Annotated in this window: 54 protein-coding genes (2 of these 54 only partly in view); 27 read left to right on the top strand and 27 right to left on the bottom strand. The window is 70.2% G+C overall.

Features of this window, described 5'->3' with window-relative positions; genetic code table 11:
• The 4 genes from LH62_RS23620 to LH62_RS29555 all read right to left on the bottom strand — a co-directional run.
• Window positions 1-575, bottom strand: the 5' portion of a protein-coding gene (locus LH62_RS23620; protein WP_043364576.1) for a carbon-nitrogen hydrolase family protein. It extends 301 nt beyond the left edge of the window; only the first 575 of its 876 coding nucleotides appear in the window; it begins with the start codon at window positions 573-575; its stop codon lies beyond the left edge, outside the window.
• A 61-nt stretch (window positions 576-636) separates the two neighbouring features.
• Window positions 637-978 carry a hypothetical protein gene (locus tag LH62_RS23615; protein WP_052214859.1) on the bottom strand — a complete coding sequence of 114 codons (342 nt, stop codon included), beginning with the start codon at window positions 976-978 and terminating at the stop codon, window positions 637-639.
• 6 nt (window positions 979-984) lie between these two features.
• Window positions 985-1,977, bottom strand: a complete 993-nt coding sequence (gene moaA, locus LH62_RS23610) for a GTP 3',8-cyclase MoaA (RefSeq protein ID WP_043364575.1) — start codon at window positions 1,975-1,977, stop codon at window positions 985-987.
• 97 nt (window positions 1,978-2,074) lie between these two features.
• Window positions 2,075-2,230 (bottom strand): DUF3553 domain-containing protein, encoded by a 156-nt coding sequence (locus LH62_RS29555; protein ID WP_201445645.1) that lies wholly within the window; start codon window positions 2,228-2,230, stop codon window positions 2,075-2,077.
• Window positions 2,231-2,338: 108 nt separating this feature from the next.
• Between LH62_RS29555 and LH62_RS23605 the strand changes: the two genes are divergently transcribed.
• From LH62_RS23605 to LH62_RS23580, 6 genes are all read left to right on the top strand, one after another.
• A complete protein-coding gene (locus tag LH62_RS23605) occupies window positions 2,339-2,962 on the top strand; it encodes a histidine phosphotransferase family protein (RefSeq protein ID WP_043364574.1) in 624 nt (207 codons plus the stop codon).
• A 67-nt stretch (window positions 2,963-3,029) separates the two neighbouring features.
• Window positions 3,030-5,612 carry a chemotaxis protein CheW gene (locus LH62_RS23600; RefSeq protein WP_043364573.1) on the top strand — a complete coding sequence of 861 codons (2,583 nt, stop codon included), beginning with the start codon at window positions 3,030-3,032 and terminating at the stop codon, window positions 5,610-5,612.
• Window positions 5,613-5,623: 11 nt separating this feature from the next.
• Window positions 5,624-6,118 carry a chemotaxis protein CheW gene (locus LH62_RS23595; RefSeq protein ID WP_043364572.1) on the top strand — a complete coding sequence of 165 codons (495 nt, stop codon included), beginning with the start codon at window positions 5,624-5,626 and terminating at the stop codon, window positions 6,116-6,118.
• Between the two features lie 27 nt (window positions 6,119-6,145).
• Window positions 6,146-6,544 carry a response regulator gene (locus LH62_RS23590; RefSeq protein ID WP_082012748.1) on the top strand — a complete coding sequence of 133 codons (399 nt, stop codon included), beginning with the start codon at window positions 6,146-6,148 and terminating at the stop codon, window positions 6,542-6,544.
• Window positions 6,545-6,564: 20 nt separating this feature from the next.
• On the top strand, window positions 6,565-7,638 hold the full coding sequence (cheB, locus tag LH62_RS23585) for a chemotaxis-specific protein-glutamate methyltransferase CheB (RefSeq protein ID WP_052215048.1): 1,074 nt from the start codon (window positions 6,565-6,567) through the stop codon (window positions 7,636-7,638).
• Window positions 7,635-8,456, top strand: coding sequence for a protein-glutamate O-methyltransferase CheR (locus tag LH62_RS23580; protein ID WP_043364571.1), 822 nt, complete (start codon window positions 7,635-7,637; stop codon window positions 8,454-8,456). The genes cheB and LH62_RS23580 overlap by 4 nt, the downstream gene beginning before the upstream one ends.
• A 64-nt stretch (window positions 8,457-8,520) precedes the next feature.
• Here LH62_RS23580 and ctrA read toward each other — a convergent pair whose 3' ends face one another.
• A complete protein-coding gene (gene ctrA / locus LH62_RS23575) occupies window positions 8,521-9,261 on the bottom strand; it encodes a response regulator transcription factor CtrA (protein ID WP_043366486.1) in 741 nt (246 codons plus the stop codon).
• Window positions 9,262-9,393: 132 nt separating this feature from the next.
• Here ctrA and LH62_RS23570 point away from each other — a divergent pair, with 132 nt between their 5' ends.
• The gene (locus tag LH62_RS23570; protein ID WP_369796808.1) at window positions 9,394-10,743 is read left to right on the top strand and encodes a FliI/YscN family ATPase; all 1,350 of its coding nucleotides are present in this window, start codon (window positions 9,394-9,396) and stop codon (window positions 10,741-10,743) included.
• Window positions 10,733-11,134: a hypothetical protein gene (locus LH62_RS23565; RefSeq protein WP_043364570.1), complete on the top strand. Its 402-nt coding sequence runs from the start codon at window positions 10,733-10,735 to the stop codon at window positions 11,132-11,134. Before LH62_RS23570 ends, LH62_RS23565 begins: the two co-directional genes overlap by 11 nt.
• A 290-nt stretch (window positions 11,135-11,424) precedes the next feature.
• On the opposite strand, the gene hppD is transcribed toward LH62_RS23565, so the two are convergent.
• Both hppD and phhA read right to left on the bottom strand, forming a co-directional pair.
• Window positions 11,425-12,528, bottom strand: a complete 1,104-nt coding sequence (gene hppD, locus LH62_RS23560) for a 4-hydroxyphenylpyruvate dioxygenase (RefSeq protein ID WP_052214858.1) — start codon at window positions 12,526-12,528, stop codon at window positions 11,425-11,427.
• A gap of 11 nt (window positions 12,529-12,539) precedes the next feature.
• Entirely contained in the window at window positions 12,540-13,373 is an 834-nt protein-coding gene (gene phhA / locus LH62_RS23555) for a phenylalanine 4-monooxygenase (protein WP_043364569.1), read from the bottom strand.
• A 113-nt stretch (window positions 13,374-13,486) separates the two neighbouring features.
• On the opposite strand from phhA, the gene LH62_RS23550 reads away from it, so the two are divergent.
• Window positions 13,487-13,960 (top strand): Lrp/AsnC family transcriptional regulator, encoded by a 474-nt coding sequence (locus LH62_RS23550; RefSeq protein WP_043364568.1) that lies wholly within the window; start codon window positions 13,487-13,489, stop codon window positions 13,958-13,960.
• Here LH62_RS23550 and LH62_RS23545 read toward each other — a convergent pair.
• Window positions 13,932-15,188, bottom strand: a complete 1,257-nt coding sequence (locus tag LH62_RS23545; protein WP_043364567.1) for a flavin-dependent oxidoreductase — start codon at window positions 15,186-15,188, stop codon at window positions 13,932-13,934. The genes LH62_RS23550 and LH62_RS23545 overlap by 29 nt on opposite strands.
• Window positions 15,189-15,268: 80 nt before the next feature.
• Complete coding sequence (locus LH62_RS23540; RefSeq protein WP_052214857.1) at window positions 15,269-16,009, bottom strand: class I SAM-dependent methyltransferase; 741 nt, start codon at window positions 16,007-16,009, stop codon at window positions 15,269-15,271.
• A 110-nt stretch (window positions 16,010-16,119) separates the two neighbouring features.
• On the opposite strand from LH62_RS23540, the gene LH62_RS23535 reads away from it, so the two are divergent.
• The 5 genes from LH62_RS23535 to LH62_RS23515 all read left to right on the top strand — a co-directional run bounded on the left by LH62_RS23535 (window position 16,120) and on the right by LH62_RS23515 (window position 20,800).
• Window positions 16,120-16,512, top strand: a complete 393-nt coding sequence (locus LH62_RS23535) for a hypothetical protein (protein ID WP_043364566.1) — start codon at window positions 16,120-16,122, stop codon at window positions 16,510-16,512.
• Window positions 16,509-16,820, top strand: coding sequence for a hypothetical protein (locus LH62_RS23530; protein ID WP_043364564.1), 312 nt, complete (start codon window positions 16,509-16,511; stop codon window positions 16,818-16,820). Before LH62_RS23535 ends, LH62_RS23530 begins: the two co-directional genes overlap by 4 nt.
• On the top strand, window positions 16,817-18,151 hold the full coding sequence (gltX, locus tag LH62_RS23525; RefSeq protein WP_043364563.1) for a glutamate--tRNA ligase: 1,335 nt from the start codon (window positions 16,817-16,819) through the stop codon (window positions 18,149-18,151). Before LH62_RS23530 ends, gltX begins: the two co-directional genes overlap by 4 nt.
• A 124-nt stretch (window positions 18,152-18,275) precedes the next feature.
• Window positions 18,276-19,703, top strand: a complete 1,428-nt coding sequence (gene cysS / locus LH62_RS23520; protein WP_043364562.1) for a cysteine--tRNA ligase — start codon at window positions 18,276-18,278, stop codon at window positions 19,701-19,703.
• A 332-nt stretch (window positions 19,704-20,035) separates the two neighbouring features.
• Window positions 20,036-20,800: an RNA methyltransferase gene (locus LH62_RS23515; protein ID WP_043366482.1), complete on the top strand. Its 765-nt coding sequence runs from the start codon at window positions 20,036-20,038 to the stop codon at window positions 20,798-20,800.
• On the opposite strand, the gene LH62_RS23510 is transcribed toward LH62_RS23515, so the two are convergent.
• Window positions 20,797-21,345: an ester cyclase gene (locus LH62_RS23510; RefSeq protein ID WP_082012746.1), complete on the bottom strand. Its 549-nt coding sequence runs from the start codon at window positions 21,343-21,345 to the stop codon at window positions 20,797-20,799. The two genes, LH62_RS23515 and LH62_RS23510, sit on opposite strands and share 4 nt — an antisense overlap.
• 21 nt (window positions 21,346-21,366) lie before the next feature.
• On the bottom strand, window positions 21,367-21,579 hold the full coding sequence (locus LH62_RS23505) for a hypothetical protein (protein ID WP_043364560.1): 213 nt from the start codon (window positions 21,577-21,579) through the stop codon (window positions 21,367-21,369).
• Window positions 21,580-21,785: 206 nt separating this feature from the next.
• Between LH62_RS23505 and rpsD the strand changes: the two genes are divergently transcribed.
• Complete coding sequence (gene rpsD / locus LH62_RS23500; protein WP_043364559.1) at window positions 21,786-22,403, top strand: 30S ribosomal protein S4; 618 nt, start codon at window positions 21,786-21,788, stop codon at window positions 22,401-22,403.
• A gap of 180 nt (window positions 22,404-22,583) precedes the next feature.
• Here the strand turns inward: rpsD and LH62_RS23495 are convergent, their stop codons facing one another.
• Genes LH62_RS23495 through LH62_RS23485 form a run of 3 tightly spaced genes read right to left on the bottom strand, consistent with a single transcriptional unit; the run spans window position 22,584 to window position 24,528 of the window.
• Window positions 22,584-23,474 (bottom strand): LysR family transcriptional regulator, encoded by an 891-nt coding sequence (locus LH62_RS23495; RefSeq protein WP_043364558.1) that lies wholly within the window; start codon window positions 23,472-23,474, stop codon window positions 22,584-22,586.
• A gap of 54 nt (window positions 23,475-23,528) precedes the next feature.
• Window positions 23,529-23,855, bottom strand: coding sequence for a hypothetical protein (locus LH62_RS23490; RefSeq protein ID WP_043364556.1), 327 nt, complete (start codon window positions 23,853-23,855; stop codon window positions 23,529-23,531).
• Between the two features lie 55 nt (window positions 23,856-23,910).
• Window positions 23,911-24,528, bottom strand: a complete 618-nt coding sequence (locus LH62_RS23485; RefSeq protein ID WP_043364555.1) for a glutathione S-transferase family protein — start codon at window positions 24,526-24,528, stop codon at window positions 23,911-23,913.
• Window positions 24,529-24,936: 408 nt separating this feature from the next.
• On the opposite strand from LH62_RS23485, the gene LH62_RS23480 reads away from it, so the two are divergent.
• Window positions 24,937-25,737, top strand: coding sequence for an enoyl-CoA hydratase-related protein (locus LH62_RS23480; protein ID WP_052214856.1), 801 nt, complete (start codon window positions 24,937-24,939; stop codon window positions 25,735-25,737).
• Window positions 25,738-25,751: 14 nt separating this feature from the next.
• Window positions 25,752-26,762 (top strand): nitronate monooxygenase family protein, encoded by a 1,011-nt coding sequence (locus tag LH62_RS23475; RefSeq protein WP_052214855.1) that lies wholly within the window; start codon window positions 25,752-25,754, stop codon window positions 26,760-26,762.
• Between the two features lie 19 nt (window positions 26,763-26,781).
• Here the strand turns inward: LH62_RS23475 and LH62_RS23470 are convergent, their stop codons facing one another.
• From LH62_RS23470 to LH62_RS23450, 5 genes are all read right to left on the bottom strand, one after another.
• Window positions 26,782-28,311 (bottom strand): DHA2 family efflux MFS transporter permease subunit, encoded by a 1,530-nt coding sequence (locus LH62_RS23470; RefSeq protein ID WP_043364554.1) that lies wholly within the window; start codon window positions 28,309-28,311, stop codon window positions 26,782-26,784.
• Window positions 28,312-28,435: 124 nt separating this feature from the next.
• Window positions 28,436-29,524, bottom strand: a complete 1,089-nt coding sequence (locus LH62_RS23465) for an HlyD family secretion protein (protein WP_052214854.1) — start codon at window positions 29,522-29,524, stop codon at window positions 28,436-28,438.
• A 10-nt stretch (window positions 29,525-29,534) separates the two neighbouring features.
• On the bottom strand, window positions 29,535-30,026 hold the full coding sequence (locus LH62_RS23460; RefSeq protein ID WP_052214853.1) for a MarR family winged helix-turn-helix transcriptional regulator: 492 nt from the start codon (window positions 30,024-30,026) through the stop codon (window positions 29,535-29,537).
• A gap of 35 nt (window positions 30,027-30,061) precedes the next feature.
• Entirely contained in the window at window positions 30,062-33,853 is a 3,792-nt protein-coding gene (locus LH62_RS32545; protein WP_043364552.1) for a translocation/assembly module TamB domain-containing protein, read from the bottom strand.
• 2 nt (window positions 33,854-33,855) lie between these two features.
• The gene (locus tag LH62_RS23450) at window positions 33,856-35,712 is read right to left on the bottom strand and encodes an autotransporter assembly complex family protein (RefSeq protein WP_144404614.1); all 1,857 of its coding nucleotides are present in this window, start codon (window positions 35,710-35,712) and stop codon (window positions 33,856-33,858) included.
• 64 nt (window positions 35,713-35,776) lie between these two features.
• Here LH62_RS23450 and LH62_RS23445 point away from each other — a divergent pair, with 64 nt between their 5' ends.
• Together LH62_RS23445 and LH62_RS23440 are read left to right on the top strand one after the other, a co-directional pair.
• Window positions 35,777-36,931, top strand: coding sequence for an amidohydrolase (locus LH62_RS23445; protein WP_043364550.1), 1,155 nt, complete (start codon window positions 35,777-35,779; stop codon window positions 36,929-36,931).
• 381 nt (window positions 36,932-37,312) lie between these two features.
• Window positions 37,313-37,849, top strand: a complete 537-nt coding sequence (locus LH62_RS23440) for a hypothetical protein (RefSeq protein WP_144404613.1) — start codon at window positions 37,313-37,315, stop codon at window positions 37,847-37,849.
• On the opposite strand, the gene LH62_RS23435 is transcribed toward LH62_RS23440, so the two are convergent.
• Window positions 37,824-38,840, bottom strand: coding sequence for a P1 family peptidase (locus LH62_RS23435; protein ID WP_043364548.1), 1,017 nt, complete (start codon window positions 38,838-38,840; stop codon window positions 37,824-37,826). The genes LH62_RS23440 and LH62_RS23435 overlap by 26 nt on opposite strands.
• A 60-nt stretch (window positions 38,841-38,900) precedes the next feature.
• Here LH62_RS23435 and LH62_RS31275 point away from each other — a divergent pair, with 60 nt between their 5' ends.
• Window positions 38,901-39,347, top strand: a complete 447-nt coding sequence (locus LH62_RS31275; RefSeq protein WP_052214852.1) for a GNAT family N-acetyltransferase — start codon at window positions 38,901-38,903, stop codon at window positions 39,345-39,347.
• Here the strand turns inward: LH62_RS31275 and LH62_RS23425 are convergent.
• The gene (locus tag LH62_RS23425) at window positions 39,325-40,647 is read right to left on the bottom strand and encodes a radical SAM protein (protein ID WP_043364547.1); all 1,323 of its coding nucleotides are present in this window, start codon (window positions 40,645-40,647) and stop codon (window positions 39,325-39,327) included. The two genes, LH62_RS31275 and LH62_RS23425, sit on opposite strands and share 23 nt — an antisense overlap.
• A 71-nt stretch (window positions 40,648-40,718) precedes the next feature.
• The gene (locus LH62_RS23420; protein ID WP_082012744.1) at window positions 40,719-41,672 is read right to left on the bottom strand and encodes an alpha/beta hydrolase; all 954 of its coding nucleotides are present in this window, start codon (window positions 41,670-41,672) and stop codon (window positions 40,719-40,721) included.
• A 74-nt stretch (window positions 41,673-41,746) separates the two neighbouring features.
• Between LH62_RS23420 and LH62_RS23415 the strand changes: the two genes are divergently transcribed.
• Window positions 41,747-44,368: a GNAT family N-acetyltransferase gene (locus LH62_RS23415; protein WP_082012896.1), complete on the top strand. Its 2,622-nt coding sequence runs from the start codon at window positions 41,747-41,749 to the stop codon at window positions 44,366-44,368.
• Here LH62_RS23415 and LH62_RS23410 read toward each other — a convergent pair whose 3' ends face one another.
• From LH62_RS23410 to otnI, 3 genes are all read right to left on the bottom strand, one after another.
• On the bottom strand, window positions 44,369-45,247 hold the full coding sequence (locus tag LH62_RS23410; RefSeq protein ID WP_043364545.1) for a helix-turn-helix domain-containing protein: 879 nt from the start codon (window positions 45,245-45,247) through the stop codon (window positions 44,369-44,371).
• A gap of 234 nt (window positions 45,248-45,481) precedes the next feature.
• Window positions 45,482-46,369, bottom strand: a complete 888-nt coding sequence (locus LH62_RS23405) for a 2-hydroxy-3-oxopropionate reductase (protein ID WP_043364544.1) — start codon at window positions 46,367-46,369, stop codon at window positions 45,482-45,484.
• A 23-nt stretch (window positions 46,370-46,392) separates the two neighbouring features.
• Complete coding sequence (otnI, locus tag LH62_RS23400; RefSeq protein ID WP_043364543.1) at window positions 46,393-47,175, bottom strand: 2-oxo-tetronate isomerase; 783 nt, start codon at window positions 47,173-47,175, stop codon at window positions 46,393-46,395.
• 210 nt (window positions 47,176-47,385) lie between these two features.
• Here otnI and LH62_RS23395 point away from each other — a divergent pair, with 210 nt between their 5' ends.
• From LH62_RS23395 to LH62_RS23375, 5 genes are all read left to right on the top strand, one after another.
• Window positions 47,386-48,468 (top strand): AI-2E family transporter, encoded by a 1,083-nt coding sequence (locus tag LH62_RS23395; protein WP_043364542.1) that lies wholly within the window; start codon window positions 47,386-47,388, stop codon window positions 48,466-48,468.
• Between the two features lie 64 nt (window positions 48,469-48,532).
• Window positions 48,533-49,516, top strand: a complete 984-nt coding sequence (locus tag LH62_RS23390; RefSeq protein WP_043364541.1) for an ABC transporter permease — start codon at window positions 48,533-48,535, stop codon at window positions 49,514-49,516.
• A 3-nt stretch (window positions 49,517-49,519) separates the two neighbouring features.
• A complete protein-coding gene (locus LH62_RS23385; protein WP_043364539.1) occupies window positions 49,520-50,431 on the top strand; it encodes an ABC transporter permease in 912 nt (303 codons plus the stop codon).
• A complete protein-coding gene (locus tag LH62_RS23380) occupies window positions 50,431-51,432 on the top strand; it encodes an ABC transporter ATP-binding protein (RefSeq protein WP_043364538.1) in 1,002 nt (333 codons plus the stop codon). The genes LH62_RS23385 and LH62_RS23380 overlap by 1 nt, the downstream gene beginning before the upstream one ends.
• On the top strand, window positions 51,425-52,471 hold the full coding sequence (locus tag LH62_RS23375; RefSeq protein ID WP_043364537.1) for an ABC transporter ATP-binding protein: 1,047 nt from the start codon (window positions 51,425-51,427) through the stop codon (window positions 52,469-52,471). The genes LH62_RS23380 and LH62_RS23375 overlap by 8 nt, the downstream gene beginning before the upstream one ends.
• Here the strand turns inward: LH62_RS23375 and LH62_RS23370 are convergent.
• The gene (locus LH62_RS23370) at window positions 52,438-52,905 is read right to left on the bottom strand and encodes a CreA family protein (RefSeq protein ID WP_043364535.1); all 468 of its coding nucleotides are present in this window, start codon (window positions 52,903-52,905) and stop codon (window positions 52,438-52,440) included. The genes LH62_RS23375 and LH62_RS23370 overlap by 34 nt on opposite strands.
• A gap of 185 nt (window positions 52,906-53,090) precedes the next feature.
• Between LH62_RS23370 and LH62_RS23365 the strand changes: the two genes are divergently transcribed.
• Entirely contained in the window at window positions 53,091-54,221 is a 1,131-nt protein-coding gene (locus LH62_RS23365) for a UDP-galactopyranose mutase (protein WP_043364534.1), read from the top strand.
• Here the strand turns inward: LH62_RS23365 and ggt are convergent, their stop codons facing one another.
• Window positions 54,222-54,417, bottom strand: the 3' end of a protein-coding gene (gene ggt, locus LH62_RS23360; RefSeq protein ID WP_043364533.1) for a gamma-glutamyltransferase. The gene runs 1,475 nt beyond the window's last position; only the last 196 of its 1,671 coding nucleotides appear in the window; the start codon falls outside the window, past its right edge — the gene reads right to left on this strand; its stop codon occupies window positions 54,222-54,224.

Here is a 54,417-nt window from a genome sequence, read left to right as displayed (position 1 = left end):
TGGAGGGTGAAATTGGAAGGCACCAGGATCGCCTCCGCCCCCATCCGTCGCAGCGCGACGTAATGCTCGGCGAAGCGCATGTCGTAGCAGATCGTGCAGCCGAAGGTGATGCCGCCGGCCTCGAAGGTCACCAGCCGGTCGCCGGCACCGTAGAGCGCGCTCTCGCGGTAGCCGGTGCCGTCGGGGGCCACGATGTCGAACATGTGGATCTTGCGGTAGCGAGCGATCTCGCGCCCCTCCGGATCGAAGACGACGGTGGTGTTGTAGAGCCGCTCTGGGTCGTCCCCCGGCCCCGGCGCCTCGATCATCGAGCCGCCATGGAGGTGGATGCCGTGGCCCCGGGCGAGGCCGCGCATCAGCTCATAGGCCGGGCCACCGGAGTCGCCGGGGGCCGGTAGAACCTCGGCCGCCGCCTGCCGGCTCTCCCGGCCGCCGCCGAGGTTGGTCCAGGTTTCGGGCAGGGAGACGAGGCCCGGCCGATCCGCCGCCATTGCGGCGTCGACCAGCCGCCGGGCCTGGTCAAGATTGGCCTGCTTCTCGCTGCCCTGGTTCATCTGGATGACGCTGACGCGCATCGCCCCACTCCGCCGGATCGGCGCATCAAGCCCCGGCAGGGGGCGGAGGGCAAGCCTCGGGTCAGTCGATGCGTGGCTCCGCCCGGCCGCGGCGCGAGGCTTCGGGCCAGGACGGCTGGCGTCTCGGCTCCGGCTGGGCCGGCGGCAGGTCCATCCAATCCTCGGAGACGGTGCTGCGGCGCGGCGCGTCGGCCAAGCGCATGGTGATCAGCCGCAGCTCGCCCTGGATCTCATCGAGCTGCGCCTCGACCGTGTCGAGCCGCCCTTTCAGCCCGAAGACGCTGAACGGCATCAGCAGGTAGGCGAGGCCGACCAGCAGCAGGATCAGCAGCGCGAGCAGCCCGGTCCAGTCCGGCAGGCCGGGGATGGCGAGGCGGGATGCCAGATCCTGCAGCAGGGCCATGGGGGTTCAGCCTCCGGTCACGCTCATATGCCGGGCGACGGCCGGCCTGGCCTCGCGCCGCTCAATGACGAAGTCATGACCCTTCGGCTTACGCAGCATCGCCGCCTCGATCGCCGCGCGGAGGCCTTCGTCGCCGGCCCCCGGGTCTCGCAGCACCTGGCGCAGATCGGCCGCATCCTCCTGCCCGAGGCACATGTACAGGGTGCCCGTGCAGGTCAGGCGGACGCGATTGCAGCTTTCGCAGAAATTATGCGTCATCGGGGTTATGAAGCCGATCCGCCTTCCGGTTTCCTTAACCGTGAAGTAGCGGGCCGGGCCGCCTGTACGATAATCGGTCGGCTCCAGCGTCCAGTGCTCGCGCAGCCGGTCCCGCACCATGGAAAGGGGCAGGTACTGGTCCATGCGGTCGCCGGTGATCTCGCCAAGCGGCATGGTCTCGATCAGGGTGAGGTCGAAGCCGTGCTCGCCGCACCAGGCGAGCATGCGGTCGTACTCGCCTTCATTCACGCCTTTCAGCGCGACGGCATTGATCTTGACCGCGAGCCCAGCTGCCTTGGCAGCGAAGATGCCATCCAGTGTTTGGCCGATCTCGCCCCAGCGCGTCACCGCCTTGAACATGGCCGGGTCGAGCGTGTCGAGCGACACGTTGATGCGGCGGACGCCGGCTGCGTAGAGATCATCCGCCATCTTCGGCAACTGGGTGCCGTTGGTGGTGATGGTGAGTTCCTTCAGCCCGCCGGCGCCGATCCTCTGGCCCAGGTTGCGGATCAGGCCGATCACCCCGCGCCGCACCAGCGGCTCGCCGCCGGTCAGGCGGATCTTCTCGACGCCGAGGCCGATGAAGGCGCCGCAAAGCCGGTCCAGCTCTTCGAGCGTCAGCACCTCCCGCTTCGGCAGGAAGGTCATGTCCTCCGCCATGCAGTAGACGCAGCGGAGATCGCAACGGTCCGTGACGGAAACGCGGAGGTAGGAGATCCGCCGGCCAAACGGATCGATCATGGACAGGCTTCCCTCAGGGCGGATGGACAACGGGAATCCATTTGGGCCGCGACCCCCGTTGCCCGCAACCCCCTGGCCCCTGCGGCGCAGCCCCGCGTCAGGGCCATGGCTCGGCGACAGGCTCCAGCATCACCACGGCGGCATTGATCAGGACTTTGCCAGCATGCTCGAAATTGACCGTCACCCGGTCGCCGATGACCGACTGGATCTGGCCGATCCCCCAATCGGGCTGGCCGGGATGGCGCACCCGCATGCCTGGTTCGAGTAGGCTCGGCACCTCGCTCCCCTTGCAGGACAAGCCGTGCAACGCTTCGCTAACGCCGACAGGGTAGCCCACGGGGCGGCCTATAGGAAACCGCCCATGACCTTTCCCCCTGATACCAGCCTCGCGCGGACGCTTTGTGCCCGGCTCTGCCACGACCTGGGCGGCGCCATCGGCAGCCTCGCCGGGGCGCTCGACCTGCTTCCCAAGGCAGGGGACGAGTTGCTGGAGGTTGCGCAGGAGAGCGCGAGCGCGCTTCGCCAGCGCCTTCGCCTCTATGGCGCCGCCTGGGGCGGGCCGACGGAGGCGATGGAGCCGGCGGCGATGGAGGTGCTGCTGAGCGGCGCGCCGGCCGCGCCGCGGGTGCGGTTCGACCTGTCAAACATGGAGCAGGCGGTGGCGCTGCCGGCGCCGCTCGTCTCCATCGCGCTCAATGCCGCGCTACTGGCGGCCGAGGCGCTGCCGCGCGGCGGCACGGTGCGGCTCTCCGGTTCCGTGCTGGACGGGCTGATGGTGCTGCCGGCCGCCGACCTCGGCGCCCCGCCGGCGGCCTGGCCGGCCGGTTTTCTCGCGTTGATGGCCGGTCAGGCGCAGCCGGTGCCAGGGCCGCGGGAGGTGCTCGGGCCGCTGCTCTACGCCCTTGTGGCGGAGGCCGGCTGGAGCGCGAGCCTCGCCCTGAGCGGCAATCAGGCGGCGGCGCCCCTCCTGCTGACGCCGCGGTGAACGCCTTTACCGAATCTTCGCCCATCGAGGCGCAGTCTGCCCTTCGCAGACCGCCTCGAGGATCGCCATGGATGACCTGCTCGCCGATTTCTTGACCGAAACGAACGAAGGCCTCGGGGCGCTCGATGCCGCCCTGGTGCGGCTCGAACGGGCGCCCGAGGACATGGCGACCCTCTCCGAAGTCTTCCGCATCGTCCACACCATCAAGGGTACCTGCGGCTTCCTCGGCCTCACCCGCATGGAAGGCGTGGCGCATGCCGCGGAGAACGTGCTCGGCCGCTACCGGGACGGGGCGCTGCGCGTCACCCAATCCGGCATCTCAGCCATCCTGGGCGCGATCGACTGCATCCGCGGGATCGTGGCGGCATTGGAAGGCACGGGAGCGGAGCCTGCCGGCGACGATTCCGCCCTGATCGCCTCCCTTGACGCCATTGCCTCCGGCGAGGCCGCACCGGCACCGGCCGCGCCCATCGCCGTCGCGCCAGCCCCCGTGGCATCGCCGCCCGCGCCCACGGTGCCCCCGGTGACTGTCGCTCCTCCGCCTGCCGCCCTTCCTCCTGCCGCGCCGCCGGCCTCGGCCGAGCCCGAGCCCGGCGGCGTCAATGCCCCGCCGCAGACCATCCGCGTCACCGTCGAGGTGCTGGAAGGGCTGATGATGCTCGTCTCCGAGCTCGTCCTGACCCGCAACCAGCTCCTGCAACTCTCCCGCAACGGCGCCGACAGCGCCTTCGCCGTGCCGCTGCAGCGTCTTTCCCACATCACCTCCGACCTGCAGGAAGGGGTGATGAAGACGCGCATGCAGCCGATCGGCAATGCCTGGGCCAAGCTGCCGCGGCTGGTGCGCGACCTTGGCGTCGAACTGGGCAAGAAGATCGAGCTCGAGATGCGCGGCGCCGAGACCGAGCTCGACCGGCAGGTGCTGGAGCTGATCAAGGATCCGCTGACCCATATGGTCCGCAACTCGGCCGATCATGGCCTCGAGACACCGGAGCAACGCATTGCCGCCGGCAAACCCGAGGCCGGGCGGATCATGCTCAACGCCTCGCATGAGGGCGGCCACATCATCATCGAGATCGCCGATGACGGGCGCGGCCTCAACGCGGAGCGCATCCGGCAAAAGGTGCTGGCCCAGGGCCTCGCCACCGAAGCGGAGCTGGCAACGATGCCGGAGCGCGAGATCCAGCGCTTCATCTTCCGCGCCGGATTCTCCACCGCGGCCGCGGTCACTGCCGTCTCCGGCCGCGGTGTCGGCATGGATGTCGTCAAGACCAACATGGAGCGGATCGGCGGCACGATCGAGGTCCGCTCGAAGGAGGGTCGTGGCACCGCATTCATCGTGAAGATCCCGCTGACGCTCGCCATCGTCTCCACCTTGATCGTTGAAGCGGGTGGTGAGCGCTTTGCCATCCCGCAGATCGGCGTGGTGGAGCTGGTCCGCGTCGGGGGCGAGGGCGCGCCGCAGCTGGAGCGCATCAAGGACAGCGCCGTGTTGCGCCTGCGCGATCGGCTGCTGCCGCTCGTCAACCTGTCCGGCCTGCTGCACCTGGACAGCCCTGCCAAGGAGGAGAGCGCCTTCGTCGTCGTCACCCAGGTCGGTCCGCATGTCTTTGGCATCATCGTGGACCGCGTCTTCGACACGGAGGAAATCGTGGTGAAGCCGGTGGCTCCCATCCTGCGCCATGTGACGATGTTCTCCGGCAACACGATCCTCGGCGACGGCAGCGTCATCATGATCCTCGATCCTAACGGCATCGCCCGTGCCACGGGCGTCGGCGCCGAGAGCGGGGACGGGGAGGCGGAGCGGGACGGCAAGCGCCAGGCAGTCGCCCATCGCTCCGACCAGCGCACCGCGCTGCTGCTCTTCCGCGCCGGCGACGCGACGCCGAAGGCGGTGCCCCTCGGCCTCATCGCCCGGCTTGAGGATGTGGAGCGCGAGCGCATCGAGAATGCCGGAGGCAGGCCACTCGTCCAGTACCGTGGCAAGCTCATGCCGCTGGTGCCGCTCAGCGGCCATTGGGAGCAGCCGTTGGCGCCGGAACGCCAGCCGGTTCTCGTCTTCTCTGACGGCGAGCGCACCATGGGGCTGATGGTCGACGAGATCCTCGATGTGGTCGAGGAGCGCCTGGTGATCGACGGTGCGGGCGAGCGCCCTGGCTTCCTCGGCACCACCGTGATCGGTGGCAAGGTGACGGAGATGCTGGATACTGCCTGGTGGCTGCGGCAAGCGGGCGAGGATTGGTTCGGCCACAGTGCCGAGCATGAGGCAGGCGGCGGGCGGCGCATCCTGCTGGTCGAAGACAGTGCCTTTTTCCGCAACCTCGTCATCCCGGCCATCGGTGCCGCGGGCTATGACGTGACGGCCGTCGCCGATGCCGAGGAGGCGCTCCGGCTCCGCGAGGCGGGCCTGAGCTTCGATGCGATCATCTCCGACATCGCCATGCCGGGCATGGACGGCATCGCCCTCGCCCGGGCGTTGCGTGAGGCTGGTGCCTGGCGAGACCTGCCGCTGATCGCGCTGACCGGCCGCTCCGATCCGGCCGATATCGAGCGCGGCCGCGCCGCCGGCTTCACCGATTATGTGGCCAAATTCGACCGTGCTGCCCTGTTGGAGAGCCTCCGGCAGTGCCTTAGCGCGCCGGTCGTCGCCTGAGGAGGACCCCGATGCAAACCCAGACCACCACGGGCCCGGCGCCCGGCTTGCCGGCGCGCGGCGGCGTGCATGCCGACGCTGCGGAGGATATCTACCTGACGCTGACCGTCGCCGACCAGCTCTGCGGCGTCCCCGTCCTCGCCATCCGCGACGTGCTCGGCGTACAGGCCATCACCCGCATCCCGTTGGCGCCGGCCGAGGTGGCCGGCAGCCTCAACCTGCGCGGCCGCATCGTCACGGCGATCGACCTGCGCTGCCGGCTCGGCCTGCCGCCGAGGGTGGAGGGACATCGCGGCGCGATGAGCGTTGTCGTCGAGCGTGACGGAGAGCTCTACAGCCTGCTGGCCGACCAAGTGGGAGAAGTGCTGCCTCTGCCGCGCGGCGAGCGTGCCGCCAACCCGGTCACGCTCGACGCCGTCTGGCGCGACGTCTCGAACGGCGTCCATCGCATCGGCGAGCGGCTGCTGATCGTCATAGATGTCGAGCGCATCCTGGCGATCGGCTGAGCTTCGGCTCCAAACAAGGAGAACCACATGATGACCGGCGCAAGCCCGGCTACCTGCCTGGTGGTGGATGACAGCCGCACCGTCCGCAAGGCCGCCCGGCGCATCCTGGAGAAACTGGGCTTCACCATTGCCGAAGCGGGTGACGGGGTGGAGGCGCTGGCCGCCTGCCGTGCCGCCATGCCACAGGTGATCCTCCTCGACTGGAACATGCCGGTAATGGACGGGATCACCTTCCTTCGTCATGCCCGCGCCGAATTCGGGCCGGACCGGCCGACGATCGTGCTCTGCACCACCGAGGCTGCGATGGACCGGATTGTGGAGGCACTCGGCGCCGGCGCGCAGGAATACATCATGAAGCCCTTCGATGAGGAATTGCTGCGGGACAAGTTTCAGCAGGCCGGGTTGCTGCAGGATCAGGCGGCGTGACCACCGCTCCCGTCCGGGTCATGCTCTGCGACGACAGCGCAACCGTGCGCGCCGCCCTGGCGCGGGTTCTGGAGGCCGATGTCGGCATCAAGGTCGTCTCCCGCGTGGGCGATGGGAAGCAGGCCGTCGAGGCCTTCGCCGCCCTGCCGCCGGCTGGCCGGCCGCAGGTGGTGCTGCTCGATCTGGAAATGCCGGTGATGGATGGGATGACCGCCTTGCCGCTTCTGCTCCGGCAGGAGCCAAGGCCGGCGGTCATCGTCGCCAGTGCGCTGACCCAGAAGGGCGCGACCGCCACCATGGCCGCCCTGCGCGCCGGAGCCGCGGATTACATCCCGAAGCCCGGCGCCGCCGGCGGCGGGCTTGCCGATCCCGGCTTCCGTGCGGAACTGCTCGCCAAGGTAAAGGGCTGGGCACGGGTCGGACCGTCGCGGCCGGCGGCCAAGACCGTGGCTCCCGTGCGGGCTCCCGCGCTTGCCATGGGGCGTGCCTTGCGGGCGGTCGGCATCGGCTGCTCCACCGGAGGGCCGCAGGCACTGACTGTCCTGCTGCGCGGCCTCAGCCGGCCTCTACCCGTCCCCATCGTCGCCGTGCAGCATATGCCGGCCGGCTTCACCGCGATGCTGGCAGACCATTTGGACAGGCTCGGTGGCCCGGGCTGCGCCGAAGCGCGCGACGGCGAGGTGTTGCAGGCCGGGCGCTTCTACCTCGCTCCAGGCGACCGGCATTTGCTGGTGGAGGGCAGGGCGGATGGCGGTCTCGTCGCCCGGCTGTCCGATGCGCCGCCCGAGAATTTCTGTCGCCCTGCCGTCGATCCGATGTTGCGCAGCCTCGGCGCAGCCTGTGGCGGCGCGGTGCTGGCCGTGATCCTCACCGGAATGGGGCAGGATGGGCTGCTCGGCTGCCGCGCCGTCGCCGCCGCGGGCGGCACGGTGCTGGCACAGGATGAGGCAAGTTCGGTGGTTTGGGGCATGCCGGGCGCCGTGGCACGGGCCGGCTTGGCCCAGGCCCTTTTGCCGCCCGAAGGGTTGGCGGATCAAATAGCGGCGGCGGCCGAAGCCCGGTCCCGGTCCGTCCGGCAAGGAGTAGTGGCATGAGTCCCGACAGCTTCGCCTTCATCGCCGGGCTGGTGAAATCCCGCTCCGGCCTCGTGCTGACTGCGGACAAAGGCTATATGCTGGAAACCCGGCTCGGCCCGCTGCTGAAGCGCGACGGCCTGGCCGGTCTGGATGCCCTGGCCCTCAAGCTGCGCGATCCGCGGGCCGGGGCACTGGCCGAGGCAGTGACGGAGGCGCTCACCACCAACGAGAGCAGCTTCTTCCGTGACGGCAAGCCTTTCGACCATCTGCGGAAGGTCCTGCCGGCGCTGGTCCGCGCGCGGCCAGCGGGTGCGACGCTTCGCATCTGGTCGGCGGCCTGCTCGACTGGGCAGGAAGCCTATTCGATCGCCATGCTTCTCGGAGAGGTTCCGCTGGAAGGCCGGCGGGTGGAGATCTTCGGTACGGATATCGCCGATGGGGTCGTTGCCCGGGCGCGGGAGGGATACTTCACCCAATTCGAGGTGCAGCGCGGCTTGCCGGCCCGGCTGCTGGTGAAGCATTTCCGGCAGGAGGATGGGCGTTGGCGGGTCTCGCCGGAGCTGCGCAGCATGGTGCGGTTTGAGCGAGGCAACCTCCTTGGTGAGTTGCGCGGCTTCGGGCGGTTCGACGTGATTTTCTGCCGCAACGTGTTGATCTATTTCGACGCTCCGACCAAAGCGCGGGTGCTGAACGCACTTGCGGCGCAGCTGCAGCCGGATGGCGTGCTGTATTTGGGTGGGGCGGAGACGGTGCTCGGGCTGACGGATCGATTGGTGCCGGTGCCCGGCGAGCGCGGCGCCTATGAACGGCCGAAGGAAGCGGCCTTGGCAGGCTGATCGCTACAATACTGCTTGGGGTTCGAAGGGCCCGGTGAATCGACGTCACCGGGCCTTTTGCAGGTCAGGCGACCTGACGGTCGGCGGGGATGGCGGCCGGGCGGGACGGTGCGAAGCCGGCGGCGAGGCGAGTGTCCGGGTCGCGCAGGACATAGCCGCGGCCCCAGACGGTGCCGATCAGGTTGTCGGCCCCGGCCTGTGCCAGCTTCTTGCGCAGCTTGCAGATGAAAACGTCGATGATCTTCACCTCGGGCTCGTCCATGCCGCCGTACAGGTGGTTGAGGAAAGCTTCCTTGGTGAGGACCATGCCCTTGCGCAGCGTCAGCAACTCGAGGATTGCATACTCCTTGCCGGTGAGGTGGACCTGCTGGCCTTCCACTGTCACCTCGCGGGAGCCGAGGTTGAGGGTCAGGCCGCCGACCGAGAGGCTCGGCTGTGCGAAGCCCTTCGCCCGGCGGACCACGGCCTGGATGCGTGCCAGCAGCTCCTGCCCGTCGAAGGGCTTGGTGATGAAGTCGTCGGCGCCGACGCCGAAGCCCTTCACCTTGGCCTGAGGCCGGGCAAGGCCGGAAAGGATCAGCACCGGCGTTTCGACACGGCTGGCGCGCAACCGGCGGACGACCTCATAGCCCTCCATGTCGGGCAGGACGAGGTCCAAAATAACGATATCGTAATCATAAAGGCGCACCAGCTCCAGTGCTTCCTCGCCGCTGTCCACCGCGTCCACCACCATGGCGGAAGCCTTCAGCATGGCCGTGATGCCACGGGCTGCCGTCAGATCGTCCTCAACCAGAAGCACACGCATGCTGCGGTTCTCCACACGTTTTACGTGTGTAGAGATATCACTTTCACGCGCATTTGGAAGAACTTATTCATCTTTGAGACGCATAAAGATCGGAGACGATGTCTCAAAACTCTCAAAATGAGATCCGTTCCCATGAGGATGCACTCGAATTCGCCCTTAAAAGGCCTGCAATCCACCCTGCAGCGCACCGAACGGCTTCGCCTGCACGGCACGGTTGTAGGGGCGGGGGGGCTCCAGCTTAGTGTTGAGGGACTCGCCTCTTGGTTGCAGGTCGGCGCCCGGCTTCATCTACAATCAGCTAATCAGCCGCCGATCCCGGCCGAGGTCGTTGGGTTTCAGGCCGGGCATGCCCGTGCTCTCGCCTTCGCACCGCTGGAGGGCATCGCTCCCGGTACACCGGCCGTGCTGGCGCCGCCGGCCTGCCTGTTCGTCGATGACAGCTGGCTCGGGCGGGTGATCGATCCGCTCGGGCGGCCGATCGATGGCAAGGGGCCGCTTCGCCCTGGGCCGTTGCCGCTACCGGTCCGCGCCGCACCGCCGGAGGCGGGGACGCGGGCGCGGCTGGGACCACGGCTCGATCTTGGCGTAAGGGCGCTCGATGCCTTCGCCACCTGCCGGCGCGGCCAGCGGCTCGGCCTTTTCGCGGCCTCGGGCGTGGGCAAGTCCACCCTGCTCTCCATGCTGGCGGCGGGGGCGGATTGCGATGTCGCCGTGTTGGCCCTGGTCGGGGAGCGGGGAAGGGAATTGCGGGAGTTTCTGGAGGACGACCTCGGCCAGGCCGGCCTCGCCCGCAGCATCGTCGTCTGCGCCACGTCGGACAGCCCGCCGCTGATGCGCCGCGAGGCCGCGCTCGCCGCCATGGCCATCGCCGAGCATTTCGCCGATGCCGGCCGGCAGGTGCTGCTGATGATGGACAGCGTCACCCGCTTCGCCCTCGCCCTGCGGGAGATCGGCCTCGCGGCGGGCGAGCCACCAACGACGCGCGGCTACACGCCGGGTGTCTTCGCCGAGTTGCCGCGGCTGCTGGAGCGCGCCGGCCCGCGGGCGGAGGGATGCGCCGGCGCCATCACCGGCCTCTTCACCGTGCTGGTCGAAGGCGATGACCATGACGAGCCGGTGGCCGATGCGGTGCGCGGCATCCTCGACGGACATGTGGTGCTCGACCGCGCCATCGGCGAGCGTGGGCGTTATCCGGCGATCGACATCCTGCGCAGCCTCTCGCGCACCGTGCCCGGCTGCCTGCGGCCCGAGGAGGCGGCGCTGATGCGGCGTGCGCGCGCCATCCTCGCCCTGCACGGGGAGATGGCGGATCTGGTCCGACTCGGCGCCTATCGTGCCGGGGCCGACCCGGCGGTGGATGAGGCGGTTCGTCTTGCGCCGCGGATCGAAGCCATGCTCGCCCAGGGCAAGGGCGAGCGGGACACCGTTGCGGGGGCCTTCGCTGCGCTGGCCGAGGCGCTGGGCGGTACCGATGCGGCGTGACCCGCTTGCCGCCTTGGCCCGGCTGCGGCGGCTGGAGAGCGACGAGGCGCGGCGCGTGCTCGGCGAGGCCAATAGCCGGTTGATGGCGGCCGAGCTTCGCGCGGCGGCGGCCGTTGCGGCGCTCCGCCTGGAGAGGCAACCGGGCGGGGAGGCGGATTACGGCCAATGGCTCGCCCGCGGCGTGGCCGAGCGGGATCGCGCCATCCGCGCCGCCGGATTCGCCGACGAAAGCGCCACCATCGCCCGGCAAGGCCTGGCTGAGTGCCGTGCCGCGGAGCGGGCGTTGGAGCATTTGCGCGAGGCCCGGGCAGAGGCAGCACGGCGTCAGGCCGCGCGCCGCTCACAATCGGTGCTCGACGAGGCCGCGGCGCGCCTTGCCCTGCGCGAATAACAGGCGACGGCCACGACCGGGAGACGCTGAGCGGTGCAGGGTGCGTAGCCGGAAGGAAAGGGGTCGGTGCGATGCCCGACCTTCGGCAATGGCGGCCTCTGCTGGCCGTGGCATGTCGGTTCCTGACGGCGGGTCATGCCTTGGCCCAATCCGCCAGGACGCTGCAGCGCATCGGCCCGGACTGGGGCTGGCAGAGCGCCAGCCCAACCCGGCGGAGATCGAGGCCCGTGCCAGGGCACGCGGCCGGGGGCACAGGCCGCGCAGGCCCCGTTGCGGCCTGCCGCTGAGACCTACTCCGCCGCCAGTACTCCGCGGCGAATCTGGTCCAGCTCGATGCTTTCGAATAGGGCGCGGAAATTGCCCTCGCCGAAGCCCTGGTCGCCCTTGCGCTGGATCAGCTCGAAAAAGATCGGGCCGATGACGGTGCCGGTGAAGATCTGCAGCAGCCGCCCGCCTTCCGGCGTTGGCGCGCCGTCGGTGAGGATGCGGTTGCGCGCCAGCCGCTCGATCTCCTCGGCCGTCAGGTCGGGCATGCGCTTCGGCAGCAGCTCGTAATAGGTGTCCGGGCTGTCCATGAACTCGATCCCGCCCGTTCGCATGCCCTCGACGCTGGCGAAGATGTCGTTGGTGCCGAGGGCGATGTGCTGGATGCCCTCGCCGTTGTAGGCGCGGAGATATTCCTCGATCTGCGACTTGTCGTCGCTGCTCTCGTTGATCGGGATGCGGATCTGGCCGCAAGGCGAGGTTAGTGCGCGGGACCTCAGCCCGGTCAGCTTGCCCTCGATGTCGAAGTAGCGGATCTCGCGGAAATTGAAGAGTTTCTCGTAGAAGCTCCACCACACATCCATGCGCCCGCGATGCACGTTGTGCGTCAGGTGGTCGATCACGGTGAGGCCCTGGCCCGCCGGTCGTGGATTGGCACCCTCGATCCAGCGGAAATCGACATCGTAGATGCTGCCCTTCGCGCCATAGCGGTCGACGAAATAGAGCAGGCTCCCGCCGATGCCCTCGATGGCCGGGATGTTCAGCTCCATCGGCCCGACCTTGCCGGTGACGGGCTTGGCGCCGAGGGCGATCGCCCTCTCATACGCTTTCGCCGCATCGGCGACACGGAAAGCCATGGCGCAGGCGGAAGGCCCGTGCACCTTCTGGAAGGCCTGGGCGAAGCTCTCCGGCTCCGCGTTCAGGATGAAGTTGATATCGCCCTGCCGCCAAAGCGAGACCTGCTTGCTGCGATGGACGGCGACGCGGATGAAGCCGAGCCGGCCGAACAGGGCCTCCAGCCCCGGCATGTCGGGGCCGGTGAACTCGACGAATTCGAATCCGTCCGTGCCCATCGGGTTCTGGTCGGAGATGGTGCCGGCAAAGCCAGTGCGATCGGGAGGGATGTCCATGCTCGGTCTCCTCAGACGGGTTGGTCGCCGGGGGCCGCGGCGCCGGGCGCGATCGGCTCCGCATCGCGGGCCTCGGCCAGCAAACGCGGCAGGTCCTGCATCGCCGCGAAGAGCTCGGCATAGCTCTCGATGACGAAATAGGTCGGCTGCAGGTCGTCGATGAAATACTCGCTGCGCAGCACGCGGCGCGGGTCGAAGCGGAGGCGCCGCGGCCTGTCGCTCCCGGTCGCATGCACCGTCTCGGCGGAGGAGGAGAGGATGCCGGCGCCATAGGCGCGCAGCCCGCCATCCTCCCGGATCAGGCCGAATTCGACCATGTGCCAGTAGAGCCGGGCCAGCGGCTTCAGCGCGCCCATCCGTGCCGCCTGCTCGCCGAGGCGGCCATAGGCGGCGAGGAACTCAGCGAAGTCCGGCTGGGTCAGCAGCGGCACATGGCCGAAGGCGTCGTGGAAGATGTCCGGCTCGACGATGTAGTCCAGCTCCTCCGGCTGGCGGATCCAGCAGGTGATGGGGAAGCGCCGTGCGGCAAGATGGCCGAAGAAGGCGCCGTCCGGGATCAGCCCCGGCACCGCAACCAGGCTCCAGCCGGTGGCCGCGCGCAGCCGCGCGGAGCAGGCAGCGAAGTCCGGCACCCCCTCGGCGAAGGGGAGGGCGGCGAGGCCGGTGCGGAAGGCGGCCGCCGCATGGAGCGGCAGCAGCGCTGCCTGGCGCCGGTAGAGCGTCCGCCATGTGGCGTGATCGGCTGGCGCATAGCGCGCCATGTTCTGCATCAGGGTGAAATCAGCCGCGGCGGCCGCGTAATCGCCCCGCAGCCCGGCCGGCAGTCCTTCGATCAGCCCATCCATGACGGACCTCCCATGCTTGCCGGTAGGTTAACCGGAGGCACGGAGGGATTTTCGGCAAACTTCACGCCAGCGCCGGCTAGATTGAGCGAAACCCGCTATCGGAAGGCCTTGCCATGGCGAAAGCCACTACCGACCTCGATGCGCTCGACCGCCGCATCCTGCGTGCCCTGCAACGCGACGGCCGGTTGCCGGTGGTGGCGCTGGCCGAGCAGGTCGGCCTGTCGCCGACGCCTTGCCAGCGCCGCGTCCGGCGGCTGGAAGAGGCGGGCATCATCGCCCGCTACGGCGCGGTGCTCGACCCGGCGCGGCTCGGGCTGCCGCTTCAGGCTTTCGTCATGGTCGCGCTGGAGAGCCATGCGGAGGAGGTGGTGGACCGCTTCCACAAGGCCCTGGCCGAGCGGCCGGAAGTGCTCGCCGCCTATGCGATGAGCGGCGAGATGGACTACCTGCTCCACGTCCTCGCCGCGGATTTCGAGGCCTATGCCGAATTCGCGCTGAAGGCCCTGCTGCGCATGCCGGGGGTGAAGGAGACGCGCAGCAGCTTCGTCCTCACCGCCCTCAAGCCGCCGGGCGAGGTCCCGGTGTGACGCTCCAGCTCTCGCGGGTGTTCAGCGTCGCCGGATCGAAACCTGCGATGCGCTTGTAGCCGTTGATCGTCGCCTCCAGCTCGGCACAGGGGACGACATCCTCCAGCCGATCGAATCCATCCGGCGCGCGGGCATGGACCAGGTCCAACACCCGGTCCGGCCCGTCGCCGCGATTGGCCTCGACGACCGCAGCCGTCGCCGGCCGGCGCACCGCCTCATAGGCCTCGAGCCCGGCCTCCACAGCGCCGTGCCGCGCCAGTTGCAAGGCGAGGAAGCGGGCATCCAGCACGGCCTGGGAGGCACCGTTGGAGCCGATCGGGTACATGGGATGGGCCGCATCGCCGAGCAGCGTCACCCGGCCCTGGCGCCAGCGCGGCAGCGGGTCGCGGTCCACCATGGGGAATTCATAGACTGCTTCGGCCGCGCGGATCAGCCCGGGCACGTCGAGCCAGGCGAAGCGCCAGTCGGCGAAGATCGGCAGGAAGTCCTCGATGCGCGCCGGGCGGTTCCAGTCCTCCCGCGCCCAGGGCGTCGTGGCCGGGAAGCGCTGCTCGGCGATCCAGTTGACCAGCATCCGCCCGCCGGGGGCCTCGCCGATCGGGTAGCAGACGAATTTCGTGTCCCGATGGCCTGCCTGCACCATGGTGGCGCCGCTGAGGAAGGGCCGCGCCGGGCTCACCGCCCGCCAAAGGATGGCGCCGTTCCAGCGCGGCGCGCCCTCGCCGGGGACGAGGCAGGCGCGGACCGCGGAATGGATGCCGTCGGCGCCGATCAGCGCATCGCCGCGGGCCGTGCTGCCATCCCCGAAATGCGCGGTGACGCCCGCCTCGTCCTGGCTGAAACCCGCGAGCCGGCGCCCGCTATGGAGCCGCTCCGTCCCGAGCCGGGCCAGTGCCGCATCCCAGAGGAGCATCTGCAACCGGCCGCGGTGAATGGAGTATTGCGGCCAGCGATAGCCAGCGGCGAGGCCGCGCGGTTCGGCCCAGATGGTCTGGCCGAAGCGGTTGGCGTAGCGGAATTCCTGAGTCGCAACACCATTCGCCGCCAATGCCTCCCCGAGACCGAGCTCTGTGAGCTCGCGCACCGCATGCGGCTGGAGGTTGATGCCGACGCCGAGCGGGCGGACTTCCGCCGCCGCTTCGAAGACCTCAACCTCGATCCCGGCCGCATGCACCGCCAGCGCCGTCGCCAGCCCACCGATGCCGCCGCCGATGACCAGGACGCGCATGCTCGTCTTCCCTGTTGTTTTCGCTTCCGTATCGCGCGGCGGCAGGCCGGTCCATCCCCGTAACCAATTGGTGAGGAGTGTTACGCCTTCAGCTTCTCCAGCACGCAATAGGACTGGCCAAGGGCCCGCGGCCCGGCCGGCACCGCCTCGGTCGCAGTCTCTGGGGTGATGGCGATGCTCGGCTTGTCGCCCCGCTCCATGGCAATGACGGTGAAGCCGAGCCGCTTGGCCCAGAGCCGCAGGTCATCGGCATGCATGAAGACGTTGATGTGGCCGAGATAGGAGCGCTTGCGCACCCAGTCGACATTGCCCTCGAAGACGCTCCACTGGGCTTCGACGGCGAATTCGAAGAAGGAGAAGATCACCCGCCCGCCCGGCGCCAGCACCCGGGCGCATTCCTGCAGGTAGACGTAGGATTCCTCGTGCAGGAGATGAGTGAAGACCGAGAAGAAGGTGACGAGATCCGCCTCGCCATCGGCCAGCGGAATGCGGTTGCCCTGGCTCAGCTCCAGCCGGAAGTCGGGCCGGGCCATCTTCCGTCGGCAATAGTCCAGCAGCTCCGGCACCACGTCGAGGCCGAGATAGCGCAGCGCCGGATAGCGCCGGAGCTGCGCCGCCAGCCGCCCGGCGCCGCAGCCGACATCGACGACGCGGCTGTCATCCCGCAGCCCGTATTGCCGCAGCAGGCTGTGCTCCAGCACGCCGAACAGCTCGAGATTGCCGCCGACCGAGCGGGCGACCGCCTCATCCTCCGGGAAGGCCGCGAGGTAGGCACGGACCATGGCGGCATAACTCTGGACATAGTTCAATTGGAGGCTCATGCGTGCTCCGCCCGGCGTGATCGGCCCCGGCGAGCTATCATGCGGCACGGCGGCCGGTCCAGCATGGCGGCCGCGTTGACCCTGGCCGGGCCCGTCCCTAGCTTCCGGCCATGAGCGACGACCCCATCTTCCGCCCCAATCCCTTTCTCCAGACCGGGCTTTCGGTGCGGATCATGGACCTTTCGGGCGCCAACGGCTCCGAACCGGTCGAGACCGTCACCGGCTTCCGCACCCTGGAGCATGCCAACGCCTTCGCCCGCCGCTATGTGCGGGACAGCCTGGAGCGCTCCCGCACCGCCGGGATGACGCCGGACGAGGTGATCGCCAGCTGGTTCGCCTTCGGCGAGGATGCCGAGGTGCAGGGTGCCGGCGAGCAGGCCTGGGCCAGCGCCACGGAACTCGCCGACTTCGCCGCCCAGCCGGTACGCGATGCCGAGGACAGGAATTGGCGCGCCCTCGACCCCCGCCGCGACGAGGAGGATGGCGAAGAGGAGGAAGCGTGAGCCTTCACGCCGTCCGCTGCCGGGATTATGGCGATCCGGGCGAGGAACGACCAAATGGCGAATGGACGGCGAAAGGCTTCGCCGGGGCGGAACAGGCCCGCCGCTCCATTTGCGCCCAGATCGAGGATTTGCGGGCCGGGACCGGATCCGCCGAGGAATTGAGAGAAATGTATCGTAGCTTCGGCGGATATGCCCGCACCCCCGCCTTCGGCCATGAGGCCTCGGCAGCGCATGGCTTTGCCACCCCTGCCGGCCGCAGGGCGGAGACCGACTGCCTGACGCTCGAGCCGCGGGGCCGCCGGGCATGAAGCTCCGCTTCGCCCCCTCGCCGACCGGGCTGCTGCACGTCGGCAACGCCCGCGCCGCGCTGGTGAACTGGCTCTTCGCCCGGCAGCGCGGCGGCACGGTGCTGCTGCGGCTCGACGATACGGATCTGGAGCGCTCCAAGGCGGAATATGCCGAGGCCTTGCAGGAGGACCTCCGCTGGCTCGGCCTCGACTGGGACGAGAGCTTCCGCCAGTCCGACCGCCTGCCGCTCTATGCCGCGGCGGCCGAGCGGCTGAAGGCATCCGGCCACCTCTACCCCTGCTTCGAGAGCGAGGAGGAGTTGCGCTACAAGCGGGAGCTCCGCCTCAAGCAGGGCCGGCCGCCGCTCTATGACCGCGGCGCCCTCAAGATGACGCAGGAGCAGTATGAGCGGGCGCTGGCCAATGGCAAGCGGCCCTATTGGCGCTTCAAGCTGGGCGGCCTCCAGCGCGAGTGGGAGGATGGCGTGCTCGGGCGGCGCGCGGTGAAGCTCTCCAGCCTCTCCGACCCCGTGCTGGTCCGCGCCGATGGCTCGCCGCTCTATACCTTCACCTCAGTGGTGGACGACCTCGACAGTCGGGTGACGCATATCGTCCGCGGCGAGGACCATGTGACCAATACGGGCGTGCAGCTTGATATCTGGGAGGCACTCGGCGGCCGGCCGCAGGCGCTTTCCTTCGCCCATCTGCCGCTGCTGACCGATGCGGATGGCGGGCCGCTCTCCAAGCGCCTCGGCAGCCTGTCCCTCCGCCAGCTCCGCCGCGACGGGGTGGAGCCTGCGGCGCTGGCAGGCTACCTCGCCGCCCTCGGCACCTCGACCGACCCGGCGCCCGGGATGCCGGCGGAGCTGGTGCCGGGCTTCGCGCTGACCGCCATCTCCCGCTCCGCCGCGCGGTTCGACGTGCAGCAGCTGCTCGCCCTGAACCGGAAGCACCTGCATGAGCTGCCCTTCGAGGCGGTGAGGGCGCAGCTTCCCGCGGGCGCCGACGAGGAATTCTGGCTTGCGGTGCGCGGCAACCTCGACCTGCTCGGCGAGGCGAAGCCCTGGTTCGAGGTGGTGCGCGGCAGCATCGTCCCGCCGGTCCAGCCGGGGGAGGGGGAGTTCCTCCGAGCCGCCCTCGCTGCCCTGCAGCCGGAGCCCTGGGACGCCGCGACCTGGGGTGCCTGGACCGAGGCGCTGAAGCAGACCACCGGCCGCAAGGGCAAGGCGCTGTTCCTGCCGCTCCGCCTGGCGCTGACCGGCGAGGATCATGGGCCCGACCTCAAGGTCCTGCTGCCGCTGATCGGGCGGGAGCGGGCGGCGTTGCGGTTGAAGCTCGGCGCCGAGGGTTGAGCTTCTGGCTGCGGCCGGCCTAGAATGTCAGCGATGTCCAAGGCCTGTCGCTGCTGAACCTCCCCGCCCGCGGGCCCGGCCCGCGGCCTCGGCTGCGTGCCCCCTTGCGACGACGGACCCCTCGATGACCCAGCTCCATTTGCACAACAGCCTGACGCGCACGAAAGAGGAATTCGTGCCGATCGATCCCGGCCATGTGCGGCTCTATGTCTGCGGCCCAACCGTCTACGACCTGGCGCATCTCGGGAATGCGCGGCCGGTGGTGGTCTTCGACACGCTCGCCCGGCTGCTGCGGCGGCTCTATCCGCGCCTCACCTATGTCCGCAACGTCACCGACGTGGACGACAAGATCAACGCGCGCGCGGCCGAGAGCGGCGAGCCGATCGGCGCCATCACCGCCCGCACCACGGCCGACTTCCACACCGACATGGCGGCGCTCGGCGCCCTGCCGCCGGATGAGGAGCCGCGCGCGACGCAGTCCATCGCGCCGATGATCGCGCTGATCGAGCGGCTGATCGCCCGTGGCCATGCCTATGCCGCCGAGGGCCATGTGCTGTTCAGCGTGCCCTCCTTCCCGGAATACGGCACGCTCTCCGGCCGCAGCCCGGATGAGCTGGTTGCGGGCGCACGGGTCGATGTCGCGCCCTACAAGCGGGACCCGGGCGACTTCGTGCTGTGGAAACCCTCGGACGAGGCGACGCCCGGATGGGACAGCCCCTGGGGCCGCGGCCGGCCCGGCTGGCATATCGAGTGCTCGGCCATGTCCTGGCAGGCGCTGGGTGAGGTCTTCGACATTCATGGCGGCGGCCATGACCTGATCTTCCCGCACCATGAGAACGAGCTGGCGCAGAGCCGCTGCGCCTTCGGCACGCCGCGCATGGCGAATGTCTGGCTGCACAACGGCATGTTGCGCGTCAATGGCGAGAAAATGTCGAAGTCGCTCGGCAACTTCCTCACCGTACGCGACATCCTGGCCCGCGGCGCCTGGGCTGGAGAGGCTTTCCGTCTGCTGCTACTGCGCACCCATTACCGCGCCGACCTCGACTTCACCTTCGCCGGGCTGGATGAGGCGAAGGCGGAGCTGGACGACGGCTATGCCATGCTCGCCCGCGCCGTGGCGCCTGCCGATGGGCACGAGATGACGCGCAATGCCATGGTGGACTGGGCGTTGGAGCCGCTGCTCGATGACCTCAACACGCCGCTGGCACTCACCCGGTTGCGCGACCTGCGTACCCTGGAAAACGTCGCCAGCGTCGGCGGGAGCGCGACTTCGGTGCTGCACCGCATCGGCAAGCCCTGGCCTGTCGTCGCCGGCCTTGCCGCGGAGGCCTTCCGCGAGGCCGCCGCGCTGATCGGCCTGCACCCCTCCGAACCCGAGGCCTGGCTGCGCGGCGGCGAGGATACGGGGTGGGTGGAGCAGGCCATCGCCGACCGCCTCGCCGCCCGCAAGGCGCGGGACTTCGCCGAGGCGGACCGCATCCGCGACGCGCTGAAGGCCAAGGGAGTCCTGCTCGAGGATGGCCCGCAGGGCACCACCTGGCGGCGGGCGTGAGCCACTCCGCCGAGGACTGGATGGATGCGCTGAAGCGCATCGCCCTGACCGACCCGAAGCGCGCCTGGTTCCGCGCCCATCTCGACGCGCCGGGCTGCACCGCGACCGAGGCGGCCCTCGCGGCGGCGGCGGGGCAGCCCATCGCCGAGTACCGGGCGCTCGCCGCCGAACTGGCCGCGGCGCTCGAGGCCGACATGCCGGAGGAGCCGCTCGCCCTGGTCGCCGAGCGGGCAGGGGAGGGGTGGCGGCTGCATGCGCCGCTCGCCTTCGCCCTCGGCATCCACCGCGTGGTGCCCGATGCCTGGACCCGCGGCGGCAAGCCGGCGGCGAAGCTGCAGCCGGCGCCGGGCGAGAGCCCCGTCGTCGTCCTCGTCCGCCCGCAGCTCGCCGAGAACATTGGCACCACCGCCCGTGCCATGGCGAATGGCGGGCTCTTCCACCTCCGCCTGGTCGCGCCGCGCGATGGCTGGCCGCAGGACCGCGCCTGGCGCACCGCTTCCGGCGCCGATGCCATCCTCGATGCCGTGCAGGTCTTCCCGGACGTGCCGAGCGCCATCGCCGATTGCCACCGCGTCTTCGCCACCTGCCCGCGGCCGCGCCACATGATCAAGCCGCTGCGCACCGCCCGCGCCGCGGCCGAGGATGTGCGGGAGGTCAACGAGCGCGGCCTGCGCTGCGCCGTGCTTTTCGGCCCGGAGCGCGCCGGCCTCGAGGCCGACGACATGGCCCATGCCGACACGCTGGTCCGCTACCCGCTGAACCCGGCGCATATGTCGCTGAACCTCGCCCAGGCGGTCATGATTTTCGCCTATGAGTGGTGGACGGCCCGCGAGACGACGCCCTCCCGCCGTCTTGTCACCAACGGCACGGCGGTCGCCAGCAAGGGACTGCTCGAGGCCTTCCTCGACCGGCTGATCGGCGAGCTGGACGCCTCGGGCTTCCTCGAGCCGGAGAAGAAACGGGCGAACATGGTCCGCAACCTCCGCCACTGGTTCGAGCGCGGCGAGGTGACGGAGCAGGAACTCCGCACCCTTCATGGCGTGGTGACGGAGCTTTCCCAAGGGCGAATGCGGCGGGGGCGGCCGGACCTGGACTAGATCGGCCTGGTCTCGCTCCGTGCCCAGTCCTCGCCCATCAGCGCATTGCTCGGCTGGGTCTTGTCGACGACCTTGCGCGCGGCCTCGGCGCCGGCGACCGGCAGGCCCTTCGGGTCGAGCAGCCCGACCTGCACCAGCACCGAAGCCTGGTCCCAGTAGATGTGCTCGTGCACCAGCTTGTCGCCCGCGAACTGCACGATGGCGACGAGGGCCACCTCCACCCGCCGCCCCGTCGGCGGCACGCCCGGCAGCATCCAGTCGACGCCGGAGGTATGGGTGAAGCGGAAGATCATCTCGTCGACGATGCTGCTCTCGCCGACGGTGCGGCTGATCGGCACCAGCTCGGTATCCGGCGGGTTGGCGCCGATGAAATGATATTTATAGAAGCGCTTGAGCTGGTCGTGCCCGACGCCCCCGGTCATGGTCGGGACGTGGTTCACGTAGGGCTCGGGCACCATGGAGGCCATGGTTGCCTCCACGTCGCGGGTTTCGAACTCGTAGCGGCAATGCGCTTCCCAGAGCGCGACAAGGTCATGGCCGGGCATCGTCTGGCCTCCCGGTTGCGGTCACTGCGGCTTTGGCAGCCGGTTCGCCAGCTTCCGGGCCAGGGCGTAGCCGAGGAGCCCTGCCACCGGCGCCGCGGGCAGCACCAACAGCCAGCCCATATGCACGTTCTGCACAACAAGGCCGAGGCCGATGCCGAGCATAAGCCCGCCGACGAGGCTGCCGACCACGCCGGCGGTCAGGCCGAGGATGAGGACTTCCGCACGTGTCACCATGGGATGGGCATTAGGCCCCGAAGCGAGGGTTTGACAAGCCGCCCCCTCCGCTTCTATAGGCCCGCTTCTTCCTGGGAACGTGGACGCAGCCCAAGGGAACTTGGACCGCTGCGCGCCCGCTTTTGCCCGTACCGGGCCTGGGCCTACCGGGACAACATCGCTAGCGGAAGGCCGCATCCGGAAACCGGGGCGGAACGCATGAGCCTATGACCAAGCGCCTTGAATCCAAGTACAAGATCAACCGCCGCCTCGGGGTCAATCTCTGGGGCCGGGCCAAGAGCCCGATTAACAAGCGCGAGACCATCCCCGGCCAGCATGGCGCCCGCCGCAAGCAGAAGCCGACCGACTTCGGCGTCCAGCTCATGGCGAAGCAGAAGCTGAAGGGCTATTACGGCAACATCGGCGAGAAGCAGTTCCGCAAGTATTACGAAGAGGCCGTGCGCCGCAAGGGCGACACCTCCGAGAACCTCATCGCCCTGCTCGAGCGCCGGCTCGACTGCGTGGTCTACCGCATGAAGCTGGCCGTCACGCCCTTCGCCGCGCGGCAGTTCGTGAACCATGGCCATGTGCTGGTGAACGGCAAGCGCCTCAACATCTCCTCCTACCAAGTCAAGGACAACGACCTGATCGAGGTGAAGGAGAAGTCGAAGCAGATGACCGTCGTGCTCGACGCCGTGCAGAACGGCGAGCGTGACGTGCCGGAGTATATCGAGATCGACCACCGCGCCATGCGTGGCCGCTTCGTCCGGGCGCCGAAGCTTTCCGACGTGCCCTATCCGGTGCAGATGGAGCCGAACCTGGTCGTCGAGTTCTACTCGCGGTAAGGTTGCGCTGGGCTCAGCGGAAGCTCCCATGTTGGGAAGGTGTTGCAAGGGGGGAGGGCACAGCCTTCCCCTCTTATTTTTTATGCCCGCCCATATTGCCTGCCATCGCGCTGCCTGCTGAGCGAAGTCCGCCGGCACGTTGCGCGGCACCAAGGTGGCCAGGATTTCGGTCAGCAATCTTCAGTTGAGCAGCCTGTTCGCGCGCAGACGCGTCACCGCCAGGTCGACAAACGTCCTCACCTTCGCCGGCGCCTGGCGTCCCTGGGCGTACAGCAGATGGATGGGTAGCGGCGGCTCCTCGTAGTCGGCGAGCACGACCCGCAAGCGGCCTTCGAGCAGGGCTGGGCCGATCTGGTAATGCAGGACCCGCGTCAGCCCCCAGCCCGCCAGGGCAGCGGCGATGCCAGCCTCGTTCGTATTGCTCTGCAGGACGGGATGGACCCTCACGCGCTGATCCTGCGCGAACCGCCACTCCGGCGATGCCCATGCACCCGTGGACATGGCGATGCGGTGGTCCTTCAGGTCCTGCGGAGTCGCCGGGATTCCATGCTTCTCGAAATAGGCGGGCGAGCCGCAGATGACGCGGCGCACCGTGCCCACCTTGGCGGCCGTGAAGCCGGAATCCGAGAGATGGCCGATGCGGACCGCGACATCGATGCCTTCCTCGACGATGCTGACGGGACGGTCGACGAAAAGCGTCCGCGCCGACATGGTCGGGTAGGTGTCGAGGTAGTCGGTCACGATGGGCAGCACGTGCATGTGGCCGAAGAGGACGGATGCCGTCACGGCGAGGGTGCCTGACGGTGTCGCATAGGAGCCGGCAGCCGCGGCCTCCGCCTCGACGATGTCGGCGAGGATGCGGCGGCAATCTTCATGGTAGCGGCTGCCCGCCTCCGTGAGCTTCACGGACCGCGTGGTGCGAACCAGCAGCCGGGCACCGATGGCTCCCTCGAGGGCAGCCACTGCACGGGTGACTGCCGGAGCGCTCATGTGCAACAGACGGGCGGTCTCCGCGAAGCTTGCCGTTTCGGCAACCTTCGCAAAGATGCGCATGGCCTGCCAGCGGTCCATGATCCATTCCCCGTCTCAGGCTGTTCAACCTTCAAGAGTAACGACTGCAACTGCTCATGGGAACGCGCCGCTGGACTGTGGCGGCATGGTGAACGGCGCCTGGGAAGCCGTGCCGCGATTTGAGCGGTGTCGGGGTGGGCGGGTCGATGAAGCCGGCCTCTCGGCAATCAAGATGGCCCAGGCGTCCCCTCGCCGGTCGACGCTGCCGGCAACGATGAAGGGCGGATGGGCCTGGGACGCGCGATGCTGGTCGGGCATGTAGTCCCGCACCACACGCCGGCCCACCTCCTCCATGCGGTCGGCGACGCCGGCCTGTTGCTGAATGGCCTTCTCGCCTTGATACCAGGTCGAGAGCTTCGACATCGTCAGACCACCGTTCATGGACGCTCTCCCCTTCGGGTCGGGCGCGGCGAATGGCGCGTCCGGGCACGCGCCGTCACGCGGCGGCCGTGAGACCGGCCGGCGTCACGGCGAAGGGGAGGAAGCCCGGCAGAGCCTCGATCCGGCGAAGGAAGGCGTTGACCCGGTGGTAGCCCGACAGGTCGACATTGCCTTCGGGCGCACGCGCGACGTAGCTGTAGAGCGCGACATCGGCGATGGTGGGGTGCTCGCCGACCAGCCAGTCGCGGCCGGCCAGGTGAGCCTCCAGGCGGCGCAGCATCGTGTGCGCCCGGCCGATCACCTCCTCGGACCGGAAACTGGCACCGAACACGGTGACGAGGCGCGCGGCGGCCGGACCGTAGGCGAGTTCGCCGGCCGCCACCGACAGCCAGCGCTGCACGGCGGCCGCGCCCTTGGGATCCTCGGGCAGCCAGTCGGTCCGCTCGAACTTGCGGGCAATGTAGACGAGGATCGCGTTCGAGTCCGGGACGACTGTGCCGTCGTCGTCGAGCACAGGCACCTGCCCGAACGGGTTGAGGGCAAGGAACTCCGGCGTTTTGTGCGCGCCCGCCTTCAGGTCGACCTCGATTGCCTCGTGCGGGACGCCGAGCAGCGAGAGGAACAGCCGCGCCCGGTGCGCATGCCCGGAGAGGGGGTGATGATAGAGCTTCATGGTCGCCTTCCTGGCACCCTGGCCGGGACCGGTCCCGAGCCGCATGGGAAAGGTGGTGCCAAGGAGCAGTGAGGAGAATCTCCGCTGCGGACAGTTCATTGTTGTCCAGATTGGAATAATCAACTGCTGAGGGCGCCGGTCCTCACTTGGTGGACGAGTGCTGCGTCCTCCGCGAACCTGCTCCAGCCCCGCAGGCGTCGAACATGGCATGGCCATCCCAGGCAGTCCGGCGAGCCGCGAGCGCGGCGAAGGCCATGCCTCGGCATGGGCGCTCTGCCGCAGCGCTCAGCAGGACCCCGATGCCATCTTGAAGACAAGCGTTCGAGCGCCCCCACGAGGTCCGTATGGTTGGGACCTTTTGTGAAACGAGGAGGGATGTGCTTGGGTACGGATGGGAGGTACGAAACCATGCCGGATGCCGACGCCAAGAATTTGAAAACGCAGCATTCAGGTGCCGCAGTTGAGAACATCGAGGTCTCGGTCGCCGACGGGGTCTGTACCGTGGTGATCGCGCGGCCGGAAAAGAAGAATTCGCTTACGCGGACCATGTATGCCGGCCTTGCCTCGGCGATCGAGGAGAGTGCCGCCAACCCCGACGTACGTTGCCTCCTGCTGACCGGCGCGGGCGAGGTGTTCTGCGCCGGGAACGACATCGGCGAGTTCCAGAATCGCGCGCCGGAGGACCCGAATGCCCCGCCGCCAAGCAAGCGCTTCTATTATGGGCTGGCGAATTACGAGAAGCCGATCGTCGCCGCGGTGCCGGGCCTCGCCATCGGCATCGGCTGCACCATGCTGATGCATTGCGACATCGTCTATGCGGCGCCCGAGGCGCGCTTCCGCATGCCCTTCGTCGATCTCGGCCTGGTGCCGGAGCTCGGCTCCTCGATGATCGTGCCCTGGATGGTGGGGCGGCAGAAGGCGGCGGAGCTGATGCTGCTCGGCGAGTTCTTCGGCGCCGAGGCGGCGAAGGAGATGGGCTTCGTCAACCGCATCATGGAGCGCGCCGAGTTGCTGCCGAATGCGCGGGCGACGGCGGCGGTGCTGGCGGCGAAGCCGCCGGAGGCGATGCGGCTGACGCGGCGGCTGCTGCGGCAGCACCATGCCATCCTGCTCGAGCGGATGGAGGAGGAGAGGAATATCCTCGCCGCGCAGCTCAGGACCGCCGAAACCCAGGCGATCATGGCCAATGTGCTGAAGCCGAAGCGCTGAAGGAGGAGCCGCGCATGTCCCTCGTCGAATCCCTCAAGGGCCGGCTCTCGCTGCCGCTCATCGGCTCGCCGCTCTTCATCATCTCGGTGCCCGACCTCGTCGTCGCGCAATGCACGGCGGGGATCATCGGCGCGATGCCCTCGCTCAATGCGCGGCCGGCGGAGCAGTTCGAGGAATGGGTGATCGAGATCAAGGAGCGGCTCGCGGCGCATGACGCGCGGCACCCGGACCGGCCGGCGGCGCCCTTCGCCATCAACCTCATCGTGCACAAGTCGAACGACCGGCTGGAGCATGACCTCGCCATCTGCGTGAAGCACAAGGTGCCGTTGATCATCACCTCGCTCGGCGCGCGGCCGGAGGTGAACCAGGCGGTGCATTCCTATGGCGGCCATGTGCTGCACGATGTAATCAACCAGCGCTTCGCCCATAGCGCGGTCGACAAGGGGGCGGACGGGCTGGTGCTGGTCTGCGCCGGGGCGGGCGGGCATGCGGGGGCGCTCTCGCCCTTCGGCTTCGTGCAGGAAACGCGGGCTTGGTTCGACGGGCCGATCGCGCTCTCGGGCGCCATCGCCAATGGGCGGAGCGTGCTGGCCGCCGAGGCGCTGGGCGCCGACTTCGCCTATGCGGGCAGCGCCTTCATCGCGACAAAGGAGGCGCGGGCGCAGCCGGAGCAGCAGCAGATGATGCTGGAGTGCGGGGCGGAGGACATCGTCTACACCAACCTCATCACCGGCGTGCACGGCAACTACATGAAGCCGAGCCTGCTGCGCGCGGGGCTCGACCCGGACAACCTGCCGGAGAGCGACCCGAGCAAGATGGATTTCAGCTCCGACCGCAAGAAGCGCTGGAAGGACATCTGGGGTGCCGGGCAGGGGATCGGCGCGGTGAAGGCGGTGGAGCCGGCGGGCGATGTGGTGGCGCGCTGGCGGCGGGAGTACCACGCGGCGCGGGCAAGGCTCGGGGCCGGGTGCCCGTTGATCAATCCCGCCTGGGAGGCCGTGATGGAGGCGGCGGCGGCCGAGTAGGGCCGCCGCCCGCCGCGCCTCAGTCCATCGCCGCATGCGCCGGGTCGGGCGCTGCGGCCTTGGGCGGGCGCTTCATCAGCGGCAGCAGGAGGAGCATTGCCAACGCCAGGATCATCAGCAGCCAGTAGTCGTCGGCATAGGCGATGATGCTGGCCTGGCGCGTGATCTCCTGGTTCAGCAGCGCGGCGCCAGGGATGGTGGATGGGTCCCACCAGCGATGCACCGCGGGCATGTCGAAGACCCGGTTCAGAGGCGAGACGTGCATCGCCAGGTCCGCATGCACGATCTGGGTGTTGCGCGTCAGCATCGCCGCCATCGCCGAGATGCCGATGGCGCTGCCGAGGTTTCGCAGCAGGCTGATGAGCGAGGTGCCGTCGGTACGCATCGCCGGGTCGAGGGTTGCGAAGGCGACGAGGTTCAGCGGGATGAAGACGAAGCCTAAACCCACGCCCTGCAGGATCGTCGCCGTCACCAGCGTCCACATCGAGACGTCGGGCGTCCAGCCGGTCATCTCCCAAAGCGTCCAGGCAAGGATCAGCACGCCCATGGCCATCACCTTGCGCGGGTCGAAGCGGCTGGCGAGCCGCCCGGCGATGAACATCGCGGCCATGGTGCCGAGGCCGCGAGGGGCCATCGCCAGGCCGGCTGTGAAGACGGGGTAGTTGCCGAGCGTCTGGAGATAGGGTGCGAGAAGCGCCGAGGTGGCGAAGAGGATGACGCCGACCGCGAACATGATGCCGAGCCCAGCGGCGAAGTTGCGGTCGCGGAAGATGCGCGGCGGAATGAAGGGCCGCTCGGCTGTCGCCATGTGGACGAGGAAGAGGTAGAGGCCGAGCCCGGCGAGCACCGCTTCCACGATGATCTCGGTGGAGCCGAACCAGTTCAGCAGCTCGCCGCGGTCGAGCATGATCTGCAGCGCGCCGACGCCGAGCGCGAGCACGCCGAAGCCGAACCAGTCGAAGCGGCGGCCGGATTGCGTCTCTCCTTTCGGCAGGAAGAACAGCAGGCCGAGCAGGGCGAGGATGCCGAAGGGCAAGTTGACGTAGAAGACCCAGCGCCAGTTGAGGTTCTCGGTCAGGTAGCCGCCGAGGGTGGGGCCGAGGATCGGGCCGACCATCACGCCCATACCCCAGATCGCCATGGCGGAGCCGCGCTGCTCGGGCGGGTAGATGTCGAGCATGGTGGACTGGCTGAGCGGCACCAGCGCCGCGCCGAAGGCGCCTTGCAGCAGGCGGAAGATCACCATCTGGTCGAGCGACTGCGCCGCGCCGCAGGCCACGGAGGCGAGGGTGAAGCCGCCAACCGAGGCGAGGAAGACCGCGCGCCGGCCGAAGCGGGTGACGAGGAAGCCGACCGGCGCGGTCAGGATGGCGGCCGCGGTGATGTAGCTGGTCAGCACCCAGGTGATCTGGTCGGAGGTCGCGGCCAGCCCGCCCTGCATGTAGGGCAGGGCGACATTGGCGATGGTGCCGTCCAGCGCCTGCATCAGCGTCGCCACCATGGCGCAGACGGTGATGATGCCGCGATGCGGCACCGTTTGCTCGCTCATTGTCTGTTCCTGCCCTTGCCGGTGCCGTTCCGCGGCTCAGCCGCGGAAGGCGGGACCGAAGCATCGGGCGTGAGGGAAGATCCGAGGCCCCCGCGGCACCGCGCAAGCGGCGTCGTGGGGAAAACTAGAAGATGTCCGAGAGGTGCCGCTCGTGGCCGGTGTCGATCGAGACGATGGCGCTCATCCCCGAGCGCAGCGGCGGCGCATCGGCCGGCTGCTCGACGCGGATGCGCACCGGGATGCGCTGCACCACCTTTACCCAGTTGCCGGAGGCGTTCTGCGCCGGCAGCACGCTGAAGGTGGAGCCCGAGGCGGGGCTGATGCTCTCGACCACCGCCTTCCAGGTGATGCCGGGATAGGTGTCGATGGTGACGGTCGCCGCATCGCCCGGCTTCACATGGGTGAGGTCGGTCTCCTTCGGCAGCGCGTCCACCCAGACATGGTCGGAGGAGACGAGGGCGAAGGCGGGCGATGCGGCGGCGAGGTACTGGCCGGGCTGCAAGGTCGAGACTTGCGTCACGACGCCCGCATAGGGCGCGCGAAAGGTGGTGTGGTCGAGTTGGCGTTGCGCCTCGGCGAGGCGGGCAGCGGCTTCGAGGTAGTCGGGGTGCTGCTCGGCCGGCTGGTCAGGCCTGCCGCCGAGCCTGGCCAGCTGGACCCGGGCCTGGGCGCGGAGCGATTCGAGCTGCTGCTGCGCTTGCAGCAACCCGTAGCGCGCTTGGTCATAGGCGGAGCGGGTGACGGCGCCGCTGTTCACGATCTGCGCGGCGCGGTCGAAGGTGGCCTGGGCGAGGGCGACGGCGGCCTCCTGCGCCGCGGCATCGCGCAGCAGTCGTTGATAATCGGCCTGCATCGCCTCGAGGCTCAGCGCGGTCTGCTGGAGCTGGGCGCGCGCCTGGTCGAGGGCGTGGCGGAAGGGCGAGGCGTCGAGCTGGACCAGGACTTGGCCCTGCGTCACCCGGTCGCCCTCATGCACGTCGATGCGCTGGACGATGCCGGAGACGTCGGTGGCCAGCATCAGCCGGTCGGCCTGGACATAGGCGTCGTCGGTGCCGGCATAGCGGCCTCCGTTCAGCCAGAACAGCCCGGAACCGGCGACGACTGCAAGGACGCCGCCGAGCATCAGCGCCGGGCGCAGCCAGCGGCGACGCTTCGGCGGGGCGGGTGCGACCCCGGTCTCGGGCTTTTCGACGCGGATCGAACCTTCGGGCATGGGACCACTCTCAGGCAGCGAAGTCGGCGTCTGTCTCGCCGGCCAGCAGGTTGGATTTCATCAGCAGCAGGGCGTCGCGCACCGCGGCGCGCTGGGCCTCGGGCATGTTACGGGTGGTGGTCGCGTCGAAGGCGGCCTTGGCCTCGTCGATCTCGGCCAGCACCGGCGCCGCCTCGGGCCGCAGGTGCAGGCGCCACACGCGGCGGTCGCTCGGGTCGGCGCGGCGCTCGATCAGGTGGCGGGCGGCAAGGCGATCGACCAGACGGCCGACGGTGATCGGCTCGACCTCCAGCAGCTCGGCCAGTTCGCGCTGGGTCAGGCCGTCATGCCGGCGGAGGCGGACCAGGATCACCCATTGCGCTCGGGTCATGCCATGCGCGCGGGCGACGCGGTCCGCCATGGTGCGGATCAGCCGCGCCACGTCGGTCAGCAGGAGAAGCAGGTCGTCGTTCGGCAGGGTCGTCACGCCGATGAATATAAGCAGCGTTATTATCAGCTGCATCAGGATCAGCGGTCACGTCGCCGTGCCTCAGGGCATCAATATTCCAGCTCGTAGGAGAGGCCGATGCGGTCGCCGGCGGGGCCGGTGGCGGTCTGGCCCTCGACTTTGATGCGCGGGGTGATCTCCACCTGCACGCCGACGCCGGTCTGGCCCCCGCTGGTCCCCTGGCGGACGCCGAGGAAGACGCCGGGTGCGACGTAGCGCCCGGCCTCCACAGTCGCGCCGGTGGCATTGCCCTGGGCGCCGCTGACGCCGAGGCGGTCGAGGCCCAGCGCGCTGCGGACGCGGTCCAGCGGCCCGCCGCCAGAGCCGCCGATCCCGGTGAGCTGGGCAACGGCGGCGGCGATCTGGGCGATCTCGAAGGGCGACAGGTTGCTGGTTGATCGGCCGAACAGCAGGCGGGCCAGCACCTCGTCCTGCGGCAGCTCCGGCGTGGAGGTGAAGCCGATCTTCGGCGCGTTGGCCGGGCCGGTGACGGTCACGGTGATGGTCGTGGTGCTGGCGGTCGCCTCCGCCGCCATGTCGAGCTGCGGGACGAAGGTACCGGCGTTGAAGCCGATCGTGCCGCGCTTGAAGGTCAGCGTGCGGGTCAGGATGTTGAGCGTGCCCCGCACCAGGTTGAGGCTGCCGGAGGGGACCGGGGCGGCGACGGTGCCGCCGACATCGATGGCGCCGCCCATCTCCACCTCGAGGCCGCGCCCACGGATGAAGACGCGACGCGCCGTCACCTTCACCGCGAGGTTCAGCGGCGGGGCGGCCGAGGTGGCCGGGCCGGCCTTCGCCGGCGGCTCGGGCGGGATGACGCCCGGCGGCAGGCGGCCGCGCTGGCGGACATTGGTGAGGGTCGGGACGCTGGCGGGCAGCTTCTCCGGCACGCGCAGCTCCGCCTGCTCGATCCGCACCTCGCCGGCAACGGTGCCGCCGCCGGTAATCGGGCCCCGCACCGTGATGTCGGCGCCGATGGTCGCCGTGCCGAGGTCGGAGGCGACGGGGCGGGCGTTGCGGGCGGTGATGACGAGGTCGGCGGGCAGGCCTGCGGCGCCGGCATCGATGCTGCCGCGGATGCCGATGGTGCCGTTGCCGAGGGTCTTGCCCTCGAGCCGCTCGATCACGAGGCGGGTACCCTCGCCGGTGATGATGCCGCCTATGTCCGAGAGGCGGACGCCGGTGGTCGCGTTGCGGTAGTCGCCGCCGCTGAGGGTCGCACGGCCGCCGAGGCGGGGAGTGCCGATACTGCCTTCGGCCCGGAGCGCCAGGGCCAGGCGGCCGGCGACGCGGTCGGCGCCGGCGGCGAGGAAGGGGCCGGCGAGGGGGGCGAGGTTCAGCGATCCGTCGAGGCTGGCGGCCAGCGGGGAGTCGGGGTCGAAGCCGCGCGGCAGGCGGGCGGTGGCGGTGACGGTGCCGGCGGGGCCGGCGGCGATCTCGGCGCGGGCCTCGGTGACGGTGCCGATCATGCTGCCTTCGGCGCGGAGGGTGACGGGCGGCAGGCCGCGGGCCCAATCGGCCCCGGCGCCGAGGCCGGTGCCACTGAGGCGGGCGCGGATCTCGGGCTTCGCGGTCGGGCCGGTGGCGCGGACATCGCCGGTGATCATCCCCCGCGGCTTGATGTCGGGGGCGAAGCGCTCGGCCAGCGCGAGCGGCAGCGCGGCGATGGTAATGCCGAGATCAGCCCGCTCAGGCCCCCAGCGGCCGGCGGCCTGGACGCGGCCGCCATTCCCGATGGCGAGCGCCAGGTTGGCGATGTCGATGCCGCCATCGGCGCCGTAGGTGATGCGGGCCGGGGTGGCGAGGCGGAGGGTCTCGCCCTGGGCCTCGGCCTGGAGGGCGGCCAGGTCGAGGCGGTAGGCGCCATTCGTCTCCGTGACGCGGCCGCGGCCGGAAAGTTCGCCCTGGGTCGCCTTGCCGCGCAGGGTCCAGTCGAGGGCGGCGGGGGTGCCGGCGACGGTGGCGGCGAGGTTGCCCTGCTGCCCGGCATAGGCGAGGCGGGGGGCGTCGAGCTTCAGGTCGAAACCTTGAATGCCGTCGCGGGGCTCCAGCTGCGCGTCGAGGGTGATGCGGCCGGCGAGGCCGGCGAGGCCGGCGAGGCGGCCGAGAGGGGCGAGGTCGGGCGCCTCAAGCCGGGCGGTGCCGGCGAAGAGCTTCGCCGCCGGGTCGAGGCGGCCGGTGGCGGTGAACTGGGCGGGGCCGAGGCGGGCCTCGGCGGCTTCGATCTCGACCGCCTGGCCGTCCGGGCGGCCGCGGAAGTCTAGGGTGACGGGCTGGCCGTCAAGCGTCGCGCGGAGCTGGGCGGTGCCGCGCGGGGCGGAGACGGGGGTGGCGATTTGGGCGTCGAGGGCCAGACCTTCCAGCACCCGCCCGGCGGCGGCGATGCGGCCGGAGCGGGCGGCGAGGGTGAGGTCGGGGTCGGCGAGCTTGCCGGTCGCCTGGACGGTCGCCTCCAGCGCGCCTTCGGAGCCGGCGCCGAGCACCTCCAGCCGGGGGAGGGAAAGGGTGGCGTCGAGGGCGATGGGCTCGGCGAGGTTGCCCTTCGCGGTGAGGCGGCCATTGGCGGCGTCGAGCGTCGCATCGAAGGCGGGGCCGGGAAGGGCCGCGTTGAGGGCGAGGCGTGGGGCGGGGCCGAGCACGGCATCGGCCTGGGCCACGCCGGTCGCCAGCGTTTCGGGCGTGGCGGTGAGGGCGATGGCGGGCTTCGCTATGGTGCCGGTGACATGGGCCTCGGCGGCAAGGCCCTGCCAGGCGAGGCCGGCGGGCAGCAACGGGCCGAAGCGGGCGCTCTCCGCGAGCGCGAGGTCTAGGCGGAGGTCGAGCGCCTCGCTGCCGAGATGGGCGGTCCCGGTGGCGGCGAGGCGACCGGCGGGCAGGGTCAGCTCCAGCTTGCGCAGGGCGAGGCGCCGGTCGGGCGGCAGGTCGGCATCGAGGGCGAAGGCGAGGGGGATCGCCAGTGGGCGGACAGTCTCGGGCAGGAGGGGGCCGGCGCGGGCCTCGCCTTGCATGGTGGCGCCGTAGGCGCCCTCGGGCGTGGCGCGGATCGTGCCGGTCGTGGTGAGCGCGACTTGCGGGCCAAGGCCGGCCTTCAGGTCGAGGGCCGCGCCGGAGGCGGGGCCGTCGAGCGTCAGGGCAAGGTGGAGGGGAGCGTCGCCCCAGCCGCCCTCGGGAGGTGGGATGAAGCCGGCGATGAGGCCGCCGGGGGCTTCGTCCAGCGTCAGGCGGGCGGCGAGGCGGTCCGCGCCCGGGGTGAGGGCGAGGGTCAGCGCCGCCGTCAGCGGGGCGTCGAGGCGCTTGAGGTCGAGGCGGGCGGTGAGGTCGCCGGCGGCGAGGCGCGCCTCGCCATCGAGCGCGAAGGCGGCGGCCTGCCCGAGGACGGGCTGGGCCAGCTCAAGGCGCCCGATGGCGAGGCGGTTCAGCTCCACCGCGACCGGGAGCTGCGGGAGGTGGGGAAGGACGGTGTCGGAGGCAGGCCGCGGCTCGGCGGGCGCCGTCTCGCCGCCGGCGGGGAGGCGGGCGAGGGCGATGCGGGCGGCCTCGATCCGCTCGACGCGGAGGGTGCGGGAAAGCAGCGCCTTCAGGTCGAGGTCGATGCGGCCGTCGTCGAGGACGACCCATTCGCCCTCGGCATCGGCATAGGCGAGGCGCGTGAAGCCGAGATGGCCGGGCAACGGGCCGCGGAGCCCTTCGACATGCAGGCCGGGGACGAAGCCCTCCGCCTGGCGGGCGAGGAAGGCGCTGCCGCCCTCGGTGTTGATCCAGGCAAGCGCACCGATCACCGCGACCGCCGGCAGGAGGATGAGCAGCGCCAGCGCGCCGAGGAGCCATTTCAACCAGCGCATGGTCAGAAGGCCTGGCCGATGCCGACATAGAGGCCGTAGCCGGAGGAGCGCGGCTCCCGCACCACCGGCACGGCGACGTCGGCACGGATCGGCCCGATGGGGGTATAGTAGCGGAGGCCGAGGCCGGCGCCGACGCGGAGGTTCGAGGTGTCGGGGATCGAGCCGGTGCCGACCGTGCCGGCATCGACGAAGGCGACGGCGCCGATATCGCCCCAGACCTTCTGCCGCCATTCCACGCTGGTCTCGAGCAGGCTGGCGCCGCCGGTCGGGCGGCCCTGCTCGTCGCGGGGCCCGATCGACTGGTAGTCGAAGCCGCGGACCGAGCCGCCGCCGCCGGCATAGTAGCGGATATGGCGCGGCACGCTGTCCCGGTTGGCGCCGAGCAGCGAACCGAGGGTCCCACGCACCGCGAGGATGCTGCGACGGTCGGCGAAGACATCCCAGTAGGTGCTGGCTGTCACCCGGGTCGGCGCGAAGGGCTGCGCGTCGCGGATGCTGTAGGAGGGGCTGACGGTGCCTTCCAGCCGGTAGCCCCTCGATGGGTCGAGCAGGCTGTCGGTGCCGTCGTAGCGGCCGCCGAAGAGCACGCCGACGATCTGGTAGGGGCTCAACTTGCCGTCGGGCGGGCCGGAGGAGCCGAGATCGGCGGCCGGGCCGGCGCGGACCGTGAATCGCTCGGACAGGCGACGCTCGAAGAGCAGCGAGGCTGTGATGGCATCGCGGTCATAGGCCTCCAGCCGCTCGCGCAGCGCGCCGATGCTGGCGACCAGCGTCAGGTCGCGGCCGAAGACGCCGGGGCTCGTATAGGTGACGCCGGTCCGGTAGGTCATCTGGCTGAGCGCGCCGCCGGTGCCGATGCGGGCCAGCTCGCCCTCGACGCGCAGCCGCTCCGCTCCGCCGAACAGGTTGCGGTGCTCCCAGTAGACCCGGACAGAGGGGCCATAATTCGTCTCATAAGCGGCGGTAATGCCGAGCGCATGGCGGGCGCGCTCGGCGACGGTGAAGGTGGTGGGCAGGCGGCCCTCGGCATCCAGCCGCTCGGCGGCGCGGACGCGGACGGAGCCGAAGGGGCCGAGCGCCATCAGCTCGCGCCGGGCGCGCTCCAGCCGGTCGGGGCTGTAGGTTTCGCCGGTGATGCGGCCGGCCTGGCGGCGGAGGAAACCGGCATCGACGCGAACGGCGCCCTCGACCTGCGGCGGGGCGAAGGTGGCGAGAGGGCCGGGGGCGAAGCGCCAGGCGATTTCCATCGTCTTGGCGCCATGGTCCACCACCGTCTCGCGCCCGGCCATGGTGGCGAGTGGGTGGCCGGCCTCCAGCAGGCGGTCGAGCAGGGTGCGTTCGGCGGCGAGCACGGGCTCGGCGCGGGCGACATCGCCGGGGGCAAGGCCGAAGGGCCTCGCTGTCGCGGCGTCGAGGGCGGGCTGGTCGCGCGGCTCCGTCGCCCGGATGGCGATGGTGCGGATGCGGTAGGGCTCGCCCTTCTCGACCGTGATGCGGATGGGGACGGGCTTCTCCGCCGGGGCGTCGAGGCGGGCGGGGAGGTTGGGGTCCGCAAGCGGCAAGCCGGCGATGCTGACCTGGGTGCTGCCGCCCCAATAGCCCTCGGATTGCAGGGCCTGCTGGAGGCGCTCGCGGTCGCCCTGGGCGCGGCCGATCACCCCGCCGGCGCTGGTCGGCGCCGACTCCCGAAGTGCCGCGAGCTGGGAAACGGCGGCAAGGGAGGCATCCAGGCTGGAGTCGCCGCTCGGCGCGATCTCCACCGTGTAGGGGAGGACCGCCGGGTCCGGCTCCTGTGCTCCCGCCACGGGCGCAAGCAGCAGGGCAAGAATGATCGGGATGCGGCGCAATCGATACAGCACGGGGGCGAAAGCAACTTCCGGGGTCAGGGTTCCCTACCGAGATGGGGGGGATTAGGCTTCTCGCATGGATCAGACGCTCGCCGAAACGCTCGCCGGGTGGCGCCGCCACCTGCATGCCCATCCGGGCCTCACCCTGCATGAGGGGGAGACGGCGGCCTTCGTCGCCGCGAGGCTCAAGGAGATGGGGATCGAAGTCACCGAGGGGGTCGGCGGGCATGGGCTGGTCGCCACCTTGCGGCGCGGTGAAGGCGGGTCGAACCGCTCGGTCGGGCTGCGGGCCGACATGGATGCGCTGCCGATCCAGGAGCTGAACGAGGCGCTGCCCTACCGCTCCACCAGTCCCGGCGTGATGCATGCCTGCGGCCATGACGGGCATACGGCCGCGCTGCTCGGTGCGGCGGCGCTGCTGCAGCAGGACCAGGGCTGGACGGGGACGGTGCAGCTCGTCTTCCAGCCGGCCGAGGAGGGTGGCGGCGGGGCGCGGGCGATGATCGCCGACGGGCTGTTCCAGCGCTTCCCAATGGAGCGCATCTTCGGCTGGCACAATTGGCCGGGGCTGGAGGCGGGAACCGTCGCCGTGCATGAGGGGCCGGTGATGGCCGCCGGTGCGCGCTTCGAGATCGCGCTGACCGGCCATGCGGGCCATGCCGCCCTGCCGCATCTGACGCGCGACCCGATGGTCGGCGCCGGGCATTGCATCATCGCCCTGCAATCCATCGTCGCCCGCAACATCGACCCGATGCAGGCGGCCGTCGTCAGCGTGACCGTCGCCGAGGCGGGCGAGGCGCAGAACCAGGTGGCGCGCCAAGCCGTGCTGAAGGGCACGGCGCGCTGGCTGACGCCGGAGACGGGCGAGGCGATCGAGGCCGCCATGCGACGGATCGCGGCCGGCGTCGCCGCGACCTTCGGGCTGGAGGCGGAGGTGGAGTTCAAGGTCGGCGTCGAGCCGACGGTGAACCATCCGGCCGAGCGGGAGCTGGCGGCCGTCGCCGCCGGCGCGGTGACAGTGGTGCGTCGGGACCTGCCGCCGGCGATGACGGGGGAGGATTTCTCCTTCTTCCTGAAGGAGGTGCCGGGTGCCTTCGTCTGGATCGGCAACGGACCTGGCGAAGGCGGGCGGGAGCTGCACAACCCGGCCTACGACTTCAACGATGCCATCCTGCCGGTGGCGAGCGGCTACCTCGCCGAGGTGGCGAAGCGGGCTCTCGCCGGGGCATAATCCCCGGTGAGGGTGCCGGGTCATGGTGGGGGTAATCTCGAAGGGCGTCAGCCGCGGGCGGATGAATGATCCGACCGACGTGCTGGTGGTGGCGCGATTGCTCGTCGGCACGGGCGCTGGACCTTCCCGCAGGGCCTGCCGGCAACGAACGGCACCGCGGATGCGGCGATCTTCGCGGCTATCGAGGCCTTCCAGCGCAACGTCATGGGGCTGCTGAAGCCGGACGGAACGATCGATTCCGGCGGGCTCACCATCCGCTATCCTCGACCGACCGATCATTCCTGGGCTGCGGCACAAGGTCTTCCGCGAGGTCTGCTGGGCCGCGCTACAACGGGCCGGACTACAAGAAGAACGACTAGGACATCCAGATGAAGGCGGCCTGTGAGCGTTTCGGCAAGTCCTAGCCTGCTGCTGATGGCTGCGCTGGCCGCCGCGGCGCCGGCGCAGGCGGGCGGGCCCGACCTCGCGGCCGAGGCACGGGCCGGGCTGCCGGTCGCGGGCGGGTTCGAGGCGGCATCGCCGCGGCGCTGGTCACCGGTGCGTGGCGTCACCCTGAGCCTGCTGCCGGTGCGTTTCGCGCCGCGGGTGCCGAGCTTCCCCAACCAGCAGCGCTGGTGCGGGGTGGCAGTCGACGGGGCGGGGGCGGTGGAGAGCTTCGTCACGCTCGGCACCGATTGGACCGAGGCGGTCAGTTGCAACGGGTTGCGCGAGGCGGGCGAGGTTCCGGCGGTGGGCGGCGTGCCGCGCTTCGCCCTGGTCTACGAGGCAAGCTCGCCCAATACCGTGCTCCGCGTGCCGGTGATCCTACGCTGGGAGGCAGGGCGGGCGGTGCTGGACGCCGAGGCCTCGCAGCGGGTGGGCGAGGCGGGGCGGGGCGGCAGCCTGGAACGAATCAGGGCGGCGCTCCGGCCGCGTTGAGGTCACGCCAGGCCGGGCGGTCGCCGAGGGCGGTCGCTTGGAAGACGCCGCGGGCGACGGCGCGGGCGAGCGTCCCGGCCGCCAAGTGGCCAAGGCGGGCGAGCATGCCGGGGCCGGTCAGCGGCAGGCGGCCGGTCGCCAGGACGAAGACGCTGTCGCCGTCGAAGGGGGTATGGATCGGGCGGATGGCCTGGGCGAGGCCGTCGGCAGCCATGATGGCCAGGCGTTGCAGATCGCCCTTGCCGAGCGCGGCGTTGACGGCGACGACGGCGATGGTGGTGTTGGCCATCGGGTTGACCGCGGAGCCGAGGGGCAGGGGCATCTCCGGCTCCGCCCGCCATCCGGCCGGGGGCGGACCGAGGCCGCCGAACTCTTCCCCCATTTCATGCGGCCACGCCCAGAAGTGGCGGCTGCCCGGCATTACCGCGCTGCCGAAGCTGTTGACCGCGGCCAGCGCGCCGATCTGCACCCCATCCTCCGTGACGGTGCTGGCGCTGCCGACGCCGCCCTTCACCCGGCCGGAGCGGGCGCCAAGCCCGGCCCCGGCATTGCCGAGGGCGAAGTCCGGGCCGATGGCAGCCAGCGCGGCGCGGCCGAGCGCGGCATAGGGCGGCGCATCGCCCCAGGATTTGTCGCCGCCATTCATCAGGTCGAAGAGGATGGCGCCGGGGACCACGGGCACGGTCGTCCCGCCGAAGGCGACGCCGCGGCCGCGGGCGCCGAGCGTGGCGACCACCGCGCCGGCCGCATCCAGCCCGTACATGGAGCCGCCGGAGAGAACGATGGCGTCGACCGTGTTGCCGATGCTCGCCGGGTCGAGGGCCTGGATATTCAGCGTGCCCGGCGCGCCGCCGCGAATCTCGGCGGCGGCGGGACTGCGCTCCACCGGGTAGATCACGGTGGTGCCGGTGCGGATGCGGTGGTCCTCGGCCTGGCCGACGAGGATGCCATCGACATCCGTGATGAGGTTGCGCGGCCCCGGGCGGATCATGCGATGCAGCCTCGCATGCCGGGCGGCGGCACGCTATCCGGGGGCATGGAGTGGCGAAGGATGACCGAAGCGGACCTGCCGGGGGTGGTGGCGCTGGCCGCGGCGGCGCATCCGCACTATCCCGAGGAGCCGGCGGTCTTCGCGGAGCGGCTGGCGCTGGCGCCCGGCTTCTGCTGGGTTCTGGAGGATGGGCGGGGCTATGCGCTGGCGCATCCCTGGGCGGGGCCGGTGCCGCCGCTCGACTCGCTGCTCGGCGCGTTGCCCGCCGCGGCGGAGGCGCTGCACCTGCATGACATCGTGCTGGCGCCGGAGGCCCGCGGCGCAGGAGGGGCCGCCGCGATGATTGAGCGGCTGGCGGCGCTCGGAGCGGCCAGCGGGCTCGAGCGCATGACGCTGGTCGCGGTGGCGGGGAAGGCCGGGTACTGGCGGCGGCTCGGCTTCGTGCCGCTGCTGGAGGTCGCGAGCTACGGGGCGGGTGCGGTGCTCATGGCGCGTCCGCTGCGCTGAGGCGGCGGGAGCTGGCCGCCGCAGCCTGGGTCGCCTTCGGGTCGTCGAAGAGGCAGGTGCGGCAGGCTTCGAGGCGCTGCCATTCGCGGCCGCGCAGCAGGCGGTGGAGGCGCTCGCGCCGGCGGTCGGCGAGGATCGCCGCGAGTTCGGCGGTGGCGAGGGAGCCGAGATCGCTGCTGCGGGCGAAGTCGTTGCAGCAGTTGAGCACCTGGCCGTCCGAGTCGACGACCAGGTCGAAGGCGAGGTCCTGGGTGCAGGCACCGGGCACCGGGGCGAGGTGGAGCGCCATCGCCTCCTCCCGCATGCTGGCGCGGCTGGTAAAGGGCTGGTGCTCCACCCCGCCGCCGCCGAGGCGCCGCCACCAAGCCTCCATGGCCGCCGCTTCGCCCTGGTTGCGCCGGTGCATCGGGAGGGCGAGGACCGCCTTCGGTCCGGCGAGCGTCACCAGCCGCTCCACCCGAGGGATGACTTCGGCAAAGCGAAGGGGAGCCATCAGCGCCTCATAGGTCTCCGGCACCAGGGATTCGACATGGATGCCGATGGAATCCGCCACCTCGATCACCTCGGCCTGGCGCGGGGCAAAGGCGGCAGCGGTGGTGCTGACGGTGACGCGGACGCCAGGCAAGGCGGCTTTCAGCCAGCGGATGCGGGCGGCCAGCTGGCGGTCGAGCAGCGGGTCGCCGAAGAGGCCGAAGCCGATGCCTTCGACCGGCAGGCCGCAGCCGGCGAGCCCATCCACCAAGCGGCCGAAGATGCGGTCGGTCATCACCGCGCCGCGGCCGACCGGCAGCCAGGGCTTGTTGGTCGGGCAGTGGATGCAGGAGGCGGTGCAGATGCCGCTGTTGCCGATGGTGACGTAGCGCAGGCGGTCGAGCGGCCAGTGCTTCAGCCTGCCATGGGTGCCGGACCAATCGGCGGGCGGGCCGGACCCGGTGCGCTGGATCTTCACCGCACGAAGGAAGCAGCGCCCAGCCATGGCGGAGGCATGCAGGTTGAGGCGCACGCGCCGGTCCGCCGCGAGCGCGATGTCGAGCATCAGGTGGTCGAGCCGGACCGGATCGCCGGCGGCGGGCCAGCGCGCCCGGGCCAGCACGGCGCCATCCTCGGCGGCGAGGAGTTGCGCCTCGACCCAGGCCTCGGCCGGCATGTCGGGCGGCAGCAGGACTTGGAGCCGGGCCGCCGCACGGCCGGCGGGCAGGGCGAGGCCCTGTGTGAAGAACAGTCCTGGCGCGTGCGGGTCGGCGTGCTTCGGCCGGTACTGCGGCGGCGGGGTGACATGCTCGAAGAGGATATCCTGCATGCGCGGCCTCCTCTCCCCTAGGTGCTCATGGGCCGGGGGAGAGATATACCATCCGGCGAGCGCCGTCTGCGTCAGCCTTCGCCGAACCGGGCGCGGAGCCAGGCGCCGGCTGCGGCAACGGAGCGGTCGGCCGCGCCGACATGGCCGAGGGCGCGAAGGAAGCCATGCACCGTGCCGGGGAAGAGCTGCGTCTCCAGCTCGACGCCGGCAGCCTGCAGGGCTTCGGCCATGGCATGGTTCTCGTCGGCGAGGACGTCGAGCTCGGCGATGTGGAGCAGGCAGGGAGGGAGGCCCGCAAGCCTGGCACGAAGCGGGACGGCCAACGGGTTCAGCCGGTCGGCGGGGCGGGGAGCATAGGCGTTCCAGTAGAAGCGCATGCGCTCCTCGGTCAGGCCGTAGCCGGTGGCGAATGCGCGGTAGCTCGGGCGATCGAGGCGACTGTCGAAGACGCCGTAGTTCAGCAACAGGCCGCGGAGCGGAACCGGGGCGCCGCCGTCGCGCAGCGAGAGGGCGAGGCCCATGGCGAGGTTGGCGCCGGCGGAGTCGCCGCCCACCACGATGCGGGCGGCATCGAGCGTGCAGGCGGTGCCCTCGGCGGCGATCCAGCGCAGCACGCCTTCGCATTCCTCGAGCGCCTGGGGGAAGACGGCCTCGGGACTGAGCGCGTAGTCCGGGCCGATAACGGCGCAGCCGGCAGCGGCGGCGTATTCGCGCATCAGACGGTCATGCGTATCGATGCTGTTCCAGACCCAGCCGCCGCCATGCAGGTAAAGCAGCACGGGATGTGGCCCGGGCCCGGCCGGCAGGTGGAGGCGGCACTGGATGCGTCGGCCGCGGATAGGGAGCCAGCGGTCCTCGCTCACGGCGAGGGTGGGGCCGCCGGCCGAGAGCGGGGCGTTCAAAGCCTCCGTCAGGGCGCGCGGGCGGTCGAAGGGGAGGTCGAGGCGGATCGGCGGCAGGGCGGCGGCGCGCTTCTCCATCATCCGGTTGAAGGCCAGCATCTCCAGGTCGAGGCGGGGGTCCATCGGGCGTCTCCTGCGGCACCGGCTCATGGTTGCCGCTCCGCGCCGGCAGGTCCATGTTGCGGTGCATCATGTCGATGATGATCCCCCGCAGCATCGCCCCCGGCTACCACGCACGCTGCCTGTTCAGGCCACGCAGCCTGGTGCTGCTGGCCGATCCCGGGCAGCCGGAAGCGCCGGTGCTGGCCGCCAACATCGCCGCAGGCGGGTTCGAGGGCCGGGCTTATGCAGTGGGAATGCCGGTGCCGGGGCTGTTGCCGGCCGATTCGATTGAGGCGCTGCCGGAGGCACCGGACCTCGCCGTTCTCTGCCTGCCGCCCGCCGCGCTGGAGCCGGCCATGGCGGCGCTGGCGGGGCGGGGCTGCTTCGCCGCCATCGTGCCGGGGCCGGGGCCGGATCTCGCCGGCATCTCGGCCCGGACGGGAGTGCGGGCGCTTGGGCAGGGCAGTTTCGGCCTCTGCATCCCGGCGATCGGGCTGAATGCCTCGCTCTCGCACATCCAGCCGGTGGCGGGGCGGCTGGCGCTGGTGACGCAGTCGGCGGCGCTGGCGCGGGCCGTGATGGACTGGGCAGCGGCCGAGAAGCTCGGCTTCAGCCATGTGGTCGGCATCGGCGGCAATGCGACGCTCGGCTTCGCCGCCTCGCTCGACTGGCTGGCGCGGGATGCGGGGACGGGCGCGGTGCTGCTCGACCTGCGGCGCGTCAGGAACCGGCGGGCCTTCGTCTCGGCCGCGCGGGCGACGGCCAGGACCCGGCCGGTGATGGCGATCCGCGCCGGGGGGCGGAGCGGTGACGCCTCGGGCCTTGCCGACGCGGTGATGGAGGCGGCGCTGCGCCGTGCCGGCGTGCTGCGGGTCTCGGGCCTCGAGGACCTGCTCTCGGCGGCGGAGACGCTGGCACGGGTGCGGCTGCGGCCGGGGGTGCGGGAGGCGCGGGTCGCCATCGTCACAAATGGGATCGGGCTCGGGCATCTGGCGGCCGACGCGCTGGTCGCCGGAGGAGGGTGCCTGGCCGAGTTGCGGCCGGAATCGCTGGCGGCCTTCGGGATGCTGCTGCCGCCGGGCTGGGTGGCCGGCAACCCGTTCTCGCTCGGCCCGGCGGCGGGACCGCGGCTGGCCGAGGCGGCGGCGATGCTGGCCGGGCTCCCGGAGGTGGATGCGGTGCTTGCCCTGCACGCCCCGGCGCCGGGTGAGGCCCCACCCGAGGCGGTCGACGCGGCGGCGGAGGCGATGATCGCGGCGGCCCGGACCGGCACCGGGCGGGCGGCGCCGATCCTCGTCGGCTGGCTCGGGCAGGCGACGGCCGGGCGGCAGCGGCGGCGGATGGCCGAGGCGGGCCTCGCCGTCTTCGCCACGCCGGAGGCGGCGGCACGTGGGGCGCTGCACCTCGCCGCGGACCGGCGCAACCGCGCCTCGGCCGCCGAGCTGCCCTCGCGCGAGGTGCTGGAGCTGGCGCCGGACCGCGCGGGCGTGCGGCGCATCATTGCCGCGGCGCGGGCGGCGGGACGGCTGACGCTGACGGCGGAGGAGGCGCTCGGCGTGCTCGCCGCCTATGGCATCCCGACCGTGCCGGGCCGGCATGCAGCGGGGCCGGCGGAGGCGGCGGATGCGGCGGCGATGCTCGGCTTCCCGGTGGTGCTGAAGGTCCTCAGCCCGGACATCCCGCACAAGAGCGATGTCGGGGGCGTGGTGACCAGCCTCGCCAGCCCGGGCGCAGTGCGCGCGGCGGCGGAGGCGATGCTGGCGCGCATCCGCACGGCGCGGCCCGGGACGCGGATCGAGGGGCTGCTGGTGCAGCGGCAAGCGGCACGGGCGCTCGAGTTGCGGCTGCGGCTCGGCGAGGATGCGATGTTCGGGCCCTGGATCGGCTTCGGCCAGGGGGGAACGGCAGCGGATCTCGCGGCTGACGAGGTCCATGACCTGCCGCCGCTGAACCTGGCGCTGGCCAACCAGCTTATCGGCCGGTCGCGGACGGCGCGGCTGCTGGGCGGCTTCCGCGATCACCGCCCAGCCGACCGGGGGGCAGTGGCACAGGCGCTGGTGCGGCTTTCCCAGGTCGCGGTGGATTTCCCGGAAGTGGCGGGGCTTACCGTCAACCCGCTCTTCGCCGATGCCCAGGGGGTGCTGGCCGTCGATGCCAAGCTGGCGCTGCGACCGGTGGGCGAGGCGGGGGAGCTGGCGATCCCGCCCTATCCGGCGGAGCTGGAGCGGCCCTTCCGCGCCCGGTCGGGGGAGGTGCTGACGATCCGACCGATCCGGCCTGAGGATGCGGCGGCGCTCGGCGAGGCCTTCCGCCGGCTGGACCCGGAGGATGTCCGGCGGCGCTTTTTCTCCCCGCTGCGGGAGCTGTCGCCGGCGCTGACGGCGCGGCTGACGCAGATCGACTACGACCGGGAGATGGCTTTCATCGGGTGCGACGAGGCAGGGGCGATCCGCGGCGTGGCCAGGCTGATCCGCGACCCGGTGGGGCCGGCGGCGGAGTTCGCCGTGATCGTCGAGCCGACGATGAAGGGGCAGGGGCTCGGACGGCACCTGATGGAACGGCTGTTCGAATGGGGCCGCGCCGCAGGCGTGACGGACGTGGCCGGTCAGGTCCTCGCCGACAACCGTCCGATGCTGGCCTTCGTCCGCAGCCTCGGCTTCAGCCTCCGGCGCTCGCCGGAGGAGGAGGATGTGATGGAGGCGCGGTTGACCTTGTGATCAATCCGCGCGGGTGGCGGCGATGAGCTCGCGCACCCGGGCGGCGGCCGTGGCACCCTTCAGCGCATCGCGCCAGGCGGCCTCGGCGACGCGCTGGTGGACGGAGATCGCCTCATCCGCCGCGGTGATCATGGCGACGCCGAGCCCGGCCGTGGGCGGCGCGTCGGGCGGGAACGGGCTGCCGACGACATGGGCGCGGTCGCGGCCGCGCAGCACGATGAAGGCGCCCGAGGGATCCGGCCCGGCGGTGAGGCCGAGCTGGAGGCCAATGGGAACGCTCTCCATCAGGGTGGCGATGCTCTCCGCCTCGGCGATGGCGGCGGCGCGGCAGCGGGACCGGCTGCGCTCGGTCAGCGGGATGCCGGCGGCGACCCCGTCCTGCAGGAAGCGGCGCAGCGCGGCCTTGGACAGGATGCCGATGATGTTGGGGCGGCGCTGCTGGTGCAGCTTCTTGCGGGCGGCGAGCAGGCCGAGCGCCTGGTCGGCCATGGAACGGGCGGGAACGCGGTCCGCCGCTGCATCGGCGGCCTCGGTCCAGGCCTCGGCAAGTGCGCCCTCGAAGGCGTCAGTCGAAACCTGGTAGCAGAGGGCGCCGCCGACCATGAGGATCTGGTCGGCCTGTTCCTCGACCTGGCGCAGCCGCTCCTGGAAGGCGACGGGACGGGAGAAATATTCGACTCCGATCCCAAGCAGGGACAGGGGCGAAATCTTCAGCAATTCGGCAAGGCGCCGAATCGTATCCAGCTTGATGACCTCGCCCTTCTCGTAGCGGTAGAGCGCGGCGCGGGAAACGCCGAGGCGGGCCGCAATTTCCTCTGCCCTGAGACCTGATTCCAGGCGATAGGCCCGCAACTGCTGCCCGATGTCCGCAAACCGCATCCTAGCCTCCGGCTCCCCAGGCCCTGCCATCCTGGCGATGTGAATCGACCATGGAATGGTTAGGTTTTTGAGAAGATATCTCGTGCCCGCATGGGACTCGCAAAAAACACTGCCTCGCTCGCCTTGCGAAATCAAGACAAGGGAACTTTTGCGACATGTTCATACATGCCCACAAGCCCGGAGGATGTGAAGCAGGGTGGCCGCACACGCATGGCGCGTGCGGCCAGCATCGCCTTATCCGGCCTCGGGGGCGACGGGGTGGGCGGCCATGGTTTCCAGCGCCTTCACCAGCCCGGAATGGTCGAGCTGTCCACCGCCGGCGGCAATGCAGGCGGAGAAGAGCTGCTGGGTCGCGGCGGTGTTGGGCAGCGCCACACCGAGTTCCTTTGCCGAGGTCAGCGCCAGGTTCAGGTCCTTCTGGTGCAGGACGATGCGGAAGCCGGGGTTGAAGGTCCGCTTGATCATCCGCTCGCCATGGAGCTCAAGGATGCGGGAGGTGGCGAGGCCGCCCATCAGCGCCTGGCGCACCTTGGCCGGGTCGGCGCCGGCCTTGCTGGCGAAGACCAGCGCCTCGCCCACCGCCTCGATGGTGAGCGCGACGATGATCTGGTTGGCGACCTTGGTCGTCTGGCCGGCGCCGTTGGGCCCGACGAGCGTGATGTTCTTGCCCATCGCCTCGAAGAGCGGCTTGGCGCGGGCGAAGGCCGCCTCCTCGCCGCCGACCATGATGGTGAGGCTGGCCTGCTTGGCGCCGACCTCGCCGCCGGAGACGGGGGCGTCGAGATAGTCGGCGCCGAGGGCGTTCACCTTCTCGGCGAAGGTCTTGGTGGCGGTCGGGCTGATCGAGGACATGTCGATCACCAGCTTGCCGGACGAGAGGCCTGCCGCGACGCCGCCGGGGCCGAAAAGGGCGGCTTCCACATCGGGAGTGTCGGGCACCATCAGGATGATGACCTCGGCAGCGCGCGCCACGGCCGTCGCGTCGGCGACAACGGTGAAGGCCGCGCGCGACTCGGCGTCGAGGCTCTTCCGCTCCGGGACGATGACCTCGTGGCCGGCGGTCTTGAGGTGGCCGGCCATGGGCTTGCCCATGATGCCGAGGCCGATGAAGCCGATCTTCATAGGCGGCTGATCCTTCTTGCTGTTCAGGACTTGTAGGGGGCGAACCAGCCGAGGCCGGCCTCGGTCTCGCCCTTGGGGCGGTACTCGCAGCCGATCCAGCCGCGGAACCCAAGCTGGTCGATCGCCTGGAAGACGAAGGGCCAGTTGACCTCGCCGGTGCCGGGCTCGTTGCGGCCCGGATTGTCGGCCACCTGCATGTGGGCGATCAGCGGCATCTGGCGCTCGGCGGTCTTCACCAGGTCGCCCTCGGTGATCTGGCAGTGGTAGAGGTCGAATTGCAGGCCGAGCTTCGACGGGCCGCCCACGGCGGCGATGATGGCGGCGGCCTCGTCGGTGGTGTTGAGGAAGAAGCCGGGGATGTCGCGGTGGTTGATCGGCTCGATCACCGGCAGTACGCCGGCCTTGCCGCATTCCTCGGCGGCCCAGGCGAGGTTCGCGGCATAGACCGAGAGCAGCGTGTCGCGCGCGGCGCCGGCGGGCGTGAGGCCGGCCATCAGGTGCAGGCGGGGGCAGGCGAGGGCGGCGGCATAGTCGAGGGCGCGCTTCACCCCCTCGCGGAACTCGGCCTGCCGGCCGGGCAGGGCGGCCTGGCCGCGCTCGCCCGTGGCCCAGTCGCCGGGAGGGGCGTTGAACAGCACCTGGGAGAGGCCGCTATCCTTCAGCCGCGTGGCGATCTCGGCGGCGGGGAAGTCGTAGGGGAAGAGGAACTCCACCGCCTCGAAGCCGGCCGCTCGGGCGCGGGCGAAGCGGTCGAGGAAGGGCACCTCGTTGAACATCATCGACAGGTTGGCGGCGAAGCGCGGCATGGTCCCTCCCTTGAGCATGATCGCCGAAGGCTGAAACGGCCGCAGGCGTCACTCATGCGATCTGACGACGGGCTGGACCATGATCGCGGATCATGGTCCAGGGTCGAAGCTGCTATGGCAGCCGCGGCGCAAGCTACCCAGGGCGGGCGGGTATGGCTACAGGGCGGGCATGAGGGTGCGCCCGGCGGCGCGGGATGATACGGAGCGACGATGACCCAGCCGCGACTTCCGACCGAGCGCTTCACGCCGGCCGCCCTGCTCGGCCTGCTGGCGGCGCTGGCATTGGCCGTGGGCTGCCTGCTGGTGCTCCGGCCCTTCCTCTCCTCGCTGCTCTGGGCGGCGATCCTCGTCTTTTCCACCTGGCCGGCCTACCGGATGCTGCGGGAGCGGACGGGGATGTCGCCCGGCTGGGCTGCTGGCGTCATGGTGCTGGTGGAGTTCCTGCTGATCGGCCTGCCACTGGTCTTCGCCACCCCGACCAAGCGCGAGGATGTGGAGGGGCTGCGGCATGCGGTCGAGACCTTCCTGACCCAGGGCATGCCCGGGCTCGGCACCTGGCTCGGTAACATCCCGCTCATCGGCGGCTTCCTCGCCGAGCAGCTGGAAGGGGTGGATTTCGGCCTGTCGGGGCTCGCCGAGTTGCTCGGCCCCTATGCCGGGACGCTGGCGCAGAACGCGCTGGCGGTGCTGCTGGCGGTGCTTTCCGGCATCGCCGAGCTGCTGGTGGCGATCTTCCTCGCCTTCTTCCTATACCGGGACGGGCCCTCCATCGCCCGGCGGAGCGAGGCGGCGCTGGAGCGGTTGGCCGGGGACCGGACGCGGCGCCTGGTGGCGCTGACCGGGGACGTGACCCGGGGCGTGGTCTATGGGCTGCTCGGCACTGCCCTGGTGCAGGGGTTGATGACGGCCTTCGGCCTTTGGATATCCGGTGTGCCGCGGCCGGTGCTGCTGGGCGTGGTGGCGGGGGTCATCTCCATCATGCCGGTCGGGGCGCCGCTTATCTGGATCCCGGCGACGCTCTGGCTGTTCAGCCAGGGCTCGACGGGGTGGGCAATCTTCCTCGGGCTCTACGGGGCATTCGGCATCAGCAGCGCGGACAATGTGATCCGGCCCTGGCTGATCTCGCGCGGGGCCGACCTGCCGCTGCTGCTGACCCTGCTCGGAGCGCTGGGCGGGGTCTTCGCCTTCGGCTTCCTCGGCCTGTTCCTCGGGCCGGTCCTGCTCGCGGTGGGGTTCACCCTGCTGAAGGACTGGGCGACGGAAGGGGCTGAAGGGAGCGGAAGGACCGGCTGACACCCTTTCGTCACGGAAGGCCGCGGCCTATAGGGGCGGAAAAGCCCGCAGGGACGGCCCCCGAATGCTTGCCTTCATCATTTCGCGCATCCTCCAGGCCTTGCCGGTCATGGCGGTGGTGGCGCTGATCAGCTTCGCCATGTTCGCCTATGTCGGCGATCCGGTGGCGATCATGCTCGGCCAGGATTTCACCGAGCAGCAGCGCCAGGCGCTGGTGGCGAGCCTCGGGCTCGACCAGCCCTTCTTCGTACAATTCGCCAAATTCATCTGGAATGCGCTGCAGGGCGAGTTCGGCCTGTCCTACCGGCTGTCCCGGCCGGTGGCGGGGCTGATCCAGGAGCGGGCGCCGGCGACGCTGGAGCTGGCCCTCTGCGCCGCGTTGGTCTCGCTCTGCATCGGCGTGCCGATGGGGGTCTACACCGGGCTCTACCGCAACTCCTGGCTGAGCCGCTTCTTCCTCACCTTCAGCCTGATCGGCGTCTCGCTGCCGACCTTCCTCATCGGCATCCTGCTGATCCTCGTCTTCTCGGTATGGCTCGGCTGGCTGCCGAGCTTCGGGCGGGGCGACACGGTGCAGATCGGCTGGTGGAGCACGGGGCTGCTCACCGTCTCGGGCCTCAAGGCGCTGGTGCTGCCCTCGGTCACGCTCGGGATGTTCCAGCTCACGCTCATCATGCGGCTGGTGCGGGCGGAGATGCTGGAGGTGCTGCGGACGGACTACATCAAATTCGCCCGTGCCCGGGGCCTGGGCAACCGCGCCATCAATTTCGGCCATGCGCTGAAGAACACGCTGGTGCCGGTGATCACCGTCGCCGGGCTGCAGCTCGGCGGCATCATCGCCTTCGCCATCGTCACCGAGACGGTGTTCCAGTGGCCGGGGATGGGGCTGCTCTTCATCCAGTCGGTGAACTCAGCCGACATCCCCGTCATGGCGGCCTATCTGATGCTGATCGCGCTGGTCTTCGTCACCATCAACCTCGTCGTCGACCTGCTCTACTACGCCGTGGACCCGAGGCTTCGGGTCGGCGGCGCGAAGCGGGGGCACTGAGCGATGGCCGCTGTTGCCCGCATGCTGGACAGCGACCTGTTCTGGTCCTTCCGGCGCTCGCCCGTCACCGTCATCTCGGCGGTGGTGGCACTCATCTGCATCCTCGGCGCGGTGCTGGCGCCGCTGCTGGCACCGCATGACCCCTTCGACGTGGCGACGCTCAACCTGATCGACGCCTTCAAGCCGCCGGCCTGGGCGGCGGAAGGGGATGCCGCCTATCCGCTCGGCTCTGATGACCAGGGGCGGGACGTGCTTTCGGCCATCATGTACGGCGCCCGCGTCTCGCTGCTCGTCGGCTTCTGCGCGGTGCTGTTCTCCATGGTGGTCGGCGTCTCGGTCGGGCTGCTGGCAGGCTATGCGGGCGGGGTGGTGGATGGGGTGCTGATGCGCGTCGCCGACATCCAGCTCACCTTCCCGAGCATCCTGATCGCGCTGCTGGTGGATGGCATCGCTCGTGCTGCCCTGCCCTCGGAGGTGCATGAGCGGGTGGCGCTCTTCGTCGTCATCTTCGCCATCGGCATCAGCGCCTGGCCGCAATTCGCCCGCACCGTGCGCGGCTCGACTTTGGTGGAGCGGAACAAGGAATATGTGCTCGCGGCACGGGTGATCGGCATTTCGCAGCTCAGGATCATGCTGACCCATGTGCTGCCGAACGTGCTCGGGCCGGTGCTGGTGATCGCGACGCTGGGGCTCTCCAACGCCATCATCTCCGAGGCGACGCTCTCCTATCTCGGTGCGGGCGTCCCGCAGACCCAACCTTCGCTGGGGACGCTCATCCGCATCGGCAACGACTTTCTTTTCTCCGGGGAATGGTGGATCGCCATCTTCCCCGGCATTGCGCTCATCGCCATGGTGCTGTCGGTCAACCTGCTCGGCGACTGGCTGCGCGATGCGCTGAACCCGAGGCTCCGCTGATGGCCCCCTTGCTCGAAGTCCGCGACCTGCGCGTCGAATTCCCGACGCGGCGGGGCGTGCTCACGGCGCTCGATGGCGTCTCCTTCTCGATCGCGCCGGGCGAGGTGCTCGGCGTGGTCGGCGAGTCCGGCGCCGGCAAGTCGATGACGGGGGCGGCCATCATCGGGCTGCTGGAGCCGCCGGGGCGGATCGCCGGTGGGCAGATCCTGCTGAACGGCAAGCGCATCGACAACCTGCGTTATGAGCAGATGCGGCGCATCCGCGGGCGGGAGATCGGCGCGATCTTCCAGGATCCGCTGACGACGCTGAACCCGCTCTATACGGTCGGCGAGCAGCTGGTGGAGACGATCCAGACGCATCTCGGCCTCGACGGGGCGGAGGCGCGCAAGCGGGCGATCGGCTGGCTGGAGATGGTCGGCATTCCGGCCGCGGCGCAGCGCGTGGACAGCTATCCGCATGAATTCTCGGGCGGCATGCGACAGCGCGTGGTGATCGCGCTGGCGCTCTGCGCCGAGCCGAAGCTCATCGTTGCCGATGAGCCGACGACGGCGCTCGACGTTTCCATTCAGGCTCAGGTGATCGCGCTGCTGAAGGGGCTGGCGCGGGACAAGGGCACCTCGATGATGCTGGTCACCCACGACATGGGCGTGATCGCGGAAACCGCCGACCGGGTGGCAGTGATGTATGCCGGCCGCATCGCCGAGACCGGGCCGGTGCGGGAGGTGGTGAAGCACCCGAAGCATCCCTATTCGGCGGGGCTGATGGCCTCCATCCCGCCGCTCGACCGCAAGGTGGAGCATCTGGCGCAGATCGACGGGGCGATGCCGCGGCTCTCGGCGATCCCCCGCGGCTGTGCCTTCAACCCGCGTTGCCCGGAGGTCTTCGCCCGCTGCCTGGTGGAGCGGCCGGTGCTGCTGGCGACGGGTGCGACGGAGGCGGCCTGCTGGCTCTACGACGCTGCCTCGGAGAAACATGCGCCGGAGGCGATGCCCCATGGCTGAGACGCCGATCCTCGAGGTCGAGGACCTCGCCCGGTACTTCGATGTGTCGCGACCCTGGCTGCAGCGCGTGCTGGCCGGCGAGGGCAAGCGGACGCTGCGGGCGGTCGACGGCATTTCCTTCGCCATCCCGCGCGGGACGACGCTGTCGCTCGTCGGCGAGAGCGGTTGCGGCAAGTCCACCGTGGCGCGGCTGGTGGTGGGGCTCTATCCGCCGAGCAAAGGCCGCGTGGTCTTCGAAGGGATGGATCTGGAGCGGGCGCGGGCCATTGCCGAGCAGCGGCGGCGCATGCAGATGATCTTCCAAGATCCTTACGCCTCGCTCAATCCGCGCTGGCGGGTGAAGGACATCGTCGCCGAGCCGATCCGTGCCTTCGGCATGACGCCGGGTGCGGCGGCACAGCAGGCGAAGGTGGCGGAGCTGCTGACGCAGGTCGGGCTCTCGCCGCTCGACGGGGAGAAATTCCCGCATGAATTCAGCGGCGGGCAGCGGCAGCGAATCTCCATCGCGCGGGCCCTCTCCTCCAACCCCGACTTCCTTGTCTGCGACGAGCCGACGAGCGCGCTCGACGTCTCGGTGCAGGCGCAGATCCTCAACCTGATGAAAGATCTGCAGGCGCGGCTTGGCCTCACCTATCTCTTCATCAGCCACAACCTCGCCGTGGTGCGGCAGGTGAGCGACCGGATCGGGGTGATGTATCTAGGCCGGCTTGTGGAGTTGGCGCCGGCGGAGACGCTATTCACCACGCCACGGCACCCCTATACGCGGGCGCTGATGGAGGCGATCCCTGATCTCGAGATGACCGGGCGGCAGCGCATCCCCGTCGGCGGCGAGGTGCCGAGCCCGATCAGCCCACCCTCCGGCTGCCCCTTCCATCCGCGCTGCCCGCTGGTGAATGACCGCTGCAAGGCGGAGCGGCCGGCGCTGATCCCGGCGCGGGCGATGAAGCAGGGCCTCACCGCCTGCCATGCGGTGGAGGAGGGACGCGACGGTGGCGTGCCGGCGGCTCAGCGGATCGGTACGACCGCGACGGCATTGTAGGGGGAGCCGTCCACCAGCTTGGTCGACCAGGCCATGTAGACGACGACGCCGCGCTCCTCGTCGACGAAGCGGTGGACGCGCGTCTCCTTGAAGAAGAGGCTGGTGTTGCTCTCGTAGACATTCTCGCCGCGCTCGCCGCGGCGGGCCCCTTCCGTGACGCGTACCGTGCCTGTCGTTACGCAGGACAGGCCGAAGCGTGCCGGGTCCTCGGCGAGGCCCACCATGCCGGAGACGCCGCCGGTGCGGGCTTGGCTGATGTAGCAGGAGACGCCCGGCACGTCCGGGTCGTCGAAGCGCTCCACCACCACACGGTGGCTGCGGGTCAGGCCGAGATTGGTGATGGCCGTGTTCACGTGGCCGATCTCCTTCGTCTCTTCCGCCGCAGCCGCCGGCAGCGAAACGAGCAGGGCGAGGAGCAAAGCGGGGACGCGCATCGGGAGGCCTCTCGGGTTCGTATCTGCTGGTGAACGAAGTCCGGCCGGGAAGGTTGCGCGGAGGCGCCGGGTTCCCCTGGCCCGCGCAAACGTGGCTGTGAGCGGGTGCAACATATGGGGCCCCGGGCTGTTTGCGCTGGCGTCGGCCCCGACCGGGACCGGAAGCCTGCGGAAGGAGCCCTGAGTTGCAATCCATCCTCATCGTCGGTGCAGGGTTCGCCGGCGCGGTCTTCGCGCGGCAGCTCGCCGAGGCCGGCTATCGCTGTCAGGTCATCGACCGCAGGCCTCATATCGCGGGCAATGCCTTCGACGGGGTGGGGGCGAACGGCATCCGCATCCACCGCTATGGGCCGCACCTGTTCCATACCAATAACAAGGCGGTGGTGGACTGGCTGAGCCGCTTCACCGAATTCGTGCCCTATCAGCACAAGGTAGAGGCCTTGCTCGCCGATGGGCGCTGCCTGCCGATGCCGATCAACCGGCAGACATTGGAACGGCTGTTCAAGGTCGAGTTGCCGGATGCGGAGGCGGCGCAGGCCTTCCTCCGCACCCTTGCCGTGCCGATCGAGGCGCCGGCCAATGCGGCGGAGCACCTGCTGTCGCAGATCGGGCCGGACCTGACCGACCTCTTCTTCCGGCCCTATACGAAGAAGATGTGGGAACTGGACCTCGAGGAGATGGATGCCTCGGTGGTGAAGCGCATCCCCCTCCGCTTCGACGACGAGGACCGGTATTTCCCGAACGATCAGTATCAGTTCATGTTCCGCGGCGGCTACACCAAGGCTTTCGAACGCATCCTCGACCATCCCTCGATCACGGTGGAGACGGGGCGGGAATTCGAGAAGGCGATGCTGCGCGACTTCGACCACTGCTTTAACAGCATGCCGATCGACGAATATTTCGGCTACGAGTACGGGCCGCTGCCCTATCGCTCCATCCGCTTCCATCACCGGGAGGTGCCGGCGGATCAAGGCGTCGGCTATGCGACGACGATCAACTTCACCGATGCCGGGCCGCTGACGCGGGAGACGGATTGGTCGCGCATTCCCGACCATGTGGTGCGGGAGACAGGGCGGAAGACGCTGACCGCGGAGGAGCCCTGCGACTACCGCGACAATGCGATGGAGCGTTACTACCCGGTGAAGACCAGCGACGGGCGCTACCAGGCGGTCTACGAGAAGTACAAGGCGCTGGCGGAGAAGGTCGGCGAGTGCAGCTTCATCGGGCGCTGCGGAACCTACCAGTATCTCGACATGCACCAGGTCATCAACCAGTCGCTCATGCATGTCGACAAGTGGATCGAGGCGCGGAAGTAGTTACTCCCCGGCGGCGGTGCCATCCCGGCGGGGATCGGCGCCGCCTTGCAGACGAATGCCATCCGGCTCGCGCAGGATGCGGATGGCAGTGAGGCCGGAATTCATCACCCGCACCTCGACGGGGAAGCCGCGGGCCTCCAGCGCCGGGGCGAGGGCGGCGGCGCTGGTGCCGGCTTCCAGTTCCAGCGTCGAATTC

It is taken from the genome of Belnapia sp. F-4-1, from assembly GCF_000802185.1.
GTDB lineage: Bacteria > Pseudomonadota > Alphaproteobacteria > Acetobacterales > Acetobacteraceae > Belnapia.
Note: the sequence above shows the minus strand (reverse complement) of the source record. Positions and strands in the feature narration are given on the sequence as shown.

What these genes read in the sequence shown, in the direction of transcription:
- LH62_RS23385 (WP_043364539.1), top strand. Translation starts at nt 49,520, where the DNA reads ATGGCCGCTGTTGCCCGCATGCTGGACAGCGACCTGTTCTGGTCCTTC.
- LH62_RS23415 (WP_082012896.1), top strand. Translation starts at nt 41,747, where the DNA reads ATGATGATCCCCCGCAGCATCGCCCCCGGCTACCACGCACGCTGCCTG.
- LH62_RS23600 (WP_043364573.1), top strand. Translation starts at nt 3,030, where the DNA reads ATGGATGACCTGCTCGCCGATTTCTTGACCGAAACGAACGAAGGCCTC.
- LH62_RS31275 (WP_052214852.1), top strand. Translation starts at nt 38,901, where the DNA reads ATGACCGAAGCGGACCTGCCGGGGGTGGTGGCGCTGGCCGCGGCGGCG.
- LH62_RS23495 (WP_043364558.1), bottom strand. Translation starts at nt 23,474, where the DNA reads ATGGACCGCTGGCAGGCCATGCGCATCTTTGCGAAGGTTGCCGAAACG.
- LH62_RS23370 (WP_043364535.1), bottom strand. Translation starts at nt 52,905, where the DNA reads ATGCGCGTCCCCGCTTTGCTCCTCGCCCTGCTCGTTTCGCTGCCGGCG.
- LH62_RS23475 (WP_052214855.1), top strand. Translation starts at nt 25,752, where the DNA reads ATGTCCCTCGTCGAATCCCTCAAGGGCCGGCTCTCGCTGCCGCTCATC.
- LH62_RS23590 (WP_082012748.1), top strand. Translation starts at nt 6,146, where the DNA reads ATGATGACCGGCGCAAGCCCGGCTACCTGCCTGGTGGTGGATGACAGC.
- LH62_RS23485 (WP_043364555.1), bottom strand. Translation starts at nt 24,528, where the DNA reads ATGAAGCTCTATCATCACCCCCTCTCCGGGCATGCGCACCGGGCGCGG.
- LH62_RS23470 (WP_043364554.1), bottom strand. Translation starts at nt 28,311, where the DNA reads ATGAGCGAGCAAACGGTGCCGCATCGCGGCATCATCACCGTCTGCGCC.
- LH62_RS23390 (WP_043364541.1), top strand. Translation starts at nt 48,533, where the DNA reads ATGCTTGCCTTCATCATTTCGCGCATCCTCCAGGCCTTGCCGGTCATG.
- LH62_RS23380 (WP_043364538.1), top strand. Translation starts at nt 50,431, where the DNA reads ATGGCCCCCTTGCTCGAAGTCCGCGACCTGCGCGTCGAATTCCCGACG.
- LH62_RS23375 (WP_043364537.1), top strand. Translation starts at nt 51,425, where the DNA reads ATGGCTGAGACGCCGATCCTCGAGGTCGAGGACCTCGCCCGGTACTTC.
- LH62_RS23425 (WP_043364547.1), bottom strand. Translation starts at nt 40,647, where the DNA reads ATGCAGGATATCCTCTTCGAGCATGTCACCCCGCCGCCGCAGTACCGG.
- LH62_RS23445 (WP_043364550.1), top strand. Translation starts at nt 35,777, where the DNA reads ATGGATCAGACGCTCGCCGAAACGCTCGCCGGGTGGCGCCGCCACCTG.
- otnI (WP_043364543.1), bottom strand. Translation starts at nt 47,175, where the DNA reads ATGCCGCGCTTCGCCGCCAACCTGTCGATGATGTTCAACGAGGTGCCC.
- LH62_RS23565 (WP_043364570.1), top strand. Translation starts at nt 10,733, where the DNA reads ATGCGGCGTGACCCGCTTGCCGCCTTGGCCCGGCTGCGGCGGCTGGAG.
- LH62_RS23490 (WP_043364556.1), bottom strand. Translation starts at nt 23,855, where the DNA reads ATGAACGGTGGTCTGACGATGTCGAAGCTCTCGACCTGGTATCAAGGC.
- gltX (WP_043364563.1), top strand. Translation starts at nt 16,817, where the DNA reads ATGAAGCTCCGCTTCGCCCCCTCGCCGACCGGGCTGCTGCACGTCGGC.
- LH62_RS23595 (WP_043364572.1), top strand. Translation starts at nt 5,624, where the DNA reads ATGCAAACCCAGACCACCACGGGCCCGGCGCCCGGCTTGCCGGCGCGC.
- LH62_RS29555 (WP_201445645.1), bottom strand. Translation starts at nt 2,230, where the DNA reads ATGCGGGTGCGCCATCCCGGCCAGCCCGATTGGGGGATCGGCCAGATC.
- LH62_RS23605 (WP_043364574.1), top strand. Translation starts at nt 2,339, where the DNA reads ATGACCTTTCCCCCTGATACCAGCCTCGCGCGGACGCTTTGTGCCCGG.
- cysS (WP_043364562.1), top strand. Translation starts at nt 18,276, where the DNA reads ATGACCCAGCTCCATTTGCACAACAGCCTGACGCGCACGAAAGAGGAA.
- rpsD (WP_043364559.1), top strand. Translation starts at nt 21,786, where the DNA reads ATGACCAAGCGCCTTGAATCCAAGTACAAGATCAACCGCCGCCTCGGG.
- LH62_RS23505 (WP_043364560.1), bottom strand. Translation starts at nt 21,579, where the DNA reads ATGGTGACACGTGCGGAAGTCCTCATCCTCGGCCTGACCGCCGGCGTG.
- cheB (WP_052215048.1), top strand. Translation starts at nt 6,565, where the DNA reads ATGCTCTGCGACGACAGCGCAACCGTGCGCGCCGCCCTGGCGCGGGTT.
- LH62_RS23615 (WP_052214859.1), bottom strand. Translation starts at nt 978, where the DNA reads ATGGCCCTGCTGCAGGATCTGGCATCCCGCCTCGCCATCCCCGGCCTG.
- LH62_RS23465 (WP_052214854.1), bottom strand. Translation starts at nt 29,524, where the DNA reads ATGCCCGAAGGTTCGATCCGCGTCGAAAAGCCCGAGACCGGGGTCGCA.
- LH62_RS23395 (WP_043364542.1), top strand. Translation starts at nt 47,386, where the DNA reads ATGACCCAGCCGCGACTTCCGACCGAGCGCTTCACGCCGGCCGCCCTG.
- LH62_RS23510 (WP_082012746.1), bottom strand. Translation starts at nt 21,345, where the DNA reads ATGCCCGGCCATGACCTTGTCGCGCTCTGGGAAGCGCATTGCCGCTAC.
- moaA (WP_043364575.1), bottom strand. Translation starts at nt 1,977, where the DNA reads ATGATCGATCCGTTTGGCCGGCGGATCTCCTACCTCCGCGTTTCCGTC.
- LH62_RS23460 (WP_052214853.1), bottom strand. Translation starts at nt 30,026, where the DNA reads ATGCAGCTGATAATAACGCTGCTTATATTCATCGGCGTGACGACCCTG.
- LH62_RS23480 (WP_052214856.1), top strand. Translation starts at nt 24,937, where the DNA reads ATGCCGGATGCCGACGCCAAGAATTTGAAAACGCAGCATTCAGGTGCC.
- ctrA (WP_043366486.1), bottom strand. Translation starts at nt 9,261, where the DNA reads ATGCGTGTGCTTCTGGTTGAGGACGATCTGACGGCAGCCCGTGGCATC.
- LH62_RS23535 (WP_043364566.1), top strand. Translation starts at nt 16,120, where the DNA reads ATGAGCGACGACCCCATCTTCCGCCCCAATCCCTTTCTCCAGACCGGG.
- LH62_RS23435 (WP_043364548.1), bottom strand. Translation starts at nt 38,840, where the DNA reads ATGATCCGCCCGGGGCCGCGCAACCTCATCACGGATGTCGATGGCATC.
- LH62_RS32545 (WP_043364552.1), bottom strand. Translation starts at nt 33,853, where the DNA reads ATGCGCTGGTTGAAATGGCTCCTCGGCGCGCTGGCGCTGCTCATCCTC.
- LH62_RS23410 (WP_043364545.1), bottom strand. Translation starts at nt 45,247, where the DNA reads ATGCGGTTTGCGGACATCGGGCAGCAGTTGCGGGCCTATCGCCTGGAA.
- LH62_RS23405 (WP_043364544.1), bottom strand. Translation starts at nt 46,369, where the DNA reads ATGAAGATCGGCTTCATCGGCCTCGGCATCATGGGCAAGCCCATGGCC.
- LH62_RS23580 (WP_043364571.1), top strand. Translation starts at nt 7,635, where the DNA reads ATGAGTCCCGACAGCTTCGCCTTCATCGCCGGGCTGGTGAAATCCCGC.
- phhA (WP_043364569.1), bottom strand. Translation starts at nt 13,373, where the DNA reads ATGGATGGGCTGATCGAAGGACTGCCGGCCGGGCTGCGGGGCGATTAC.
- LH62_RS23540 (WP_052214857.1), bottom strand. Translation starts at nt 16,009, where the DNA reads ATGAGCCTCCAATTGAACTATGTCCAGAGTTATGCCGCCATGGTCCGT.
- LH62_RS23420 (WP_082012744.1), bottom strand. Translation starts at nt 41,672, where the DNA reads ATGGACCCCCGCCTCGACCTGGAGATGCTGGCCTTCAACCGGATGATG.
- LH62_RS23545 (WP_043364567.1), bottom strand. Translation starts at nt 15,188, where the DNA reads ATGCGCGTCCTGGTCATCGGCGGCGGCATCGGTGGGCTGGCGACGGCG.
- LH62_RS23550 (WP_043364568.1), top strand. Translation starts at nt 13,487, where the DNA reads ATGGCGAAAGCCACTACCGACCTCGATGCGCTCGACCGCCGCATCCTG.
- hppD (WP_052214858.1), bottom strand. Translation starts at nt 12,528, where the DNA reads ATGGACATCCCTCCCGATCGCACTGGCTTTGCCGGCACCATCTCCGAC.
- LH62_RS23570 (WP_369796808.1), top strand. Translation starts at nt 9,394, where the DNA reads ATGAGGATGCACTCGAATTCGCCCTTAAAAGGCCTGCAATCCACCCTG.